The sequence below is a fragment of the Micromonospora sp. NPDC049903 genome (assembly GCF_044460945.1).
Classification (GTDB): Bacteria; Actinomycetota; Actinomycetes; order Mycobacteriales; family Micromonosporaceae; genus Micromonospora.
Map to the genome: position 1 here is coordinate 1 of NZ_JBITKL010000026.1, position 57,671 is coordinate 57,671.

Here is a 57,671-nt window from a genome sequence, read left to right on the forward strand (position 1 = left end):
GATGGGGTTGGTCGCTGTGGTGTCGGTGGTGGTGTGGTTGAGGGGGCCGGCGGCGAGGCCGCCTGCGACGGTGAGTCCGGCGATGGCCAGGACGCTGTTGCGCAGCATGGTGTTCATGGGGGTAGCTCCATTCGGGGGTTGGGCGCCGCGTGGGGGAGGCGGTGCCGACGCCGTCTGGCGCTGGGGTGGGTTTTCGGGGGGAGGGTGTGGTCCGGGTTGGCGGGGTGTGGTGGCCGCTCGCGGTGCCGGGTCCAGGTGTAACGACCGGTGGGGGCGGGTCATTCCCGGTGGGGGCCGGGGCTCGCGCGGGTTGCCGCGGCGGGCGTGCTGGAGGCGGCCGGTCTTCGTTACAACGACACCCGGCCGCCGAGAATTCCGGCACCGCCACGTTCAGGGCGGACAAATGGCCCATATTCGGCATCTGGTGGGACGGGTCCAGGCGGTCTCACCGGAGGTGGGTGGATTTGTTGCTGCCATAGCGACAACAAATCCACCCACCTCCTCACTTCTCCCCGGGGCCGCGCGTCGAGATGTTAAGAGGGGACCCCTGCTTGCACGCTGGCCGGGCGGCAGGGGGGTGGGTGCAAGGAGGGGTCCCCTACTAACGCCTGGTGTATAGGAAGGGTCCCTTCCTTGCATGTGGCCGCGAGCTGCTGGAGTGCCAACCGGTGGCGGTGACGGGGGTCACAATAAATACGGATCGGTTCCGTATCGGAATGGGTCGGCCTAGGCTCGGGGTGATTACGGTACTCAGCCGTATCGAAATGTGAAGGGTGTCGGGGGATGCAGCCGAACGAGAACACCGGACACCCGAGGCGGTGGGCGATCCTCGCAGTGCTGGTCATCAGCCTGCTCGTCGTCGTACTGGACAACACGATCCTCAACGTCGCCCTGCGTACGCTGGCCGACCCGGTGCACGGGCTCGGGGCCACCCAGGGCGAACTGGAGTGGTCGATCAACTCGTACACGCTGGTCTTCGCCGGGTTGCTGTTCACCTTCGGCGTGTGGGGTGACCGGGCCGGTCGACGGCGGATGCTGCTGATCGGGCTGGTCCTCTTCGGACTGGCCTCGCTGCTCTCCGCGTACGCGCAGAACCCGGGCCAACTGATCGCGGCCCGCGCGCTGATGGGGGTCGGTGGCGCGGCCATCATGCCGGCGACGCTGTCGATCATCTCCAACGTCTTCGACCCGAGGGAGCGCGGACGGGCCATCGGCATCTGGGCCGGTGCGGTGGGGCTGGCGGTGGCGATCGGCCCGGTGCTCGGCGGGCTGCTGCTGGAGCACTTCTGGTGGGGCTCGGTCTTCCTGATCAACGTGCCGGTGACGGCGTTCGGCGTGGTCCTGGTGGCGCTGCTGGTGCCCGAGTCGCGGGATCCGGCACCGGGCCGCGTCGACGTGGTCGGTGTCCTGCTCTCGGTGGTCGGTCTGGTGACCCTGACGTACGGCATCATCGACGGCGGTGAGCACGGCTTCGGTCGCCCACTGGTCTGGGCCACGATCCTCGGCGGCCTGGCGGTGCTGGCCTGGTTCGTCGCGTACGAGCGGCGCAGCAGCCACCCGTCACTGGACGTACGCCTGTTCCGGGTGCCGCGTTTCGCCGCGCCGGTGGCGATGATCGGGCTGGTCTTCTTCGCCGCCATGGGCGTGATGTTCTTCAGCTCGTTCTACCTGCAACTGGTACGCGGCTACAGCCCGTTGCAGACCGGCCTGCTCTTCCTGCCGTTCGCGGTGGCCCAACTGGTCTTCGCGCCCCGCAGCGCCACCATGGTCCGCCGGTACGGCGCGCGGGCCGTCTCGGCGGTGGGACTGCTGCTGACCACGGTGTCGCTGGGCGCGTTCGCCTTCGTCGACGCCACCACGCCGATCTGGGTGGTGCTGGTCGTCTTCTTCCTCCAGGGCACCGGGATGGCGAACATCATGCCGCCGGCCACCGAGTCGATCATGTCGGCGCTGCCCCGGGAGAAGGCGGGCGTCGGCTCCGCCGTCAGCAACACGATCCGCCAGGTGGCCGCCGCGCTCGGGGTCGCGGTGATCGGCTCGGTGCTGGCTGCCGGGTACCGCACCGGCATCGCCCCGGCGGTGGCCGACCTGCCGGCCGAGGCGCGGACGGCGGCCGGCGAGTCGATCTCCGGCGCGTACGGCGTGGCGGGTCAACTCGGACCGGCGGCGCCGCAGGTCATCGCGGCGGCCGACGACGCCTTCGTCTCGGCCATGCACCTGTCGGCGGTGCTGGCCGCGCTGGTCGCGGCGGCCGGTGTCGCGGTGGCGCTGCGGTGGATGCCGGGCCGAGCCGATGCCGCAGCGCCGGCACCGGTCGGCGAGCCCGAGTTGGCCGGTACGCCCTGATGTCAGGAACAATGCCGGCATGACGAGCAGCGCGGACGCACCGCGACCGCCCGGGCGGCCGCGGAGCGTCCGCGCGGACGAGGCCATCGTCGAGGCGACCCTCGATCTGCTGGCGGAGGGCAGCACGATCGAGGCGATCTCGGTGGAGGCGATCGCGGCCCGGGCCGGCGTCGGCAAGGCCACCATCTACCGCCGGTGGCCGGGCAAGAACGCGTTGCTGAGCGACGCGCTGCGCACGCTCAAGGGCGACCCGCCGCAGCCGACCGGTCGGTCCGTCCGGGACGACCTGATCACCCTGGTCAGCGCCATCGGGGACCACATCGACCCACGGGCCGCGAAGATCATGCCGTGTCTGGTGCCGGTGGTGAAACGAGACCCCGAGCAGTACGCGCTCTACCAGAACATCATCGAGCCGCGCCGGGCGGTGATGCGGGAGGTGCTGCGGCGAGGCGTACGCGACGGTGAACTCCGCGCCGACCTCGACGTCGAGGTGACGATGGCGATGCTCACCGGCCCGATGCTCATTCAGCGGGTGATGAACTGGAACCCGGACCTCGACACGTCGACTCTCCCGGTGAAGGTCGTCGACCAGGTGCTGGAGGGCATCACCGCCCGTTGAGGCGGACGGGACACGACCGCCGACCAGGGCACGGTGTCGGGACGGACGCGCCCGGCACGGGCGGGACGCGCAAGAGCACGGCACGGCGGTACGAGAGGCGGGCTCACGACCCGCCCGCAGCGCCCGTGACCTGTGCGAATCGGTGTGAGCTGATGTCGGGCACCGGGGCGATCGAAGGCGGCCTAGACTACGGGCGTCCCGCGGCGGTCGGGACGACTACCGCGGTCTCCGGAGGTCTCCTTGTCGACGCCCATCACCACCACCCTGGCCCTCGGCCCGGACTGGCTCGATCCGGAGTGGTTGATCTCGACCTTCGGGTTGATCGGCATTTTGGTGATCGTCTTCGCCGAGTCGGGCCTGCTGATCGGGTTCTTCCTGCCGGGTGACTCGCTGCTGTTCACCACCGGCCTGCTGGTCGCCGACGGCCAGTACCTCAAGTATCCGCTGTGGCTGGTGTGCCTGCTCATCACCATCGCCGCCATCGCCGGCGACCAGGTGGGATACCTGTTCGGCCGCAAGGTGGGCCCGGCGCTGTTCCGCCGCCCGAACTCGCGTCTGTTCAAGCAGGAGAACCTGCTCAAGGCGCACGAGTTCTTCGAGAAGTACGGTGCCCGGTCGGTGGTGCTGGCACGCTTCGTGCCGATCGTGCGGACGTTCACCCCGATCGTCGCCGGGGTGAGCCGGATGAACTACCGCACCTTCGTCATCTACAACGTGGTGGGCGGCATCCTCTGGGGGACCGGTGTGACGGTCCTCGGCTACTTCCTCGGCCAGATCCCGTTCGTCAAGACGAACATCGAGTACATCCTGATCGCCATCGTGGCGCTCTCGGTGCTGCCGATCGTGTTCGAGCTGCTGCGGGCGCGGATCGCCGCCAAGCGGGGCGTCACCCCGCAGGAGCGCGCGGCGGCCGAGGAGGCGATCCGCGAGACCCGGGAGCACTACGGCAAGCACTGATCCTGGCTCGCGGTCGTCGGCGCGCGCACGCCCGCGACCGCGAGCGGTGACCCAGGCCCCGTCGTCCGGGTCACACCGGCCGCCGGAGATGTTGGTGCCGGTGGCCCCGCCCCATAGGGTTCGATCATGCAGACGTCGGCGGCCGAGATCGACCAGCCCCGCCGGGATGTCGGGCGCATCGTGGACATGCTCCTGTGGGGTGCGACCGCACTCGGCGCGATGCTCGCGGCGCTGGCACATCTCACCGGTGCGGCGCCGGTCCTGCGCTTCTTCGTCGCGCTGGTCGCGATCACCCTCGCCTCGGCGGTGCTCGGACGGTCGCTGGACCAGCTCGGTGGCCGGATGCGTCCGGCCGCCATCGGCACCTTCCAGGCCGTGGTCGGCAACCTGCCCGAGCTGATCATCTGCATCTTCGCGCTCCGCGCCGGCCTGGTGGCCGTGGTGCAGGCCGCGTTGATCGGGTCGGTGCTCAACCTGCTGTTGCTGGGCAACGGACTGTCCTACCTGGCCGGTGGGCTGCGCAACGGCACGATGAGCATCGACGGCCGGCACGCCAAGGTCACCCGGGTCATGCTCGTGCTGCTGATGGCCACCCTGATCACCCCGGCGATCGCGGTCAACCTCGGCACTCCCGCCGCCGAACACACCAGTGCGGTCTCCTACGTGGTGGCGATCGCCCTGCTCACCGTGTTCGTGGTGTCCCTGCCGTTCCGCCTCGGCAAGGACGCCGACGCGCCGCCGCCGGTGCACAACGGGGCCGGCGAGGCCAAGGTGGGCACCTGGCCGCTGCCGCGCGTCCTGCTGCTGGTGGCCGTGGCCGGACTGCTCATCGCGTTCGAGGCGGACTGGCTGATGGACGCCCTGCTGCCGGCGACCGAGGCGATGAACCTCAACGCCGCCTTCGTCGGCCTCTTCCTGGTGGCCACCGTCGGCAACCTGTCGCAGCTCGCCCCGGCGGTGCAGCTCAGCCTACGCGGCGACGCCGACACCGCCACCGCGATCACCATGGAGGGCGCGCTCCAGGTCGCGTTGATGCTGGCCCCGGTGCTCATGCTGATCGCACCGCTGCTCGGCGCCGGTGAGTTCACGCTGATCTTCCCGCCGTTGCAGATCGTCGCGGTCATCGTGGCGGCCCTGCTCGTCGTCTTCGTGACCATCGACGGGACGGTCAACCACCTGGAAGGGCTGGCGCTGGTGGCGCTCTACACCGTGCTCGGCTCGCTGTTCTGGTGGGGCTGAGACCGGGTCGGGCCACACGGCGACTCCGGTGGCGCGGTGGAACGGTGCCGGGCGTGTCCCGGAGCACGGCTCGCAGACGGCATCGGTAGGGTGTCGAACACACGTACTGGCCGGTGGCCGGGGGAGGAGGCGGCGTGCGGGTGCTCGGCGTCGACCCGGGGTTGACCCGATGCGGGGTCGGCGTGGTCGAGGGGGTGCCCGGCAAGCCCTGCACGCTGATCGCCTACTACGTCGTCTACACCGATCCCGGTGACGAGCTGCCGGCGCGCCTGCTGCACCTGGACCGTTCGCTGACCGACCTGGTCGCCGAGCACCGGCCGGACAGTGTGGCCGTGGAGCGGGTGTTCAGCCAGCACAACGTGCGTACGGTGATGGGCACCGCGCAGGCCAGCGGGATCGCCGTGCTCGCCGGTGCGCGCGCCGGACTGCCGGTGCAGACGTACACCCCGAGCGAGGTGAAGGCGGCGGTGACCGGCTCCGGGAAGGCGGACAAGGCGCAGATCACGGCGATGGTCACCCGACTGTTGCGGCTGCCCGAGCCGCCGCGCCCGGCCGACGCCGCGGACGCCCTCGCGCTGGCGATCTGCCACGTGTGGCGGGGCGGCACCCGGTCCAAACTGGCCGTCGCGGCGGACCGGGCGAGACGAGGAGGAGCGAGATGATCGCCAGTGTCCGCGGCGTGGTGACCGCGACCGGCCCGGCCCACGCGGTGATCGAGGTGGGCGGGGTCGGCCTGGCCGTGCAGTGCGCCCCCGGCACCATCGCCGACCTGCGGGTGGGCCAGTCGGCCCGGTTGGCCACCAGCCTGGTGGTGCGGGAGGACTCGCTCACCCTCTACGGCTTCGCCGACGACGACGCGAGGGCGCTGTTCGAGCTGCTCCAGACCGCGAGCGGGGTGGGGCCACGCCTGGCCCAGGCGGTGCTCGCCGTGCACACCCCGGACGCGGTACGCAAGGCGATCGCCAACGCCGACACGGGCGCGCTGACCCGCGTACCCGGGATCGGCAAGAAGGGCGCCGAGCGCCTGGTGCTGGAGTTGCGCGACCGGATCGGCCCGGTGGCCGTCGGTGCCGACGGCGCGGCCGGGGTGACCGGCGGGGCGTGGCCGGAGCAGGTCCGCCAGGCGCTGATCGGGCTCGGCTGGACGGCCGGTCAGGCCGACCAGGCGGTCACCGCCGTCGCGGAGACCGTCGACGGGCCCACGCCGCCGGTGCCGGTGCTGCTCAAGCAGGCGATCCGGCTGCTGGGCCGGTCCCGGTGACCGCGCCCGACGGCGGGCTGGTCTCGGCATACGTCAGCGAGGCGGAGCGCGACGCGGAGGTCAGCGTCCGGCCGAAGCGGCTGGACGAGTTCATCGCCCAGCACCGCGTCCGCGACCAGCTCGACCTGCTGTTGCAGGGTGCGATGCGGCGCGGCTCGCCACCGGACCACATCCTGCTCTCCGGGCCGCCCGGTCTCGGCAAGACCACCCTGGCCAACATCGTCGCCGCGGAGCTGGGCACCGGCATCCGGGTGACCAGCGGCCCGGCGATCGAGCGTTCCGGCGACCTGGCCGCGATCCTGACCAGCCTCGCCGAGGGCGATGTGCTCTTCATCGACGAGGTGCACCGGATCGCGCGGCCGGCCGAGGAGTTGCTCTACAGCGCGATGGAGGACTTCCGGGTCGACGTGGTGGTGGGCAAGGGACCCGGCGCCACCGCCATCCCGCTCGACGTCGAGCCGTTCACCCTGGTCGGCGCGACCACCCGGGCCGGGCTGCTGACCAGCCCGATGCGGGACCGCTTCGGGTTCGTCGCCCACCTCGACTTCTACGCCCCCGCCGAGTTGGAGCTGCTGCTGCACCGCTCGGCCCGGATCCTCGGCGTGCCGATCACCGACGACGGGGCGGTGGAGATCGCCGGCCGGTCGCGGGGGACCCCCCGGATCGCCAACCGCCTGCTGCGCCGCGTCCGCGACTTCGCCGAGGTACGCGCCGACGGGGTGGTCACCGTCGAGACCGCCCGCGCGGCGCTGACCGTGTACGACGTGGACGCGCTCGGCCTGGACCGGCTCGACCGGGCGGTGCTGACCGCGCTGGTGGACTCGTTCCGGGGTGGCCCGGTCGGCCTGTCGACCCTGGCCGTGGCGGTGGGGGAGCAGCCGGACACGGTGGAGGAGGTCTGCGAGCCGTTCCTGGTGCGGGCCGGCCTGCTGGCCCGTACGCCGCGCGGCCGGGTGGCGACCGATGCCGCCTGGCACCACCTGGGACGTAACCCACCGAATGGTACATTTGCGGGCGAGGCTCCTGCCGTGCCCGACTTGTTCTCCGTGGACAGCGACCAGCCGTGATCTGTTCGTGATCTGTGCCGCATTCGGCGTTCCCAGATAGAGCGACTAGACTCGCCGCGGTCCGCACAGGATGTGAAAATCCGCCTCCGCTCTGGTGCCAGCACCGTGACGGAGGCCAATGGGAAGGTCTACAACCGTGCTCTACGCAGCAGAAGGCGGAGGAGCGGCGGGCTTCACGCCGATCCTCATGATCGCGCTGCTCTTCGGCGTCATGTACTTCATGATGATCCGCCCGCAGCAGAAGCGCCGCCGTGAGGCCGAGGCGATGCAGACCGGCCTCTCCGCCGGCGACGAGGTGGTCACCATCGGCGGGCTCTACGGCACGGTGACCGGCGTCGAGGACGACAGCGTCCTGCTCGAGATCGCTCCCGGAGTGCAGACCCGCTACGCCCGCCCGGCGATCGCCCGGGTGGTCACCAAGGCGGAGCGACCGATCGAGTCGCCCGTCGAGGAGAGCGACACCGTCAAGGACTGAACACCGCCCACCCGGTCGACCGCCGCGCGGCGGTCATCACGCCCGGGTGGGAGCCGCCCGCACGCGTCCCCGCGCGGGCGGTCGCCGCACGTGGCGCGAGTGCGACAACTGGATAGATGGCCGACGCCGGGCGTCGGTGCTCCGGCTCGGCCGGTCCACGCGCCCGCGTCGGCCACCCGAGGCGGCGGCACCGGCCCGGGCGCCGTCGGAAGGCAGACCGTGGGCCGGGCAGCCGGCCGACCCGCCGCCGCGCCCGCGGCGGCGCGACCGTACAGGGAGACAGGACAGCCGTGGCACCACCTCAGGGACAGATGCGCCCGGGACGGCAGTTGGCCGTACTCGGGGCCATCTTCGTCGTCCTCTATCTTTTGGTGTTCTTCTCGGCCGGCGCCAGCGGGGGCTGGAAGGATCGGCTCGAGCCTCGTCTCGGTCTTGACCTGGTCGGTGGTACCCGGCTGACGCTGGAGGCCACCAACACCCTCGACGGTCGGGCCCCGACGGCGGAGAACCTCGAGAAGGCCCGCCAGATCATCGAGAACCGGGTCAACGCGTACGGCGTGGCCGAGGCCGAGGTGATCACCGAGGGCGACCGCAACATCGTCATCTCCCTGCCCGGCGAGAACCGCGACCTCACCGAGGTCGGCAGCGCCGCCGAGCTGCGCTTCCGCAAGGTGCTGAAGATCGCCGACGGCAGCGGCACGGTCCGCACCCCGGCGCCGACCCCGACCGGGGCCGTCGAGCCGACGCCGTCCGGCGACGCCGCCGCGAGCCCGTCGCCCACGCCCGAGGCCGAGGTCACCTCCTCGCCGTCGGCCGGCGGCCAGGGCGGTAGCGCGCCGACCCCGACGCCCACCGAGTCGCCCGCCGCGACGCCCTCGCCGTCCCCGAGCGCGGACGAGGACGTGCCGCAGAGCGTCGAGGAGCAGCGGCAGGCCGTCGAGCAGAAGGTCGGCGCCGAGGCGTGGGCCGCCGCCAGCGGCCTCCAGGCCCCGGCGGACCTGGCCGCCGATCCGTCGCTGGCCGAGAAGCTCGCCCCCTTCGCCGAGCTGTCCGGCCGCGAGGCCGCGGTGCTGCCGACGCAGATGCAGTTCAACGTGCCGACCATCAGCTGCCTCCAGCTCGACGACCGGCCGCCGGCCTCGATCTCCGACCCAAAGCAGCAGGCGGTCTCCTGCGAGGCCGGTTCCATCAAGAACCTGCTGGACGTGGCGAAGGTGCTCGGCACCGACGTCAGCAGCGCCACCGCGGTGCGCGACCAGACCAGCCAGTGGGTCGTCAGCCTGGACTTCACCCGCAGCGGCGGGGAGAAGTGGACCGCGCTGACCCGCGAGGCGTTCAACAACGAGGGCCAGGCCTGCGACGCCTCCGCGCTCGGTGACGAGGGCCGCTGCCGGGTCGCGGTGGTGTTGGACAACCAGATCATCTCGTCGCCGCAGATCCAGGGCGTGCTCGTCGGCAGCTCGCAGATCACCGGCAACTTCACCAACGCCGAGGCCAGTGAGCTGGCCGGCTACCTCAGCTATGGCGCCCTGCCGGTGACCTTCGAGCCGCAGGAGCAGCAGAACGTCACCGCCACCCTGGGCGCCAGCCACCTGCGGGCCGGTCTGCTCGCGGCCGGCATCGGCATGCTGCTGGTCATCATCTACTCGTTCTTCTACTACCGCCTGCTCGGCTCGGTCATCTTCCTGAGCCTGGTCGCGTCGGCGCTGCTGCTCTTCGGCTCGCTGGTGTTCCTCGGCCGGCAGATCGGCTTCACGCTCACCCTCGCCGGCATCGCCGGCATCATCGTCTCGCTCGGTGTGGCGGCGGACTCGTTCGTCATCTACTTCGAACGACTCAAGGACGAGATCCGCGAGGGCCGCAGCCCGCGCAGCGCGGTGCCGCGTGCCTGGATCCGGGCCCGCCGGACGATCATCTCGGCGAACGCCATCACCATCCTGTCGGCGGTGGTGCTCTACATCGTCTCGGTCGGCACGGTGAAGGGCTTCGCCTTCGCCCTCGGTCTGGCCACGGTGCTCGACCTGCTCGTGGTGTTCCTGTTCCGGCACCCGATCATGACGATGCTCGCCAGCACCAAGGCGTTCCTGTCCCCGCGGGTCAGCGGACTCGGCCGGGTGCTGCCCGCCCGCTCGGCGCCGACCCAGCCTCGCAACCAGCGCGCCAAGGAGGCGTGACATGTCCGCTGAGAACGGTCTGGCAGCTCGCCTCTATCGGGGCGAGGCCGGCCTCAACATCGTCGGCAAGCGCAAGATGTGGTTCACCGTCGCCGCGGTGCTGGCGACGATCGCGCTGGCCAGCGTCATCTTCAACGGGTTCAAGCTCGGCATCGAGTTCGCCGGTGGCAACTCGTTCCAGATCCCGACCAGCGTCGGCACGCTCCAGGACGCCGAGGCGGCCACGCAGGACGCACTGTCGGCCCAGGGCGGCACGGTGGTCACCGCGCAGCAGGTCGGCGGTGGCAGCGGCAACTTCTACGAGCTGCGGACCACCGAGCTGGACGGCGAGCAGGTCCAAGCGGTCAAGACCACTCTGGGTCAGCAGTTCAACATCGATCCCGAGTCGATCAGCAGCAACCGGGTCAGCGAGGCGTGGGGCAGCCAGGTGACCAACCGGGCGTTGCTCGGTCTGGTCATCTTCATCGCGCTGGTCACCGTCTACCTGGTCCTGCGCTTCGAGCTGAAGATGGCCATCGCGGCGATCTTCTCGCTGGTGATGAACCTGATCCTCACCGCCGGCCTCTACTCGATCGTCGGCTTCGAGGTCACGCCGTCGACGATCGTCGGATTCCTCACCATCCTGGGCTTCGCCCTGTACGACGTGGTGGTGGTCTTCGACAAGGTGCAGGAGAACACCAGAGGGATCACCGCGAGCAACACCCAGACGTACGGCGAGGCGGCCAACCTGGCCGTCAACCAGAGCCTGATGCGGTCGATCAACACCTCGGTGGTCGCCCTGCTCCCGGTCGGCGGCATCCTGTTCATCGGTGCCGGCCTGCTCGGCGCGGGCACCCTGAAGGACCTCGGTCTGGTGCTGTTCGTCGGTATGGCGATGGCCTTCGTCACCTCGATCACCCTGGCCACGCCGCTGCTGGTCGTGCTCAAGAACCGTGACCCGCGGATCGACGCGCACAACAAGCGGGTCCAGGCCCGTCGGGCCGGGACCTCCCGGGACACCTCGGCCGCCAAGGGCTCCCGCAAGGCGGAGTCGACCGAGGCCGCCGAGACGGACGAGGAGCCGGTGGCCGCCGAGACCGGCGCCGCCCTGGCCGGTGCCGCCGCGCCGAAGGTGGGCGCGCGTCCGGCCGGCAAGCGCTCCGGTGGCGCCCGGGGCGGCCGCCCCGGCGGCGGGGGCGGCAACCGCCCGGGTGGCGCCAAACGGCGCTGACCGGGCCGGGACCGACCCGGTAGGGACGAACACGACGGCGTCCTGCATGCTGTGCGAGCAGCGTGCAGGGCGCCGTTGTCTGGTGGAAGGGACCAAGCGTCGTGACGGAGACCCACAGCAGCGCGGTACGCGGCGACAGCGGCCCGGAGACCGCCCGGCTGGTGGCCAGCCGGGTGCTGGACGTGCCCGACTTCCCGAAGCCGGGCGTCATGTTCAAGGACCTGATGCCGCTCTTCGCCGACGGTGAGACCTTCCGGACGGTGATCGACGGGATCGTCGCCCACCACGGGCGGGACTCCTTCGACACCGTGGTCGGCATCGAGGCGCGTGGCTTCGTGGTCGCCGCCGCGATCGCGTACGCGACCGGGGTCGGTGTGGTGCCGGTGCGTAAGGCCGGCAAGCTGCCCCGTCCCGCGTACGCGGCCTCGTACGAGCTGGAGTACGGCGAGGCGACGCTGGAGGTGCACCAGGACGCGTTCACCGCGGGGCACCGGGTGCTGGTGGTCGACGACGTACTCGCCACCGGCGGCACCGCCGCGGCAACGCTCGACCTGGTGGAACGGGCCGGTGGCACGGTCGCCGGATTCACCGTGCTGCTGGAGCTCTCGTTCCTGGGTGGGCGGGCGAAACTGGCGCCGCGTCCCGTCCATGCCCTGCTGACCGTTTGAACCGACCCGCCCCCCGCGACCGAGGCGGCACGGTACGTCCGGCGGAGCGGCAGGGCACCGTCGGTACGGGTAGCATTGCCCATTGCTGACCGGACGGTGAGTCGTCCGAGAGGCGCGAGACCAGACCGGCCGACGCACGGTCGGTCTTTCCCCGGCGAGCGGTGAGGAGGCCGGTGTCCCACGATGTCGTCCCTCCGGTGGAGGGCACGGTGCACCCGACAGGTGACGCGAACGGCTCGCTGACCGACCCCGACGGTGCCACACCGGCCGTGGCCGGGGCACCCGGTGCGGTCCGCCCCACCGGCGACGTGGCGGTCCCCAGCGCGGCCGACGGCGGGTCCGTCGCGGCCACCGGTGACCCGGCGCCGAGCAGTGGGTTCGGGCTCTCCAACGCGCCCACCGGGCGACGGGTCCGGGCGCGGCTGGCGCGGTTCAACGCGCCATGGCAGTCGTCGCAGGTCAGCGAGGTGCTGGAGCCGCTGATCTCGTCCCACCGGGAGAACCACCCCAAGGCGGACGCCCGGCTGCTGCAACGTGCCTTCGACACCGCCGCGCGGTGGCACTCGGGTCAGTACCGCAAGTCCGGCGACCCGTACATCACCCATCCGCTGGCGGTGGCCACCATCCTGGCCAACCTGGGCATGGACACCACCACGCTGGTCGCCGCGCTGCTGCACGACACCATCGAGGACACCGAATACTCGCTGGACCAGATGCGCACGGACTTCGGCGGCGAGGTCGCGCTGCTGGTCGACGGCGTCACCAAGCTCGACAAGGTCAAGCTCGGCGACGCGGCGAAGGCCGAGACGATCCGCAAGATGGTCGTCGCCATGGCCAAGGACCCGCGCGTTCTGGTGATCAAGCTGGCCGACCGGCTGCACAACATGCGGACGCTCTCCTTCCTGCCCGCGCCGAAGCGGGAGCAGAAGGCCAAGGAGACGCTGGAGATCCTCGCCCCGCTGGCCCACCGCCTGGGTATGAACACCATCAAGTGGGAGCTGGAGGACCTCGCGTTCGGGACGCTGTTCCCGAAGCGGTTCGAGGAGATCAACCGGCTGATCGGGGAGCACCAGCCGCAGCGCGAGGCGTTGCTGCGGCAGGTGACGCAAAAGGTTCAGGTCGACCTGAAGGCCGCCAAGATCAAGGCGGAGACGACGGGTCGGCCGAAGCACCTGTACTCGATCTACCAGAAGATGATCGTGCGGGGTCGGGACTTCAACGACATCTACGACCTGGTGGGTGTGCGGATCCTGGTCGACACGGTGCGGGACTGCTACGCGGCGTTGGGTGTGATCCACGCGAACTGGCAGCCGGTGCCGGGCCGGTTCAAGGACTACATCGCGATGCCCAAGTTCAACATGTACCAGTCGCTGCACACCACGGTGATCGGGCCGACCGGCAAGCCGGTGGAGATGCAGATCCGCACGTACGCGATGCACCGTACGGCTGAGTTCGGCATCGCGGCGCACTGGAAGTACAAGGAGAAGGGCACCCAGATCGTCGGGCCGCCGGCGCACATCGACGAGATGACGTGGCTGCGGCAGTTGCTGGACTGGCAGCGGGAGGCGGCGGACCCGAGCGAGTTCCTGGACGCGTTGCGGTTCGACCTGTCCAGCCAGGAGGTGTACGTCTTCACCCCGAAGGGCGACGTGATCCCGTTGCCGACGGGGTCGACGCCGGTGGACTTCGCGTACGCGGTGCACACCGAGGTGGGGCACAAGTGCATCGGGGCGCGGGTCAACGGCAAGTTGGTGCCGTTGGAGTCGACGCTGTCCAACGGTGACGTGATCGAGATCTTCACGTCGAAGTCGGAGACGGCCGGCCCGACGCAGGACTGGTTGGGTTTCGTCAAGAGTCCTCGGGCGCGGACGAAGATCCGGCAGTACTTCAACAAGGAGCGTCGCGAGGAGGCGATCGAGGAGGGCAAGGACGCGATCGTCAAGGCCATGCGCAAGCAGGGCATGCCGTTGCAGCGGATGCTCACCTCGGACGCGTTGATGGCGATCGCCCGGGACCTGCACCTGGCCGACGTGGCGTCGCTGTACGCGGCGGTGGGGGACAGCCAGGTCTCCGCGCAGTCGGTGGTGCAGAAGCTGATGGCCACCTACGGCGGCGAGGAGGGTGCGGCCGAGGACATCGCGGAGACCGCGGTGGCCACCCGGCCGCCGCGCAGCCGGGCCTCCAGCCACGACCCGGGTGTGGTGGTACGCGGCGTCAGCGACGTCTGGATCAAGCTGGCCCGCTGCTGCACCCCGGTGCCGCCGGACACGGTGTTCGGCTTCGTCACCCGGTCCGGCGGGGTCAGTGTGCACCGCGACGACTGCGCCAACGCCGAGGACCTGCGCGCCCAGGGCGAGCGGGTGGTGGAGGTGAGCTGGAAGCTGACCTCCGCCTCGACGTTCCTGGTCGCCATACAGGTGGAGGCGCTGGACCGGCACAAGCTGCTCGCGGACGTCACCCGGGTGCTCTCCGAGGAGCGGGTCAACATCCTCTCCGCCACCGTCACCACCACCCGGGACCGGGTGGCGGTGAGCCGGTTCAGCTTCGAGATGGCCGACCCGAAGCACCTGGGGCATCTGCTGGCCGCCGTCCGCAAGGTCGACGGGGTCTTCGACGCCTACCGGGTCACCTCCGGGGCCTGAGGCGTACGACCGGACGACGAAAGCGCCCGCCGGCTCAGCCGGCGGGCGCTTCGTCGTACGCGGGGCTCAGCCCGTCGCCGCGCTCATGGTGAGGTCGGTGATGACGATCTCCTTCTTCGGGTGACCGCCACCGGCCTGCTGGGCGAACGCGCCGTCGTCACCGGCTTCGGCGACGTCGTTGACGATGTCCATCCCGCCGGTGATCGTGCCGAGCACGGTGTAGTTCGGGTCCAGCGGCGAGTCGCCGTAGACGATGAAGAACTGGCTGCCGGTGCTGGACGGCTGGCCCGAGTTGGCCATCGCGATGACGCCGGCCTCGTACGGCGGACGCTTGTCGGTGGGCAGGTTCTCCTCCGGCATGCGGTACGCCGGGCCGCCGGTGCCGTCGGTCTCGCGCCAGCCGTCGCCGGTGGAGCTCGGGTCGCCGCACTGGAGCACCTTGATGCCCTCGGTCACCAGGCGGTGGCACTTGGTGTTGTCGAAGAAGTTCTGCTCGGCCAGGTGGGTGAAGCTGCCCGCGGTGCAGGGCACCGCCGCCCGGTCGATCCGCGCGGTGATCGGGCCGAGGTTGGTGGTGATCGTCATGGTCTGGGTGCCGACCCGGCTCTGCTCGGCGTTCGGCAGCCCGACGTCCTTGGTCGTCGGGGTCCGCTCGCCCGCCGGGATCTCCACCCAGCCGCACTCCGCGGTGCTGCCGCCCTGGGCCGCGGTGTCGCCGCCGCTGTCGTCGCCGATTAGGTTGGTGGCGAGCCAGGCCGTGCCGGCGACCACCAGCAGCAGGACCACTCCGGCCCCGACCACCGCCTGGGTCTGGCGGCGCTTGCGCGCCCGCGTCGACCGCTCGGCCATCTCCTTCTCGAGCCGGGCGCGGGCCGCCGCGCGCTGCCGCTCTCTGGTGGACGTCACGCCTCGATCCTCCTGGACTGTATGTGGATCCCGCTGCGGTGGGTGAGACCGCCGAGTTCGGTCAGCCGGCGCTCGCGCTGGCCTCGGGTGCGCCGGAGGCCGCCGGGCTTGGCGTGCCCGCCGGCGTCGGCTCTGGCGGGGACGCCGGGTCGAGCCCCGGCTCGCCGACGGTCAGGCTCTGGATGACCACGTCGTCGTCCTTCGGCTTGACCTTCTCGCCAGCCTCATTCTCCACGGTCGGCAGCGCGCCGATCTTCTCCACCACGTCCAGGCCGCCGGTGACCCGGCCGATGACCGGGAAGGCCGGCTCGGCGGTGGTGAAGTCCTCGAAGAAGATCAGGAACTGGCTGCCGTTGGCGCCCGGCGGGTTGCTGATCATCGCCACCGTGCCCTTGGGGTACGTGGGCGGCTGCTCCGGCGACGGGCTGGGCGACGCCTCCGGCGCGGTCGGCACGTTCTCGTTGTAGAACGAGTACGACGGGCCGCCGAGGCCGGTGCCGCTCGGGTCGCCGCAACGCACCGCGCCGTCGGCGGTGATCTCGTGGCACTTGGTGTCGTTGTAGAAGCCCTGCCCGGCCAGGTGGGCGATGCTCGCGGCGGCGCACGGGGCGTTCGCCAGGTCCAGCTCGACCGCGATCGGGTCGCCCTGGTTGGTGGTGATGGTCATCGGCCGGGTGCCGGTCACCGGCAGGCCGGTGGTGGCCGGTTCGCCGACCTGGCGGAGGTTCGGGTTGCCCTCGGTGTTCTGCGGGGTCCAGAGGCAGACCTCGTCGTTCGCGGTGTCCCGCGTCGGCTCGCTGTCGAAGGCGCCCAGCGCCCACGCCGAACCGGCGACGACCAGCACGAGGATCAGGGCGGTGCCGACACCGGCTCGAATGCGCCGGCGGCGCCTGACGGTGGCGGCCCGGCGGGCCTGTTGCCGGTCGAGCTTGGCCCGCGCCAGTTTGCGCTGCCGGTCCCTGCTGGAAGCCACCCGTGCTCCCCTTTCCTCTACCCTGGTCGTCACCTGGTGGTTGCGTACCCGTCGGGCGGCAGGTGCGCCACGCCACACGCCCGCCAGAGTGTACGGGTACCGGCTGGGAAAGTCGTGTACGAGGTCGTTGCACATCCGCATCGGAATCCGTCACTGCCCCTACGCGCCGGTGGGACCGAGCGGTCCGGGCCCGCCCGGAACGCCGGTAGGCTGCTGGCGAGGACGACTCGACGGAAGGGGAGCGGACGTGCTCGTGGCCGGCTTTCCCGCGGACGCCTTCGGCACCAACTGCTATGTGGTCGCCGCCGCGCCGGGGGAGCAGTGCGTGGTGGTCGACCCCGGCATCGGGGTGATCGACCGGCTCGACGCGCTGCTCGCCGAGCACCGCCTGCACCCGGCGGCCGTGCTGCTCACCCACGGGCACCTGGACCACACCTTCTCCGTGGCACCGGTGTGCGGGGCGCGGGGCATCACCGCGTACGTGCACCCGGCCGACCGGGAGCTGCTGGCCGACCCGACGAAGGCCCTGTCGATGGACCTCACCCAGCTCTTCGGTGGCCGGCTGCCCTACGCCGAGCCGGAGGACGTCGCCGAACTGGCCGACGGCACGACGCTCAGCCTCGCCGGGTTGGAGATCACCGTCGACCACGCGCCGGGCCATACCGGCGGGTCGGTGCTGTTCCGGCTGCCCGGCGCCGGCTCGCCCTGGGAGGCGGAGCAGATCTGCCTCTCCGGTGACGTGCTGTTCGCCGGCTCGATCGGCCGCACCGACCTGGCCGGCGGCGACATGCCGACGATGATCACCAGCCTGCGGGACAAGATCCTCCCGCTCGCCGACGACACCGTCGTGCTGCCCGGCCACGGCCCGACGACCACCATCGGCCGCGAGCGCGCCACCAACCCGTACCTCGTCGAGGTGGCCGGGACGGGCGGCGGACGACCGGCGGCCCCCACCCGCGGCCTGTAGTCGCCGCGGACCAGGACCTCCCCGCGCCTGCCGCGCGGGTGCCGAAGGAGCATCATGAGCAAGCCCACGCCCATCTCCGGCTTCCCGGAGTGGACGCCCGCCCAGCGGATGATCGAGCAGTACGTCCTGGACCGGATCCGGTCCACCTTCGAGCTGTACGGCTTCGCGCCGCTGGAGACCCGCGCCGTCGAGCCGCTGGACCAGTTGCTGCGCAAGGGGGAGACCTCGAAGGAGGTCTACGTGATCCGGCGCCTCCAGGGCGATGCGGAGGGTCCGGCCGGTGACGACGCCCTCGGGCTGCACTTCGACCTGACCGTGCCGTTCGCCCGGTACGTGCTGGAGAACGCCGGCAAGCTCCAGTTCCCGTTCCGCCGCTACCAGATCCAGAAGGTGTGGCGGGGCGAGCGTCCGCAGGAGGGGCGGTACCGCGAGTTCCTCCAGGCCGACATCGACATCGTCGACCGGGACACCCTGGCCCCGCACCACGAGGCGGAGATGCCGCTGGTCATCGGCGACGCGCTGCGGGCGCTGCCGATCCCGCCGGTACGCATCCAGGTCAACAACCGCAAGATCTGCGAGGGGTTCTACCGGGGCATCGGGCTGACCGACCCGGAGGCGACGCTGCGCGCGGTCGACAAGCTCGACAAGATCGGCCCGGCCGGTGTGACGGAGCTGCTCGCGACCACGGCCGGGGCGAGCGAGGCGCAGGCCAAGGCGTGCCTGGCGCTGGCCGAGATCTCCGCGCCGGACGCCTCGTTCGCCGACGCGGTCCGCGCGCTCGGGGTCAGCGACCCGTTGCTGGACGAGGGCGTCGCCGAGCTGACCGCCGTGGTGGAGACCGCCGCCGCGCACTCGCCCGGCCTCTGCATGGCCGACCTGCGCATCGCCCGGGGCCTGGACTACTACACCGGCACCGTCTACGAGACGCAGATGATCGGGTACGAGCGGTTCGGCTCGATCTGCTCCGGCGGCCGGTACGACAACCTGGCCAGCGCCGGGACCACCCGCTTCCCCGGGGTGGGCATCTCGATCGGGGTGACCCGGCTGCTCGGGCTGCTCTTCGGCGCCGAGGCGCTGACCGTGTCCCGGTCCGTGCCGACCTGCGTGCTGGTGGCGGTCACCACCGAGGAACTGCGGCCCGCCAGCAACCGGGTCGCCGAGGCGCTGCGGTCGCGGGGCGTACCCACCGAGGTGTCGCCGAGCGCGGCGAAGTTCGGCAAGCAGATCCGGTACGCCCAGCGGCGCGGCATCCCGTACGTCTGGTTCCCGGGCGCGGAGAGTGCCCCCGACGAGGTGAAGGACATCCGCTCCGGTGAGCAGGTCGTCGCGGTGCCGGGGGAGTGGACGCCACCTGCGGCGGACCTGCGGCCGCTGGTGAGCTGAACCCCGGCGGCCTTGGTGTAAGGAAGGGCCCCCTATTAACGCCTCGTGTATAGGAAGGGTCTCACTCCAGGGGAAGCAGCAGACAGCTCGACGTGGCGTGCGCGACGAGGCGGGACTGCCCGTCGGTGAGCCGGGCCTCGGCCAGGGCGGTCCGCCGACCGCGTTGCAGCACGGTGCCCTCGCAGCGCAGCGTCCCGGAGCGGACGGTCACCGGGCGGAGGAACTTCACGTTCAGGTCCAGCGAGGTGTAGCCCACGCCGATCGGCAGCGTGGTGTGCACGGCGCAGGCGGCGGCAGTGTCCAGCAGCGTGGAGAGCACGCCGCCGTGCTCGGTGCCGAGCGGGTTGTAGTGGAACTCCTGCGGCTCCAGCTCGACGACGACCCGGCCCTCCTCGGCCTCCATCCGGGACATGTCGATCAGGTGCATCACCGGTGGGGCGGCCAGTTCTCCGGCGATCATCGCGCGGAGCAGTTCCAGTCCGCTGCGCCGGCCGACCTGGGCGGCGTTGAGACCCGGGTCGGACCAGGAGAAGGTGCGGCTGCGCGTCGCACCCTGCGTCTGCGTCATGGACGCAGCCTTACAGTGCTTGCTGGGTCTGTCAATCAGACCTAGCCTGTCGGGCATGAGACCCGTGGCCCTGGAGTGGTCGATCGACAACTGCACGGTCGCCCGCGCCATGGAGATCCTCGGCGAGAAGTGGACCCTGGTGGTGCTCCGCGAGGTGTTCAGCGGGGTCCGCCGCTTCGACGACATGCGGGTACGCACCGGTGTGCCCCGGCAGGTGTTGACCAACCGGCTGGCCACACTGGTCGCGCAGGGTGTGCTCCGGCGCGAGCCGTACCGTGAGCCGGGCAGTCGGCTGCGGCACGAGTACCGGCTCACCGCCAAGGGGATGGACCTGTGGCCGGTACTGGTCGCCGTGCTGGCCTGGGGGGACCGGTATCTCGCCGACCCGGAGGGGCCGCCGCTGCGCGTCGGACACCGCGACTGCGGCGCCGACATCCGGGCGGAACTGCGCTGCGCGGACGGGCATCACGTCACCGAGCCGCGTGACGTGATGCCGCGTCCGGGGCCGGGTGCCCGTCGACGGTGACGCCCGACCGGTTGCCGGCGGTGAGGCTCGGCAGGCTTCCGGCGGTGACGCCCAGCCAGGTCTCGGCGGTGAGGGTCCGGCGGACCCCGGCGGTGAGGTCCGCCCGGGTCTCGGCGGTGAGGTCCGGCCGGGTTCCGGTGCCCGGTCCGGCGCTGCCGCCGGGCTGGTCTTCGGTGGCTACCAGGCGAAGCCGGCGGGGTAGGAGACGTTCGCCAGAACCTGCTGGCCGGCGGCGTTCGGGTGGAAGTAGTCCCAGCCGGAGAGCTGGGAGAGGGCGAACGGGTAGCCGAAGACGGCGTTGCCGTCGTATCGGCAGTTCGACCCGTACGCGGCGCAGGCCGCAGCGAGCTGGCCGTTGAAGTCGACCACCCGCTGCCGGACCCGGTTGCGTCGGTCCACGTCGGCCTGTGCGGTGGAGGTCGGGTTGGCCAGCAACGACTGGCAGATCCCGAACAACGACCAGGCGGTACGCGCGCTGCCGCTGTCCTTGCCGACCGTCCAGAGCCGGTGCACGTCCGGAATGCTGATCACGAAGACACGTGCGTTCGGCAGGCCGGTCCTGAGTCGGTTCAGCGCGGAGTCGATGTTGGCCCGGAAGGTGGCCACCGAGGTCATGCCCGACTCCGAGCCGGTGCAGGCGTCGTTCGCGCCGATCAGGATGGTCACGTGCCCGGCTCCCTGGCTGACCGCGGTGCCGGCCTGGCCGTTCAGGTCGGCGGACTTCGCGCCGGTGCGGGCGGCGTTGTGGTTGCGGCCGTTGATCGTCGGCTCGACCCGGCGGATCCGCAGGTAGTGGCTGTTGACGGTGGCGTCGTCGCCGGTGCTGAACGACCGGCTGGTGCAGTCGACGTACCACCCGCAGGCGTTGAAGCCCCGGGTGATCGAGTCACCGAGGCTGGCCATCGAGGTCGGTGGCGGGCCGGGTGCGGCCAGGGCGGGGGCGGTGGTGAGCAGGACGAGGGCGGTGACGCCGGCGAGGGTGGCCAGCGCGCGTCGGACGAGGGTCATGGGTGGCCTCCGGTTCACGGTTGCCGGGTGGCGGCGGTGACCAGAGCGTATAGATGACCGTCTGTGTCCACAATGTTGCGCAGCGATTACTTGGAGACGGTTGGTCGATTCGGCCGGACTCGGGGCTTGTTGACGATCTTAAATGTGTGAATACTTTCCCTCGCTTGGCCATTTCCCCAGGTGGCTGAGTTGCCCCCGCCCCTGTCGACGTGACAGGGCACGAAACCCCCTACCGGGAGGCTGTTACATGCGACCCACAAGGTCAATGCTTCGCCGCGTCGTCTCCGTCGCCGCCGCCGGAACCCTGGCCGTCGGCGTACTGGCCGGCGCCCCGGCCCAGGCGGCGCCCGCGTCCGCCACACCCGACGCCGCGGCCGCCCTCGCCGACCGCCTCGGCGACCGCGCGGCCGGCGCCTACGCCGACGCCAGCGGCACCATGGTCGTCGCGGTGACCGACGCCGTCGCGGCCCGCCAGGTGGCCGCCGCCGGCGCCACCCCGAAGCTGGTCACGCGCGGCGCCACCGAGCTGAACCGGGCCACCGCCGTGCTGGAGCGCTCCGCCGCCATCCCGGGCACCGCCTGGTGGACCGACCCGGCCACCAACCAGGTCGTCGTCTCCGTCGACAGCACCGTCACCGGCGCCAAGCTGGAGCGGGTCAAGGCCGCCGCCGCGCGCACCAACGGCGCCGTGCGCATCGAGGCCCAGGCCGGTGTGCTGAGCACCCGCATCTCCGGTGGCGAGGCGATCTACGCACAGGGCGGCGGACGCTGCTCGCTCGGCTTCAACGTGCGCGCCGGCAGCACCTACTACTTCGTGACCGCCGGCCACTGCACCAACATCGCCGCGAACTGGTACAGCAACTCGGCGCAGACCGCGCTGCTCGGTTCGCGTACCGGCAGCGTCTTCCCGGGCAGCGACTACGGCATCGTCCGCTACGCCAACCAGAGCGTCGTGCAGCCGGGCAACGTCTACCTCTACAACGGCACCTACCGGGAGATCACCGCTTCCGGCAACGCGTACGTCGGCCAGTCGGCGCAGCGTTCCGGCAGCACCACCGGTGTCCGCAGCGGCTCGGTGACCGCTCTCAACGCCACCGTCAACTACGCCGAGGGCCAGGTGCGCGGCCTGATCCGGACCAACATCTGCGCCCAGCCGGGTGACAGCGGCGGCTCGCTGTTCAGCGGCACCATCGCGCTCGGCCTCACCTCCGGCGGCAGCGGCAACTGCAGCATCGGCGGCACCACCTTCTTCCAGCCCATCGGGCCGGTGCTGAGCCGGTACGGCGTCAGCGTCTACTGATTCTCCTCTCGCAAACCTTCTCCTCCGCCAGCGGGCCGCCGGATTCCTCCTCCGGCGGCCCGCCCGGCTTGGACCGCCGGGTGCGCTGCTGTCGGCACCGGGTGTGCTGCTGTTAGCAGGGGACCCCTGCTATGCACGAGGCGTTAATAGGGGGCCCTTCCTTACACCGGGGGAACGAGGGCGGGTGCGGGCTGACAGAATGCCGGGAGCAACGGACGTAGAGCCAGACGAGGGAGACGCACGTCGTGATCCGTACCCATGACGCCGGCAGCCTGCGCGCGACGGACGCCGGCACCACGGTGACGCTCGCCGGGTGGGTGGCCCGCCGGCGCGACCACGGCGGTGTCATCTTCGTCGACCTGCGCGACGCCTCCGGCGTGGTCCAGGTGGTCTTCCGCGAGGAGGACGCGCACGCGTTGCGCAACGAGTACTGCGTCAAGGTCGTCGGTGAGGTCACCCGCCGCCCGGAGGGCAACGAGAACCCGGAGCTGCCCACCGGCGAGATCGAGGTGACCGCCGCCGAGCTGGACGTGCTCTCCGAGGCAGCCCCGTTGCCGCTGCCGATCGACGACCAGGTGGTGGCCGGTGACGACGTCCGCCTGAAGTACCGCTACCTCGACCTGCGCCGGGGCGGCCCGGCCCACGCGATGCGCCTGCGGTCCCGGGCCAACCAGCTCGCCCGTGGCGTGCTGCACGAGCGGGACTTCCTGGAGATCGAGACGCCGACGCTGACCCGGTCCACCCCGGAGGGCGCCCGCGACTTCCTGGTCCCGGTCCGCCTGCAACCCGGCAGCTGGTACGCGCTGCCGCAGTCCCCGCAGCTGTTCAAGCAGCTGCTCATGGTCGGCGGTATGGAGCGGTATTACCAGATCGCCCGCTGCTACCGCGACGAGGACTTCCGGGCCGACCGGCAGCCGGAGTTCACCCAGCTCGACATCGAGATGTCCTTCGTCACCGAGGACGACGTGATCGACCTCGGTGAGGAGATCGCCGCCGCCCTCTGGTCCGACCTGGCCGGGTACGAGATCCCCCGGCCGATCCCGCGGATCACCTGGCACGACGCCATGGCCCGGTACGGCTCGGACAAGCCGGACCTGCGCTACGGCGTGGAGCTGACCGAGCTGACCGACTACCTGCGCGGCACCCAGTTCCGGGTCTTCGCCGGGGCGATCGACGCGGGCGGCTACGTCGGTGCGGTGGTGATGCCCGGCGGCGCGAGCCAGACCCGCAAGGAGCTGGACGGCTGGCAGGACTGGGCCAAGGCGCGCGGCGCCAAGGGACTGGCGTACGTGGTGCTGGACGCCGAGACCGGCGAGCCGCGCGGGCCGGTGGCGAAGAACCTCTCCGCCGAGCACCTGGCCGGGCTGGCCGACGCGGTCGGCGCCAAGCCGGGCGACGCCGTCTTCTTCGCGGCCGGCCCGGAGGCCCGTGAGGCCCAGGAACTGCTCGGCGCGGCCCGGATCGAGATCGCCAAGCGGGCCGGCCTGGTCGACGAGAGCGCCTGGGCGTTCTGCTGGGTCGTGGACGCCCCCATGTTCGAACGGACGTCGGACGAGAGCGGCAAGGCCGGTGGCTGGACGGCCGTGCACCACCCCTTCACCTCGCCGAACGCCGAGTGGATGGACCGCTTCGAGGAGGCGCCGGACCGGGCGCTGGCCTACGCGTACGACATCGTCTGCAACGGCAACGAGATCGGCGGCGGCTCGATCCGTATCCACCGCCGCGAGGTGCAGCAGCGGGTCTTCGAGCTGCTCGGCATCACGCCCGAGGAGGCGCAGGACAAGTTCGGCTTCCTGCTGGAGGCGTTCAGCTACGGCCCGCCCCCGCACGGCGGCATCGCGTTCGGCTGGGACCGGGTCTGCATGCTGCTCGCCGGTGTCGACTCGATCCGCGAGGTCATCGCCTTCCCGAAGACGCGGGGCGGTTTCGACCCGCTGACCGGCGCGCCCACCCCGATCACCGGGCAGCAGCGTGCCGAGGCCGGCATCGACGCCAAGCCCAAGCCGGCCCAGGTCCCGCACACCGGCACCGCCGGCCCGGCCGCCCCGGTGGCCGACCCCACCTGACCGACGTCGCGTGAGGTCGGTGGGGCAGCACCCCGCCGACCTCACGACGCGTCGCGGAGCGGTCCAGGGGAGCAGGCCGGTGCGGTTACTGGTGGTGGGTGGCAGCGGGTTCCTCGGCCGTGAGGTGTGCCGCCGGGCGGTCGCTGCCGGGCCGCCTGAGCCCGAACGTCGATCGACTGCGCTTCGTCAGCGTGCACAGTTTCTATGCACAGGACTTGTGCATAGAAACTGTGCACGGCTATCGTGCGGTCATGGGAGACGTGCAGAAGCCGGCACCGCGACGGGTGCGGATCGACCATCGGCAGGTCCGGGCGTTGGCGCACCCGCTGCGTAACCGGCTGCTCGGTGCGCTGCGGGTGAAGGGGGCGGCGACCGCCACCACCCTCGCCGAGCTGCTGGACACCAACACCGGTGCGACCAGCTACCACCTGCGCCAGTTGGCCGAGGTCGGGCTGGTCGTCGAGGAGACCGACCGCAGCGCCGGGCGGCAACGCTGGTGGCGGGCCGCGCACGACGTCAGCAGCTTCGAGAGCACCGACTTCGACGACGACCCGGACGCGCGGGCCGCGATCGAGTGGATCCAGGCCGACCAGGTACGCCTGTTCGTCGAGCACGCGGAGCGATGGTTCGCCGTCCGCGACCAGTGGTCGCCGCAGTGGCGCGAAGCCTTCGGCATGAGCGACGTCTTCATGACCATCCCGGCGGACCGGCTCAAGGAACTCCAGGCAGAGCTGTTGCAGATCCTCGAGCGCTACCACGCCGAGGCGGACCCCGAGGTGCCCGACGCCGAGCAGGTGCAGATCGTCCTGGCCAGCCACCCGCTGTTGATGGGTGGGAAGCGGTGACGAGCGACCTGTCCGTACTCCAGATCCGCCGTCGGTTCCTGGTCCTGCACGGGCTCCGGTGGCTGCCGGTCGGTCTGATGATCCCGGTGACGATCCTGCTCATGCAGGAGCGGGGCCTGACCCTGACCCAGATCGGCCTGGCCGTCGCCGCCCAGGGGGCGGTGGTGCTCGCCCTGGAACTGCCGACCGGAGGGTTCGCCGACGCGCTGGGCAGCAGGCCGGTGCTGGTGGTGGCGAACGTGGTCGGGCTGGTGTCGCTGGCCCTGCTGGTCGTCGCCGACTCCTTCGCCCTGTTGGCCGCCGTCTGGGCGTTGCAGGGCGTGTTCCGTGCCCTGGACAGCGGCCCGCTGGAGTCCTGGTACGTCAACAGCACGCTCGCCGTCGACCCGGACGCCGCGTACGAGAAGGGGCTCGGTCAGGGTGGCGCGGTCCTCGGCCTGTCGATGGCGGCCGGCGCCCTGTTCAGCGGTGGGCTGGTGGCCCTGGGTCCGGTGGGTCCGGTCAGCGCGCTCACCACGCCGATCGTGGTCGCGGTCCTGTTGCAGGCGGTCGTCCTGGTGGCGTTGCTGGCGCTGCTGGTGGAACAGCGGCCAGCCGCCGGCGTGGGCGCGCTGCGGTCCTCGGTCCGCGCGGCGCCGCGCATGGTGGGCGAGGCGTTCGGCCTGCTGCGCCGGTCCCGGGTGCTGCTCGCGTTGGTCGCGGTCGAGCTGTTCTGGGGCTTCGGCATGATGACCTTCGAGGGGCTGCTCCCGGTGCGGCTGGCCGAGGTGGTGGGTGACCCCGACCGGGCCGCCGCCCTGCTCGGCCCGGCCAACACCGTGGCCTGGCTGGCCTCGGCCGGTGGTGCGGCGCTCACCCCGCTGCTGATCCGCTGGCTGGGGGCCGCACCCGGTGCCGCCCTGCTGCGGATCGTGCAGGGCGGCACGGTCGTCGGCATGGCCCTGTTCGCCGGTCCGGTCGGCGTGCTGATCGCCTTCTTCGCCTGCTACGCCGTGCACGGCGCGTCCAATCCGCTGCACATGGGACTGCTGCACCGGCAGGTGGACGGTCCCTACCGCAACAGCGTGATCTCGGTGAACTCGATGGTGGCCATGCCGGCGGGGGCGCTGGGCGGGGTCGTGCTCGGCTTCGTCGGCGACCGGGCCGGCGTGGGCACGGCGATGCTGGTCGGCGCGGTGGTGCTGGCCGTGGCCGCGCCGCTCTACCTGCCGGCCTGGCGGGCCACCCAGGCGTCCGGCGGGGGGTCCGCCCCGCCGGCGAGGCGGACCGAGGTGAGCGGGAAGGCGCCGGTGTAGCCGAGCCGCCGGTACAGCCGGATCGCGCCGACGTTGTCCGGATAGACGCCCAGCGCCACCGTGTCGTACCGGGACGACAACGCCCGCGTCATGCCGGCGGTCAGCGCCGCGCCCAGCCCCCGGTTACGGTGCGTCGGGGAGACCACCAGCCCGGCCAGGAAACCGACCTCCTCGCGGGTGCGGTCGGCCCCGGCGGCGATCAGCCGGTCGCCGTCGCGGACGCCGTACCAGTCGACGATCCCGGTGCCGCCGGGCCGCGCCGTACTGGTGGGGAACGCCTCGTCGATCAGCTCGGCCAGGGCCGGGTGGTCCGCCGCGCGCAGGCGGACCACCCGCTCCTCGCCGGGCTGCGGCGGCGGCGCGCCGGTCGTCCAGAGGAAATCCCAGTCCCGGTACGCCGCCACGGCCGCACCGGCGCGGTCGGTGGCCGGATCCAGCCGGGGCAGGTGCACCCACTGGCCCGGGTCGAGCGTCCGCTCCTCGGCGAGCGCGCCGACCAGCTCGACGGCCGCGCCGGGCGCCCCGACGGCGGCGCAGATCGTCGACTGGGCCGACGACAGCAGCCAGCACACCGCCCCGTCGTGTCGCCAGCCGCGCACCGGGGCGTGGCGCGGCACCGTGTGCCGAAAGAAGGGGTGGTGGTCCACGGCGGCCAGGATCGCCTCCCGGCCGACCAGCGCCTCGGCAGCGATGAGCACGGGAACAGCCTAGGTGGGCACGCTGCGGGGCGGCCGGCATCCACGGTGGAGATTGGCGAGCCGACCGATCGGGTACATCCCGCGCCGAACCTACTGGAACCCCCACCGGAGGAACGACATGCTCGCCATCGCCGCCGCCGCGGTCTTCGGCTTCGCCCTGTTGCTCGACCTGCTGGACAGCAAACTGGGAGCACCGGATCTGTTCAACTGGAACACCCTCGTGCTGATCGGCCTGCTGCTGCTCGCGCTCCACCTGGCCGGCTTCGGCAGCCGGGGCGGCGGTGGTGGCCGCTGGTACCGGGGCCGCCGGCCCGGACGCGGCTGACCGAAAACGATCATCCCGGGCTCGGCCGGCAGCGCGATTCCGGCGTTGTCGGCCGAGCCCGGTACTGTTCGGGTGATGGAGTCCGACGCCCTGTTCACCCTCAGTGAACCCACGGCAGCACCCGGTGCGCCGACGGGTTCCGACGGCGTCGGCGGCTTCACCCCGGTCGGTCCGGACGCGCCGCTTCCGGTCCGGATGCGCCCGGCCACCCTGGACGAACTCGTCGGTCAGGACCACCTGCTCGCCCCGGGAGCGCCCCTGCGGCAACTCGTCGCCGGCAACGCGCCGATGTCGGTCATCCTCTGGGGCCCGCCGGGCAGCGGCAAGACGACCATCGCCCACCTGGTGGCCGCTGCCACCGACCGGCGGTTCGTGGCCATGTCGGCGCTCTCGGCCGGGGTCAAGGACGTCCGGGCCGTGATCGACACCGCCCGGCGTCAGCGACGTACCGGTGGCCCGCCGACCGTCCTCTTCATCGACGAGGTGCACCGGTTCAGCAAGACCCAGCAGGACTCCCTGCTCGCCGCCGTCGAGGACCGTACGGTCACCCTGCTCGCCGCCACCACGGAGAACCCGTACTTCTCGGTGATCTCCCCGTTGCTGTCCCGGTGCGTTCTGCTCACCCTCCAGCCCCTCGACGACGCGGCGGTCCGCGCACTGCTGCGTCGCGCCCTGACCGACGAGCGTGGCCTCGGCGGCGCGCTCGACTGTGAACCGGAGGCGGAGGACCACCTGGTCCGGCTGGCCGGTGGGGACGTCCGCAAGGCGCTCACCGCGCTGGAGGCGGCGGCCGGGTCGGCGACCGCACTGGGCACCGGCCGGATCGACCTGGCCACCGCCGAGCGGGCGGTGGACACCGCGGCCGTGCGCTACGACCGGGCCGGTGACGCCCACTACGACGTGACCAGCGCGTTCATCAAGAGCATGCGGGGGTCGGACGTGGACGCCGCGCTGCACTGGCTGGCCCGGATGCTGGTCGCCGGTGAGGACGCCCGGTTCATCGCCCGTCGGCTGGTCATCTTCGCCAGCGAGGACGTCGGCATGGCCGATCCGAGTGCCCTCGGCGTCGCCACCGCCGCCGCGCACGCCGTCGAGTACGTCGGCCTGCCCGAGGTCCAGCTCAACCTCGCCCAGGCGGTGATCCACCTGGCCACCGCCCCCAAGTCGAACTCGGCCACCACCGCGATCGGCGCGGCGATCGCCGACGTGCGGGCCGGTCGGGGCGGCCCGGTCCCGCGCGGTCTGCGCGACGGCCACTACGCCGGTGCCCGAGGGCTCGGCCACGGCATCGGATACCGCTACCCGCACGACGACCAGCGGGGCGTGCTCACCCAGCAGTACGCGCCGGACGACCTGGTCGGCGCCGACTACTACCAGCCGAGCCAACACGGTGCGGAGCGATCGGTGGCCACCCGGCTGCCACTGCTGCGCCGGATCGTCCGCGGGCTGCCCGCGCCCGCCCGCGTACCGGCGGAGACCACGGCCGACCGGGCGACGACGGGTCGGGTCGAGACGCCGCCGTCCGGAGTCGACGGCGGCCCGTCCACGGTCGCGGACGCCCACGCGGCGGATCAGGTCGGCCGCAGCGCCGACGGGAAGGGTCAACAGTGAAATCGTCGGAGCGACCGGAGGACGGCCCGGACGAACGGCGTCCCAAGGCCCGCCGCTGGGGCCGGAGCAAACCCGAGGCCGCCCCGGAGGAACCGGGCGCCGGTGAGGACTTCGGCTGGATCGACGACCTACGCTCGGCCAAGCAGCAGCGCGGCGAACTGGGCCCGGACGGGGTCGCCCCGGTTCCGGACGACCCCGGCGCCCGCCCCGGCCCGTCCGCGCCGCCGGTCACCGACCGGCCCGGCCAGGTGCCTCCGGTCCGTCCGGGCCAGCCGCCCGCAGGGCGCCCGGCGCCACCGTCCGGGTCCGTCCCGGCGCCGCCACCGTCCGGGGCGGTCCCGCCGCCGGCTCCCGGTGGCCGGGCCCCGATCCCGTCCGGCCCCGGTGGGCCGGATCCGGCCGTCGGCCCCCCGGCCGCGCCGCCCCGCCGGCTGCCGACCGAACCACCACGCTCCCGCCCGGCCGACGGGCCGTGGCCGGGCGCACCGGCCCCCCGGCCGCCCGCCGGTCCGCCGCCCCACGCTGCTCCGCCCGCCGGTCCGCCGCCCCACGCAGCTCCGCCCGCTGCCGGGCCCCGGCCGCCTGCCGCCGCGCCCCCGGCCCCCGGCCCCCGGCCGCCCGCTGGACCAGGCGACCGTGCACCAGGTGGGCCACCCTTCACAGGCGGTCCGTCGGCCCCGGGGCCAGGCGGGGGGCCGCCCTTCGCCGCCGGTCCGTCGGCTACGGGTCCCGGCGACCGTGCGCCGAGCGGTCCGCCGTTCGCCGCCGGTCCGACGCCTGCGGGTCCCGGCGACCGTGCTCCGAATCCGCCGCCGCCCGGCGGTCGACGGGAAGCCGGCCCGACGGGCGAGCCGACCGGTGGTTGGTCGGCCGCCGACGCGGGCGGTCCGCCCGGCTGGCGAGGACGTCCCGGGCCCGCCGAGCCCGTCTCGGGAGCGCCGGGCGGCCCGGTCTCCGCGATGCCGTCCGGCCCGGTCTCCGGTGCGCCGACCGGCCAGGTCCCGGGTACGCCGACTGGCCAGGTCGCGGGTGGGCCCGGCGGGACCGGTGGACCGGCCGGCCCCGCGCCGAACCAGCCCACGCCACGGCGGAACCCCTCCGGTCGGCCCGGTGGGATTCCGGCCAGCGCGCGCCGGACCGTCCCGCGCGGTCCCCAACGGGGCACGACGCCGCCGGAGTCGGGCGCGGGTCCGCGTACCGCTGACCACACCGACCCCGACGTGACCGCCGGCGGCCGGGCGGGACGCTTCGGTGGCCCCGCCGGGCCCCGCCCGACCGCGCCGCACGCGACCGACGGTCCCACCCACCCGGCCGTGCCGCATCAGGTCGGTGCGCCTGCGCCCGACACCACCGGCCCGGTGCCCCGTCGGGGCCGCCGAGCGGCGGACGGGAGCGGGCAGGACACCGACGCGGGTATCCGCCCGTCGCCGTCGGGCGTGGCGGGGCCGACCGGTGCTCCCGCCGTCCCCGGTGGGCCCTCCGCCGTGCCGGCGGGCGGCCGTCGGGGTGGACGGCGCCGCGCCGCCGAGCCCGAGGAAGAACAACCGATCGTCCCGCTGTCCGGCAACGCGCCGGCCATCCCCGGAGTGCCGTCCGGCGACCCGTCGGCGATGCCGGTCACCCCGCCGGAGGCTCGCACCGCGACGCCCGAGCGTGCCGACGGCTCGTTCCGGGGCCGCCGCGCCGCGCCGGAGGAACCGGCGACGCCACCGGCCGGCCGCCGGTCCGCCGAGCCGACCGAGACGCCGGTACGCAGCCGCCGCGCGGCCGACACCGAAGAGGCGCCGCCCCAGGGCCGGCGGGCCGCCGACGAATCCGGACGCGCTCCTGCGACCGGCGACACCGGGGAGCGACCGTTCGCCGCCCGGCCCGGCGACACCGGGGAGGGACCGTTCGCCGCACGGTCGGGTGACACCGGTGAGCGGCCCTTGGCGTCGCGGCCCGGTGACACGGGTGAACGGCCGTTCGCGGCCCGGCCCGGTGACGGTCGGGCCGGGCGTCCGGAGCGGCCGGCCGACTGGCTGCGGCAGGCCGGACGCGGACACCACACCGATCCGGCACTGCCGACGGTCAAGCGGCGGCCCGGCACCCCGCCCGGTGGTCCGGCCGGACACACGGGCGGCACCCCGTCCGGCGGTACGGCGATGCTCGGTGGTCGTCGTGACGCGGACGGCTCCGCCCGCGCGATGCCGGACGACCAGACCGAACCGGGCGGCATTCCCGGCTGGCCCGCCGCGGCCATCCCCGGAGCCGGCAACGCCGCGCCGGTACGCCCCGGTGGTGGCAGCCCCGACGCACCGCCGACCGACCGTGGTCGACCTGACGGTGCGCCCACCGATCGCGGTCGACCCGCCGGGCCAGCTGCCGAACGTGGTCGCCCCGACGGACCACCGGCGGAACGTGGTCGACCCGCCGGGCCACCGACCGAACGTGGCCGACCCGATGGGTCGCCGGCCGGGCGGGGCCGGGCCGAACCGCCCGGCGGGCCCGGCCCGGCGGGCCCAGGGGCGGCAACCGGCCGACCCGGAGCCGAGGCGCCCACCGGCCGTTCCCGGCCGACCGGTCACCCGGACGGTGGTCCGGCCGGGCCGCCGCGCGGCACCGCGCCGACGGACGGCATGCCGCCTGGTCCGCCGCGTGGGACCGCCCGCCCCGAGGTCGGTCCTCCGGCGCGTGGACCGCTGCCCCCGGACGCCGGTGCGCCGCGAGGTCCGGTGCCTCCGGACGGCGCGCCACCGCGTGGTGCCGTACCCCCCGACGTCGGTCCTCCGCCGCGCGTACCGGTGCCTCCGGCCGGCGCGCCACCGCGTGGTGCGGCGGGCCCCGACACGGTGGCGGCAGGTCCCGGCGCGGGACCGGTCCGTCCCGGCGGCATGCCACCGGGACCCGCTCGCGGTGCCGCCCGGCCCGCTGGCCCGACCCACCCGGAGGGGGGACCGCGCCGCCCCGACGGTGGCCCGGCGCGCCCCGACGGTGGTCCTCGTCGCCCCGACGGTGGTCCGGCACGACCCGATGGTGGTCCGGGGCGACCTGACGCTGGTCCTGGACGGCCTGACGCTGGCCCGGGACGGCCTGAGGGCGGTCCGGGACGACCTGACGGTGGGCACGGCAGGCCGGACGCCGGCCCGGCGGGCGGTGCTGTTGCCGGCCACCCGTCGCCGCCGGCCGCAGGTCCCGGCGAACCGCCGGCCGCGGTGGCCCGTGCCGCCGCGTCGGCCCCACGCCCCGACGACCGGCCGGCCGGTCGGGCCGCTCCGCCCCAACGGGACCCGGCCCGCCCGGAACCGTCCGGTGCCGCACCGGTGCCCCCGCCGCCCCGCGCCGCGGAGGCGCCGGCGGTGGCCCGGGCCGCCGCCGTGGTGCCGTCCGCCGACCCGACCGGGCCCCGGCCCGCACCCGAGGCGGCGGTACGGCGACCCACCGACCCGGACGACTCCGACGGTGACCGTCCCGACGACGAGGCAGCGGACGCCGACCCGGAGACGCGTCGGCAAATCGGTGCCGGTCAGCGTCGCCGTACGCTGCTGTTGGCCCTGGTCAGCGTGCTCCTGTTGGCTGGCGTACCGGCCTTCTTCGGCGTGCAGGCGATGAACCGGGACCCGGTCTTCGTCTCGCTCGACGAACTGGAGGTGCCGGAGTGGGCCGCGGCGCAGCCGGAGGACTTCACCAGCGGCAGCCGCTGGTGCCTGCTCGACTGCCGGCTGCGCGAGCGGACCGTCACCTCCGAGCGGTCGCCGGACGAGACCGCCCAGGTGTACGAGGCCGCGCTGAGCCGCGACGGCTGGCAGCCCTGGCGGCCCGCGTACTGCCCGGAGCAGGAGGAGAAGGGCAGCTACACCTGCTGGCGGCGGGACGAGTTGACGCTGGACCTGTGGGTCCGGGAGCCGACCTGCGTACCGCCGCCGGTGGACGGTGAGCCGGCGGTCGTACCCTCGCTCGACCCGTCGACCGCAGCCGAAGAGTGCTCCGGTTCGTTGGTGTCGGTGAAGGTCCGTAATGCGATCGACGACGAGCGGACCAGGCCACAGCCGGAAACCGATCCGTCACTGACCGGTGAGGATCCCTTCCCGACGCTGACCGAGGATCCGCTGGGCGAGTTGACGCCGTCACCACCGTCCTGAGCCGATTGTCATCACGGACGGTAGGGTCTGCATCTGGCGGCCCGCCCGCTGCCGAAGGCGCGGGGCGGGCCACCGGTGACGGCGTTGGGCGAGAAGGTCGTACGTCTCGTGGGCCGTGATGTCCCGGGACCGTGTTGAGGAGGACAGGCGTGGGCTTTTTGGAGGTCGCGGCATTGATCGCGGCTATCGCGTTCGCGATGCTGGTGCTGATCCTGACGCTGCCCATCCTGCGGCTGCGGCACACCGTGGACGCGACCACCCAGATGATCAACGACCTCAACGACCGGACCGGCCCGTTGCTCGGTGACGTCAACACCACCGTGCGGAACGTCAACGTCACCCTCGAACAGGTGCAGACGTCGCTCGACGGCGTGAACCTCCAGCTCGCCAAGGTCGACACCATGACCAGTCACGCGCAGAACATCAGCGCCAACGTCGCCAACCTGGTCACCGTCGTCTCGGCCGCCGCCGCCAACCCGCTGGTCAAGGTGGCCGCCTTCGGCTACGGCGTGCGCAAGGCCGCCTCGGCCCGGCGCAGCGCCGAGACCGAGCGCGAGGTCCGCGACACCATCAAGTCCCAGCGGCGCGCCGCCCGGCGCGGCAACCGCTGACCGACGGCGGAGGTACGAGCATGAAGCGGCTGTTCTGGCTGGGCATCGGTCTGGCCGTCGGCGTGGTGGTGGTGCGCCAGGCGACCCGTGCTGCGCACGCCTACACTCCGGCGGGCATCGCCGACAACCTGTCACAATCCGCTGGCGGTCTGGTCGAGGAACTGCGTAGCTTCGTGGCGGACGTACGCGCCGGGATGGCCGAGCGGGAACACGAGATCCACGAGGCGTTCGCCCAGGGCGAGGCGTTCGACGACCAGTTCGCCGAGGTGCGCGACGAGCCGCGTATCGGTGACAGAGACATCTTTCCGGAGGAACCCCAGCGATGAAGACGGCGGAGATCAAGCGGCGGTATCTCGCCCACTTCGAGGCGAACGGCCATGCCGTGGTGCCGTCCGCTCCGCTGCCCGCCATCAACGACCCGAACCTGCTGTTCGTCAACGCCGGCATGGTGCAGTTCGTCCCGTACTTCCTGGGGCAGCAGACGCCGCCGTTCTCCCGCGCGGTGAGCGTGCAGAAGTGCATCCGTACGCCGGACATCGACGAGGTCGGCAAGACCAGCCGGCACGGCACGTTCTTCCAGATGAACGGCAACTTCTCCTTCGGCGACTACTTCAAGGACGGGGCGATCCCGTTCGCCTGGGAGCTGGCCACCAAGTCGGTCGAGGCCGGTGGCTTCGGGCTGGATCCGGAGCGGATCTGGGCGACGGTCTACCTCGACGACGACGAGGCGCGGGACATCTGGCTGCGCACCGGGGTGCCGGCGGAGCGGATCGTGCGCCGGGGCAAGAAGGACAACTTCTGGTCGATGGGCATTCCCGGCCCGGCCGGCCCCTGCTCCGAGCTGTACTACGACCGGGGGCCGGAGTACGGCGCCGAGGGCGGCCCGGAGGTCGACGAGGACCGGTACCTGGAGTTCTGGAATCTCGTCTTCATGCAGTACGAGATCGCGGACGTGCTCAACAAGGAGCAGTTCCGGATCGTCGGTGAGCTGCCGAAGAAGAACATCGACACCGGCATGGGCCTGGAGCGGATGGCCTCCATCCTCCAGGGCGTCGACAACCTGTACGAGATCGACGAGGTCCGGCCGATCCTGGACCGCGCCGCCGAGCTGACCGGCAAGCGGTACGGCGCGCACTCCGGGCACGCGGCGAACCAGTCGCACCCCGACGACGTCCGGTTGCGGGTGGTCGCCGACCATGTGCGTACCGCGTTGATGCTGATCGGGGACGGGGTGACCCCGTCCAACGAGGGCCGTGGCTACGTGCTGCGGCGGATCATGCGCCGGGCGATCCGCGCGGTGCGGCTGCTCGGCTGGCAGGAGCGGGCGCTGCCCGAGCTGCTGCCGGTGGCCCGGGACTGCATGGCTCCGTCATACCCGGAGCTGGCCGCCGACTTCGACCGGATCTCCGCGTACGCGTACGCGGAGGAGGACGCCTTCCTGGCGACCCTGCGGGCGGGCACCACGATCCTGGACACCGCGATCACCGAGACGAAGTCGGCGGGCAAGCCGGCGCTCACCGGTGACAAGGCGTTCCAGCTGCACGACACGTACGGCTTCCCGATCGACCTGACCCTGGAGATCGCGGCCGAGCAGGGCCTCAGCGTCGACCAGGAGGGCTTCCGGCGGCTGATGGCCGACCAGCGGTCCCGGGCCAAGGCCGACGCGTTGGCGCGCAAGACCGGGCACACCGACCTGTCGGCGTACCGGTCGGTGCTCGACGCCGGTGGACCGGTGACCTTCACCGGGTACACCGAGGTCTCCCGCGAGTCGACGGTGCGGGCGGTGCTCGGCACCGACGGGCCGCGCGCGGCGGCGGTCGAGGGTGACCTGGTCGAACTGGTCCTGGACACCACGCCGTTCTACGCCGAGGGCGGCGGGCAGCAGCCCGACGTCGGCATGATCACCGTCGGTGGCGGGCAGGTCGAGGTCCTCGACGTGCAGCAGCCGGTGCCGGGGCTCATCGTGCACCGGGCCCGGGTGGTCCGGGGCGAGGTGCGGGCCGGGGAGACCGGGTACGCCGAGATCGACACCAGTCGTCGGCGGGCCATCTCCCGGTCGCACACCGCGACCCACCTGGTGCACCAGACCATGCGGAACTTCCTCGGCGAGTCCGCCACCCAGGCCGGTTCGCTGAACGCCCCGGGTCGGCTGCGATTCGACTTCAACACCGCCACCGGGGTGGCGCCGAGCGTGCTGCGCGACGTGGAGCAGCAGGTCAACGAGGTGCTCCTGGCGGACCTGGAGGTGCACGCCTTCGTCACCTCGCTGGAGGAGGCGCGTCGGATCGGCGCCATGGCGTTGTTCGGCGAGAAGTACGGCGACCAGGTCCGGGTGGTCGAGGTCGGTGACTACGCCCGCGAGCTGTGCGGCGGCACCCACGTGGCCCGCTCCGGCCAGCTCGGACTGGTCAAGATCCTCTCGGAGTCGTCCATCGGTTCCGGCGTACGCCGGGTCGAGGCGCTGGTCGGCATGGACGCGTTCAACTTCCTGGCCCGTGAGCACCTGCTGGTGGCCCGGCTCGCCGAGCTGTACCGGGTCCCCTCCGAGCAGGTGGCGGACCGGGTCGAGCAGACGGTGACCCAGCTGCGTGACGCGGAGAAGGAACTGGAGAAGCTGCGCGCCCAGCTCGTACTCGGTGGTGCGGCGGCGTTCGCCGCGCAGGCCCGGGACGTGCGCGGGGTGGCCTACGTCGGCATCGAGGCGCCCGAGGGGGCGGCCGGCAACGACGTCCGCACGCTGGCCCAGGAGATCCGGGGGCGGATCGACGCGGCCCGGCCGGGCGTGGTCGCGGTGGCGGCCCGCGCGAACGGGAAGGCGTCCCTGGTGGTGGCGGTGAACTCGGCCGCCCGTAACCGGGGCCTCGCCGCTAACGACCTGGTCAAGGCGGCGTTCTCCGGACGCGGTGGTGGCAGTCCGGACCTGGCCCAGGGCGGTGGGCAGCCGGCGTCGGAGGTCCCCACACTGTTGCTCACGGTGGAGAAGGCGGTCGCCGAGGCGTGAGTCCTCAGAACCTCAGGGCAGGGCGGGCCGCGCAGGTCCGCCCTGCCGTGTATATCGGGCGAGGTGACGAAGCGTGACCGGGTTGTCCCGGGGTGTGCGGTTGGGCGTGGACGTCGGACAGGTGCGGATCGGGGTCTCCCGGTCGGACCCGCACGGGGTTCTCGCCACCCCTCTGGTCACCCTCTCGCGGGAGCAGAACCCCAGCTCAGACGCGGTGCCGAGGGACATGGCGGAGGTGGCCGCACTGGTCGCCGAGCACGAGGCGGTCGAGGTGGTGGTGGGCCTACCGGTGAACCTGGCGGGTAAACACGGCCCCGCAGCGGAACACGTGAAGGCGTACTCTCGACAACTGGCCGATGTGATAGCGCCTGTTCCGGTGACGCTGACTGACGAGAGGATGTCCACGGTCGTGGCGAGTCGTAGGCTTGCCGAGCGCGGTGTCCGGGGGAAGAGACAACGGGCGGTGGTCGACCAGGCCGCCGCGGTGGAGATTCTGCAGAGCTGGCTGGACGCGCAGCGGAGGCGGACCGAATGACTGACGATCTGGACCTCGGGTTCGACGAGCAGGACCGGGGGGAGAAGGGCAAGCACCGTCGGGGACGGCGGCGCGGTGGCCGTTCCGGTGGCGGCAAGGGCAAGACAGTCCTCGCCCTGATGCTGGCGCTGGTGCTGCTCGGCGGCATCGGCGGCGGCGCCTTCTACGGCTTCGACCGGATCCAGAGCTACTTCGTCACACCGGACTTCGACGGCGACGGCACCGAGGACGTGACGGTCCAGATCCCGCAGGGCGCGTTCCTGGCCGACATGGCCGTGGTGCTCCGCGACGCCGGCGTGATCAAGAGCACCAAGGCGTTCGTCGAGGCGGCACAGGACAACTCCCGCAGTCGCAACATCCAGCCCGGCACGTACAAGCTGCGCAAGGAGATGAGCGGCGCGAACGCCCTGGCCGCGATGCTCGACCCGCAGAACCGGATCGTCAACGGGCTCACCATCCCCGAGGGGCGCACCGCCAAGAGCGTCTTCAAGCTGCTCAGCGACCAGACCGACATCCCGGTCAAGGAGTTCGAGGCCGCCGCCAAGGACCCGGAGAAGCTCGGCGTACCGGACTGGTGGTTCAAGCGGGAGGACGGCAAGAAGGTCACCAAGTCCATCGAGGGCTTCCTCTTCCCGGACACCTACGAGATCCCGCCGAACGCCACCGCCGAGGTGATCCTGGGGCAGATGGTCGACCACTTCCTCTCCGTCACCGGGCAGATGGACTTCGCCGACCGGGTGCAGAAGGAACGCGGCGGGATCAGCCCGTACGAGGCGCTGATCGTGGCGTCGCTGGCTCAGGCCGAGGCCGGCACCAAGAAGGACCTGGGTCGAGTCGCCCGGGTCGCCTACAACCGGGTCTACTCGGGCACGTTCGACTGCAGTTGCCTGGAGATGGACGTCACGGTCAACTACTACTTCGAGTCGATCGGGCAGGAGGGCAAGACCTCCGGCCAGATGACGCGGAGCGACCTCGACAACCCGGACAACCCGTACAACCGCAAGTTGCCGGGCATGATCCCGACGCCGATCAACAACCCGGGCAAGGAAGCGCTGGAAGGCGCGATGGACCCGCCGGCCGGCGACTGGCTCTTCTTCGTGGCGATCGACAAGGAAGGCAACTCCGCCTTCACCAAGGACTACAGCCAGCACGAGCGCAACATCGAGAAGGCCAAGGAGAACGGCGTCCTGTGACGGTGGCGCCACGGCGGGCGGCAGTGTTGGGCAAGCCGATCGCCCACTCGCTCTCCCCGGTGATCCACAACGCCGGGTACGCCGCCGCCGGGCTCACCGGGTGGTCGTACACCCGGATCGAGTGCGCGGCGGCGGAGTTGCCGGACCTGGTCGCCGGGCTGGGCCCGGAGTGGGCCGGGCTGTCGGTGACCATGCCCGGCAAGGAGGCGGCGCTGACCGTCGCCGCCGAGGTCTCGCCGGTCGCCGCCGCCGTCGGCGCGGCCAACACGCTGGTACGCCGTCCCGACGGCACCTGGTACGCGGACAACACCGACGTCACCGGCATGGTCGACGTGCTGACGTCCGCAGGCGTGCGCGCGACTGCCCCTCGCGAGATGTCGGGCTCGGATGGTCCTGGCACGGCCTCGGGTGAGGCCGGCGCCGCTGCGCCGTCGGGTGCGGGTGGCCTTGGCGGGTTGTCGGGCCTGGGTGATTCTGGCGTGGGCGCGGGTGCAGCCGTCACGGTGCTTGGTGCGGGTGGCACGGCGCGGGCGGCGCTGGCGGCGGCGGCCCGGCTGGGCGCGACCGGGGTGACCGTGGTGGCCCGTCGCACGGCAGCGGTCGACGAACTGGCACCGGTGGCGAGCGCGCTGGGGCTGGCCCTCACCGCCGCGCCCTGGGCGGACGCGGCGGCGCTGGCCGACGTCGACCTGCTGATCTCCACGGTGCCGAAGGGTGCCGCCGACGAGCTTGCCGGTGTGGTGCGCTGGCGTCCCAGCACGGTGCTCTTCGACGCCATCTACGATCCGTGGCCCACCCCGCTGGCCGCCTCGGCCGCTGCCGCCGGCTGCCCGGTCGTCTCCGGCCTGGACCTGTTGTTGGCCCAGGCCGTCGGCCAGTTCGAACAGTTCACCGGCGTCCCCGCACCCCGAGCCGCAATGGCCACCGCCCTGACCGCTGTTCGGTCTGCCTGACCGCCGCGCTGACCGCTGCTCGGGTCGCTGCTCGGGTCGGCTGACCGCTCGATCCAGGATCGAGTGGCCTTCTTCCCCGCGCGAAGCCACTAAATCCTGGATCGAGTGCCTTCGCCGCGTGGGGGCGGGGCGTCTGGGGGCGGGGCGTCGGGGGTGGGGGGATCGGGGTGGCGGCGTGGGGCTGCCCAGCCGAGGAACCGAGTGAAGAGGGTGGCCGGGTCGGGGCCGTCGTGCGGGTTGAGGTGGTAGAGGTCGCGCATCGCCTCGTACATCAGGCCGGCGAGGTAGATCGACAGGCCGGTGGCGTTGCCGTCGTACTCGACGCGGAGCAGGAGTCGGGCCTCGCCGCAGGGCCAGGGTTGCCCGTCGGCGCGGCAGCACCACATCGGCCGTAGCGGGGTGTGCGGGACGTCGGCGGCGCGGGCGTGCGGTCGCACCGGAGGTGGGCCACCCCCGGGCGCGAAGAGTCGCGTGGCGAAGGGGCGCGCGGCAGAGGGGCGCGTGGCGAAGAGTCGCGTGGCGAAGAGTCGCGTGGCGATCACGGGCGGCCCCCGTTCGCCCGCCACTGTTGCCCTGGCGTCAGCCAGCCGGGGCGGCCGGGGCGTTGCCGGGGCAGTGGCCGGGTGGGCTGATGCATCCACTCGGGCAGGTGCGTGCCGCGTCGGCGTCGTGGCAGCGACAGCGTCGGCAGAACTGTCGTCGGGCATTGGTACCAAGTGACCGGCGTACGCATGTCGTCCTCCATTTCCTGCGGTGGACGGGGCCGCCCGGGTGTGGGGGATCCACGGGCGGCCCCGGTATGCGAAACCACCCCGTCCCTTCCTGGATGGGAGCGGCTCCGCCAGGTGACAGTCTGGATAGGAGCGCACTAGCGTCGATACGTGCGCGGGGCATCCGCGCACGTCATCGGTGCAAGCGGGTGGGTATGGCGAATCCGCGAGCGAGATCGGGCAGAGATGGGGAATTGATGGGGACCGCTATCGACTACGTCCGCGAGGAACTGCGACTGCTGCGTGTCCAGGTCAAGCTGAGTCAGGATGACTTCGGGCGGGGCATCGGCTATTCCGGCTCGCATGTCAGCTCGGTGGAAACCGGTGGTCGACCGCCGACGAAGGAGTACATGTTCGCGGTCGACCGGGCGCACGATCCGGCCTTCGACCCGCAGGCGGGGGAGGGCAGGTTCACCCGCATGCTGCGGGAGTTGTCGAAGCTGGAGCAGACGCCGTCCTGGCTGCGGGAGTGGATCGAGCTGGAGCGCGACGCGACGTTATTACGCTGGTACGAGCCCGCGTTCCTGCCCGGCCTTCTCCAGACGGAGGCATACGCGCGAGGCATGATGAACAACGGCCTGCTCCTGCCCGACGAGATCGACCACCGGGTGGCCTCCCGCCTCGACCGGCAGTCGGTCCTCACCCGCGACGCGCCGGTGCCGTTGGTAGCGGTGATCGACGTGATGGTGCTCCGCCGGCAGGTCGACGGACGGCCCGAGATCATGCGGGAACAGCTCGACCACCTGGTCAAGATGTCCGAGCTGCCGCACGTGCAAATCCTCGTGGTGCCCGAGGACGCGGCAATTTACCCTGGCCTACAGGGTGGGTTCATCCTGGCGACCGTCGGCGACGGCTCGGTGGTGGGACATCTCGATCATCAGGTGCGTGCGCAGGTGGTCAGCCAGACCGAGGACCTTGTTACGCTCCAACGGACGTGGGAGGCGGTCCGGGATGAGGCGCTCCCGCGCAGGCAGTCACTCGAACTGATCAAGGAAGTGGCGCAGACATGGACATGACCGGTGCCAGGTGGCGCACGTCGACCTACTCAGGGACCAACGGCGGGTCGTGCGTGGAGGTCGCCGACAACCTCTCCGGCGTCGTGCTGGTCCGCGACACCAAGGACCGGGACGGCGGCACCCTGCGGTTCGCACCCGCCGCCTGGCAGTCGTTCGTCACGCTGGCGAAGCAGGCCGCCCCGAACTGAGCCGCACGTGCGGCACCGAAGGCCCCCGACCACGTCGGGGGCCTTCGTCGTGCTCGTGCCGCTGGGTCGGTGCTCGTGCCGCTGGATCGTGCCCGTGCCGCTGGATCGTGCCCGTGCCGCTGGATCGCGGCGTCGATCGGCGCGGACTTGCGTATTGGTCGTCACTGAGGTAGATCATCGATATCCGCTGCGGTGCGGCACCGGTCCGGCGGGCAGATGTGGCACCCGATGCGGCGCTGACCTGCGGCTCGGTCGGCGCTGAGCCGCAGCACCGCCGACAGCCGGTGGCCGCTCCGGCCGGGTGCCGTGTCGCAGCATCCGCTTAGGTGAACTTTAAGACCCGCTTAGGTCCCCCGGTCATTCGCACGCTCTGTTGTGTACGCCGCTACGCTCCACAGCGTTATCGCCGAATTCACAAGGAGTCTGAGTGACCAGGCGCGGACTGCACCGCCTCATCCGGCATCGTGGCCCCCGGCGTAAGGCCGTGGTCCTCGGTGTCCTCGGTTCCACGGTCGTGCTGGGCCTCGGCGCGACCATGGTGCCCCTGATCGCCGACGACGACCTCTCCATTCCGGTGGTGTTCGACACCACCGCCACGGCCGTCCCCCAGGACGGCGACAACAGCGTCAAGACGACGCTGGCCACCTGCGCCGCCCCGTGCGACGGCAACCCCCGTGGGGCCCGGGACGCGGTCCTCGCCTTCTCGGTGACCTCGCTGCCCGCCAACGCGGTGAACGTCCGCGCGACGCTGCGGGTACACGCCTGGCAGGCGTTCGAGGCGACGGTGACCGCGCACGAGTCCGGGCTCGACGCCCGGGCCGCCCGGCCGGCTCCCGGTCAGGTCGGCAGCGCCCTGGACGTGGTGGCCGGAGTCGGTAAGGGCTTCAACGAGTGGGACGTCTCGAAGCTGGTCACCGGCAACGGCACCTGGACGGTGTCGCTGGCGCAGACCGGCCTCGGCAGCCGGATCTACTGGGCGTCGGGGGAGAACCGCAACCCGGACGTCCGTCCCCGACTGGTGCTGAGCTACGACACGGGTACGCGTCCGACGCCCGCGCCGTCCAGCGCCTCGCCGACCCCGTCGGCCGCGTTGCCGACCCGTCCACCCGTCTCGCCGAGCGTCTCGCCCAGCCCGACCCCGACCCGGCCCAGCCCGACGCCGACCAAGCCACCGGCGGACCCGGGTGCGTGCGGTCAGGTGTCGGCGAAGCTGGTGCCCTCCTGCGGTGCCTGGTGGGGGATGTACTCACCCTCCGGCGCGGGCAGCGGATGGGATCACGGCAAGGCGATCACGGATGTGGAGAAGCAGGTCGGGCGGACCTTCGACATCGTGCACCGCTACCACGACTTCTCCAACACCGGCAGTAACGGCGCCTTCCCCGACGCGTACCAGCAGCAGCAGATGCGCGAGGGCCGGCTGATGTTCTTCGCCTGGGAGAGTCGGGTCTTCTCGTCCGGGACGGTGCTCACCTGGCGGGACGTCTACAGCGGCCGGTACGACCAGACGATCGACGAGGTGGCCGGCCGGATCAAGGCCACCGGGGTGCCGGTGTTCATGGGCTTCGACCACGAGCCGGAGGACGAGCCGGAGAAGGGCAGCGACGCGGAGTTCGTCCGCGCCTGGCGGTACGTGTACGACCGGTTCGCCGCGGCGGACGTCCGCAACGCGGTATGGGTCTGGACGATGATGGGCTGGTCCGGCCACTACGACAGGTACGCCGGCCTGTACCCGGGTGACAACTACGTCGACTGGGTGGCCTGGGACCCGTACAACTTCCACGTCTGCAACGGCAGCACGACCTGGAAGAGCCCGAGCACCACCATCGGTTCGTTCTACCGCTGGCTGGACGACACCGGCATCGGCAAGGGCAAGCCCCGGATGCTGGCCGAGTTCGGCACGAACTTCGACAGCGCCGATCCGAACGCGAAACGGCGGTGGTTCGAGGAGTTCCCGGCGGCGTTGAAGGCCCATCCGAAAATCAAGGCCGCGATCTACTTCAACTCACCGGGCATGACGAAGACGACGAACGTCTGCAACATGACAATGAACCAGGACGCCTCGGCGGTGGCCGGCTTCGCCGCCGCCGGACGGGACAGCTACCTTCGGCAACCCACCGGAGGGAGCCGCTGACCTCAGGTAACCCGCGGGCGGTCGGATGCCGCACAGGTGCTGTCCGACATACGACCGCCCGCGGTGATGTCCGCAACTGGATGAACTGACCGCCCAATCGGCGGATATCGCCTCTGGGGCGAACGGGAGAAGCTACGCAACGCACATTCCCGTCCACCCTGGAGGCGCAGCGTGCCCATAATCTCCTTCCCGTGGCGGAACACCCGCCGAAAGCGCGTACGGGCAGGGGCTGTCGCATTAGCAACCGTCGCGGCCGTCCTGGCCGTGCCCAGCGCGACATCCGCCGCCGTGGTGCCGGTCCCCGAACCGGCGACTCTGGTGTCCGCGAACCCCGCCGACGAGACCCCGCACGCGCGGGACGGTGAGGCCCGTGCCTTCGCACAGGTCGGCAACACGGTGTTCGTGGGAGGCAGTTTCACCCAGATCCGGCAGACCGTCAGTACGCCGTGGATCACCCAGCGCTACCTCTTCGCCTACAACCGCACCACCGGCACTATCTCCACCACCTTCCTGCCGGTGCTCGACGGGGCGGTCAACTCGCTCATCGCCGGTCCCGGCGGGACGCTGATCGTCGGCGGCGTCTTCAAGAACGTCAACGGGGTGGCCCGCCGCAACCTGGTGGCGCTCGACCCCTCCACCGGCATGATCATCGACAGCTGGGTGGGCCGCTCCGACGGCGGCACCGTGCGCGACATGGTGCTGCACGACAACTGGCTGTACGTGGCCGGGGCGTTCAACTGGCTCAACGGCACGGCGCACGCCGGGCTCGGGCGGCTGAACGCGACCACCGGTGCGATCGACCCGACCTTCAACATCAACACCTCGGTCGGTCGGCACGACACCAGCATGTACGCGTGGACCATCGACGTGTCGCCGGACGGCAGCACGCTCGTGGTCGGTGGCAACTTCATGTTCGTCAACGACCTGCCGCGCAACCAGATCGCGCTGATCGACCTGACCGGTACGCCGAGCGTGATCGACTGGAGCAGCGAGCGGTTCGTGGCGCCGTGTGCGGCACCCACCACCTTCGTGCACTACGTGCAGGACGTGCGGTTCGGTGCGGACGGAAGCTGGTTCGTCGTCGGCACCAACGGCGGCTCGGGCTGGCCGGCGGCGTACTGCGACGTGCTGGTGCGCTTCGAGACCGCCGCCCGGGGCAGCGGCCAGAACGCCACCTGGGCCAACTTCACCGGCAACGACACCATCACCTCGGTCGAGGTGGCCGACAACGTCATCTACCTCGGCGGGCACTTCCGCTGGTTGAACAACCCGAACGCCAGTGACAGCGCCGGCAACGGGGCGATCGACCGGCTCGGTATCGGTGCGGTCAACTCGGCCACCGGCATGCCGGTGAACTGGAACCCGCGTCGCAGCGGCGGTTCGGCCCTGCCCTCGGGCGCCAGTTCGTGGGGCTCGACCGTGCCGGTGCTCTGGCGGGGCCCGGACGGCCTGTACTTCGGACACAACTCCGACGGCATGGGCAACGAGTACCACGGCCGGCTGGGCATGTTCCCGGTCAGCGGTGGCCGCACCATCACTCCCCGCAACCCTCCGACGGCCGCCAGCGGCCACCTGTACCTGAACGTCGGTAGCGGTGAGCTGGCGAAGGTGCCGTTCGACGGCAGCACCCTCGGCACCGCCGCCACGGTGAGCCAGGCCAACTACACCGGTGCCGGGGCGACCTGGCGGGTGGACGACCGGATCTACTGGTCGCGGTTGGTCTCCGGATCGCGTACGGGTAGCCGGATCGACATCTCGATGTTCAACGGCACCACCATCGGTGCGCCGTGGGAGGCGTCCGGCTACAACGACTGGTTCAACCCGGCGCAGTTGACCGGGGCCTTCTTCCTCGACGGGCGGCTCTACTACACCCGGACCGGGCAGAACAACCTGTACTACCGGTTCTTCGAGATCGACGGCAACTACCTGGGTGCCACCGAGTTCACCGTGCCGACCACGGGCGTCAGCTGGTCGACCGTGCGTGGCATGGCGTGGGTGAACGGGAAGATCGTCTTCGGGGCGACGAACGGATCGCTGCGTAGCGTGCCGTTCGATCCGACCCTGGCCCCCGCTGCGGCGGTCACGGGTGCCGAGGCTACGGTGATCGCCACTGCTACCGCGGAGCTGACCTGGTCAACTCCGTCGATGTTCTTCTCCGTACAGTAGCGTTCACTGTTCGTAATGTAATCTCGGTAAATTGTTCACGTTGGGCCGGCGGCGGATCCACCGTCGCCGGCCCACGGAACGTGGGGAGGACCGTTGACCGGCATCCGGCGTGGCTTCGTGGTGCGCATGGTCTTCGCGATCAAGCGTCGCTGGTACGCCCTGCGCTATCCGCGCCTGACCCTCGGGCGGGATGTCGAGATCCGTGGCCGGATCCGCCTGCGGCGCGGGGTGCGGGTGACCATCGGTGACCGGACCAGGGTGAACAAGCTGGTCCGCTTCGCCGGGCCCGGTGAGGTGCGCGTCGGGGCCGACTGTCTGCTCAACGCGACATGGGTGGGCACGTGGACGTCGGTGACGATCGGGAATCGGTGCCTGTTGTCCGACTGCGAGTTGCTGGACAATGACTTCCACAACCTGCCACCGGCTCAGCGGCACGATCCGCCCACTCCGGCCACGCGTGCGCCGATCACGGTCGAGGACAACGTCTGGATCGGCGCACACGCGCTGGTCATGAAGGGCGTACGGATCGGCCGGGACAGCGTGGTGGGGGCCGCGACAGTGGTGCGGACGGACGTGCCGCCCGGGGTCGTGGTCATCGGCAACCCACAACAAACGGTGAAGAAGTTCAATGACTGATGCCGCTCCCAGCCCCTGGGCCAACGACGGTGCGAACGCCGAGACGTCGCCTCGGTCCGTCACCATCACCGACGTGCTGCGCGTGCCGCTGCACCGGATCCGGCAGGTCGCCGCAGTAGCGGTGTTCGGGCTGGTGGCCGCCGCGGGCTACGCGTTCCTGGCACCGTCGGCGGTGACCGCCAACGCGGTCGTGGCGGTCCGTCCGGTGGTCACCGACGCGTTCACACCCAGCGGCGCCAACGCCGACCGCGCGGTGAACATGAACGTGGAGAGCCGCATCGCCACCGGCACCGAGGTGGTCGGCAAGCTGGCCGACGAGTTCAGTTCGGACCAGCGTTCGGTCCGCGACGCCCTCGAGGTCGAGGTGCCCACCGGTGGGCAGATCCTGCGCTTCGTCTACCAGGCCCGCAACGCCGACGACGCGGTGCTCGGCGCCAACCTCGCCGCCGAGAGCTACCTCAACGTCCGGCGCGCCATGTACGAGCGGCAGCGCGAGGAGATGCTCCGCTCCTACGACGAGAGCATCGAGAAGGTCGCCGCGCAGCAGGAGGCGGCGCAGCGACGGGTGAACAACGCCCGGGACACCGCCGCCAGCAACGTGGCGGTCGCCGAGTTGGGCGCGATCAACAACCAGCTCACCCAGCTCAACTCCGCCCGCACCGAGATCGCCGCCGTCGACGTGAACCCGGGGTGGGTCACCCAGTCCGCCGAGCGGGCGCTGACCTCGGCGGCCGGCAACGCACCCATGCTGATGGCCGCCGGGCTGCTCGGTGGCGCCCTGATCGGTCTGGTGCTCGCGTTCGCCTGGGAGTCCTTCGACCGGCGGGTGCGTACCGTCGTCGACGCCAAGGACAACACCGGCCTGCCGTTGCTCGGCACCATCCGGTACACCGGCCTGCGTGGTCGGGCCGTCGACGCGGACGTGCGCTACGTCGCGATGGCCATCGCCGAGCGGGTACGCCATCCCGCCCGGGTCGCCGTGGTCACCGCCCGGGAGGACGCCAGCGCGATCACCGCCGGCCTGGCCGTGGCGCTGGCGGTGGCCGGTCGCGAGGTGTTCGTCGCCGACGACAGCGGCCGCATCGACCGGCTGCGCGCCGCCGTGCAGGCCGACCGGGACCGGCTGCCGCCCAGCATCGACCCGAGCCGGCCCACCGTGCCCAAGCCGCGGACCGCGCCGGCCCGGCCGGTCAGCATGGAGGGGCCGGACGACTCGCCCACCGAGGTCATCCGCCGGCCCTCGCCGCACCCGCCGGGCGCGCGCCCCTCCACCGACCCGGAGGCGACGATCACGATTCCCCGGGTCACCTCCGCCAAGGCGAGCGTCAGCCCGACCGCGAACGGCCAGGTGAACGGTGGCGACAAGGTGACCGTGGGCGCCGGAAGCGTCCGGTTCGGCACCTGGCGGCAGGGCGCCGACCAGCGCCTGGTGCTCTACAACGCCCCGCCGGCCGAGGCCGACGAGCGGGGGGTCGCGGTGGCCCGGCAGGGCACCGCGGTGGTGGTGGTCGAGCGTGACCGGACCCGGCAGACCGACCTGCGTCGGCTCGCCGAGCGACTGCGGGCGGCCGGGGTGAATCCGCTCGGCTTCGTGCTCTCGCGCAGCGGCCGAGGCTGAGGCGGTGCCGGTGATCCAGGCACCGCCGGCCACCGAGCCGGCGCCGCCGGCAGCCGGCGGTACCCCGTCGGTGGTCGCTCCGCCACCCCGCCTGCCGGTGTGGCCGCTGATCGCGATGTTCGGGCTGGTGCCGATCTGGTGGTTGGCCGGCTTCTTCTATCTCGGCTGGCCGCTGCTGGGCGCGCTGCTGTTCGTGCTGCTGGTCACCCGGGGCCGGGTGCCACTGCCGCCCGCGACCGGGATCTGGCTGCTGTTCCTGGCCATCGTGCTGGTCAGCGTCACCCAGTTGCAGTCGCCGGTGTCGCTGCTGACCTTCGCCCTACGACTGGGCTTCTACCTCACCGCGGCGGTGGTCGGCGTCTACGTCTACGCGGTCGCCCGGGAACGCCCCGACCAGACCGCCGTCCTGGTGCCCCTCTGCGCGTTCTGGTTCGCGCTGGTCGTGCTGGGCTGGCTGGGTGTGGTCATTCCGCGCTTCGAGATGGCCACGCCGGTCGAGGTGCTGCTGCCGGGTGGGGTGGCCGGCACGCCGTTCATCAACGACATGGTGCACCTGTCCACCGCCGAGTTCAGCGAGCGGTCGCTCAACCCGATCTTCCGACCGGCGGCGCCCTTCGCCTACACCAACAACTACGGCAGCGCGTACGCGATCACGCTGCCCTGCGTCGTCGCCTTCACCATGCTGCGCCGACGAGGGCTGCTGCGCTGGGCACTGCTCGCCTCGCTGCCGCTGTCGCTGGTGCCGGCCTTCCTCACGCTCAACCGCGCGATGTTCCTCAGCCTCGGCGCCGGCCTGGCCGTGCTCGGTCTGCGCGCCGCGCTGCGCGGCAACGTCCGGGTGGCCGCCTCGATCGTCGGCGTGGTGCTGGTCGGCGGCCTGGTCACGCTCTTCATCCCGGTGACCGAGTTGATCGGGAACCGGGTCGAGTCCAGCGACACCAACACCGACCGGTTCTCGCTCTACTCCGAGGTGCTGCGCCGGGTGGGGGACTCACCGTGGCTGGGCTACGGGGCCCCGGTGAACGTCGACACCGTCTCCGCCGACGCGCCGATCGGCACCCAGGGTCAGCTCTGGATGGTGCTGTTCAGTCACGGCGTACCCGCGCTGCTCTGCTTCCTCGCCTGGTTCGTCGTCGCCGCGTTCGTCTGTGCCCGCGCCACCTCGGCGGCCGGGCAGTGGCTCTCCATCGTCCCGGTGATCTGCCTGGTGCAGGTGCCGTTCTACGGGATGGCCAACCAGAACCTCGCCGTCGCCTTCTTCGCGGTCGGCTTCGCGATGGCGCTCACCGAGCGGGAAGTGCACCGCGCCGGTGGGCGGTCCCGACCACGACCACGACCGGCGGTGCAGCCGACATGACCGTCACCACCAGTTCCCCGGCCGAGGACCGGCCCGCCGGGGCGGACCCGGGCCGGGACGACGGCGCGACCGAGACCCGGCGCAGCGTCCGCAGTGGCGTCGCCGGGCTGGTCGGCGCCGCCACCAGCGGGCTGTTCGGCTTCGTGCTGGCGGTCGTCATCACCCGGGGGTACGGCACGACCGGGTCCGGCGCCTTCTTCGCCGCGATCGGCGTGGTGACCGTCGCCGCTGCGGTCTGCACCCTGGGTGCGGAGACCGGGCTGATGTGGGCGCTGCCCCGGCGGCGGGCCGGAGCGAGCGGCGACGCCGCCCGGGTGCTGCCGGTGGCCCTGGTGCCGCCGCTGTTGTTCGCGGTGCTGATCGCGATCGGTGGTGCGTTGCTCGCCGGTCCGCTGGCCGGGCGGTTGCTCGGCCCGGCGGGGGAGCCGCTGCTGGTGGTCACGTTCGTCGCGGTGCCGGTGGTGGTCGCGATGAACCTGCTGCTGGCCGTGGTGCGCTGCGTGCGCCCGATCCGCTCGTACGTGGCGGTGCAGTTCCTGCTGCTGCCGGTGGCCCGTCCGGCGCTGGTCGGCGCGGCGCTGCTGGTCGGCGGCGGGCTGGTCGCCGGCATGACCGGCTGGTTGGTGCCGGCCGCCGTCGGGTTGCTGGTCTGCCTGATGATGGTCGCCCGGCCGCTCGGTGTGGGTCGCGGCGTCCGGCTGCGCCCGGAACGGACCGACTGGGCCACGTTCTGGCGGTTCGCGTTACCCCGGGCCGCCTCCGCCGCGATCGACGCCGGCAGCATGTGGGTCGGCGTCCTGCTCACCTCGGCCCTGGCCACCCAGGCCGACGCCGGTGTCTTCGGCGCGGTCGGCCGGTACGTGCTCGCCGGGCAGTTGGCGATGCAGGGCCTACGGGTGGCGGTCTCGCCGCAACTGTCGCGGTTGCTCGGGCGGGGCGACCGGGTCGCCGCGGCGGCCGTGCACCGGCAGTTGACCACCTGGGGGCTGGTGCTGTCCTGGCCGGTCTATCTGCTGCTGGCCGTGTTCGGGCCGGCCTTCCTGGCGCTGTTCGGTCCCGAGTTCACCGCCGGTGCCGCCGCGTTGACCGTGCTCGCCCTGGCGATGCTGATCAACACCGGCGTCGGCAACGTGCAGAGCCTGCTGCTGATGGGCGGGCGCAGCGGTCTGCACCTGGCCGGCGCGCTGGCCGGACTGGTGGTCACCGTCGGTCTCGGCCTGGTGCTGATTCCGGCGTACGGCGCCACCGGCGCGGCTCTGGCCTGGGCGGCCGGTATCGCCACCGAGAACCTCACGGCGGTCACCTGCGCCCGGCTGGTGGTGGGCCAGCCGTTGGTCGACGCGGGGATGCTGCGCGCGGCGGCGGCCACCGTCGGCGGCGTCGGGCTGGCCTCGGTCGCCGGCCTGGTGGTGGGCGGGCGGGGCATCCCCGGCCTGCTGGTGGCGGTGACCGTGCTGGCAGCCGGCTGCGTCGGCTTGTTGACGTTACCCCGGGTGCGACGTGGCATCCGGGCGACCATGGTGCAGATTCGGGGCGGGTCGCCACAGGGCACCCCGCCCCCGCCGTCGAAGGGCAGGTGAGGTCGTCGTGTCGTCCATCCGGGACCGGGTGAAGCAACTGGTGCCGACCCAGGTGACGAACCGGGTACGGGAGAGCCTCGTCGACTACGGGGTCCGCACCAGCGACCGGCGTCCGTTGCCGGACTTCCTCATCATCGGCACCAAGCGGGGCGGGACCACCTCGCTGTGGAACTACCTCATCCAGCATCCGCTGGTGCCCCGGCTCTTCCCGGCCTGGAACACGAAGTCCTCGCACTACTTCGAGGAGCACTGGGGTCGCGGTGAGGCGTGGTACCGCTCGCACTTCCCGACGCTGCGCCAGCGGGAGGCGCTGGAGAACCGGCACGGCGGCCCGGTCCGTGTCGGTGAGGCGGCACCGCTGTACATGTTCCACCCGCTGGCCGCCGAGCGGGTCGCCGCGCTGATGCCCACGGTGAAGCTGATCGTGCTGCTGCGGGACCCGGTCGAGCGGGCGTACTCGCACTGGAAGGAGCGGCGGACCAACGGCGTGGAGCCGCTGGACTTCGCCGCCGCGCTGGCCGCCGAGCCGGAGCGTACGGCGGGGGAGCGGGAGCGGCTGATCGCCGAACCGGAGTACTTCAGCGAGGCGTACGACTGGCACACCTATCGGGCCCGGGGCCGCTACCTGGAGCACCTGGAGCCGTGGCTGGAGCGGTTCGACCGCTCGCAGCTGCTCTTCCTGCCCAGCGAGGACCTTTACGGCGACGCGCGGGCCACCTACCGCCGGACCCTGGACTTCCTCGGCCTGCCCGCGTTCGACCTGCCCGACTTCAAGGTCTACAACGACCGGCGGTCGGCACCCCTGGAGGCGGACCTGCGCGCCGAGCTGACCGAGTACTACCGCCCGCACAACGAGGCGCTGCGGCAACGGCTGGGGCTGTCGCTCGACTGGCCGGACCGGGTCGCGTGACCACGGCCGCCACCGCGACCGCCGACCCCCGTTCGCGCGGCGACGGGCTGGGCTGGGTCACCCGGGCGGTCTTCGGTGACGAGCGGATCGCCCTCTCGGTGGACGCCGCGCCGCCCGCCGGGCACACCGTGGTGGCCCGGTACGCGGTCGTCCCGTCGATCGCCCGGGCCCGGTTCCTGCTGCCGCTGGGCGCGCCCCGGGTCACCGCGGCGGCGCTGCTGGCGTACAACGCGTTGCGGCCGGCGAAGGTGCGGGCGGTGCGGGCCGCGCTGGGTGCGGCGGCCTGGGTCGGCATCGTCGACCGGGCGTCGTTCCCGGTGCTCACCGTCGCGGTGCCCACCGGGCTGGACCCGGCCGAGGCGCTGCTGGCCGCCCGGGTCGCCGCCGCGCTCGGCGACGAGCCGTTGTACGCGGCGTGCGGGGTACGCCCACCGGATCCGAACCACAAGCCGACGCTGCAACTGTTCGACCGCACCGGCGCCCCGCGCGGCTACGCGAAGATCGGCTGGAACGACGCCACCCGGGCCCTGGTCACCACCGAGGCGGCGGCGCTGCGGGAGGTGGCCGAGTCGGGCGGGGTCGGCGGGCACCCGGGTACTCCTCGGCTGCTCACCGAGCTGAGCTTCGCCGGGCAGGTGGTGGCGGTGGTCGAGCCGCTGCCGGCACGGATCCGGGGCGTACCGGTCGACGGGCCGCCGGAGGTCGGCGCGTTGCTCGCGGTGGCCCGCCGGGGCGGGCCGGCGACCGCGTCGCGGCCGCTGGCCGGTTCGGCGTTCCTGGCCCGGCTGACCGAGCAGGCGCAGCGGTCCGCCGCGACCGAGGGAGTCGGCGAGCGGGCGGTGACCGCCGTCGCCGCGGTGGCCCGTCGACACGGCGACGTGGACGTGGAGTTCGGCCACTGGCACGGCGACTGGGTGCCGTGGAACCTCGGTCGGCACGACGGTGAGCTGATCGCCTGGGACTGGGAGCACAGCGGGCCGGAGGTGCCCGTCGGGTTCGACCTGGCCCACGACGCGTTCCAGCGCTCGGTGGTGCTGCGCGGCGAACCGGCCGCCCAGGGTGCCGCGCAGGTCGACGCGGGGTTGGCCCGGCACGGTGCCGCCCTCGGGTTGGACCAGGCCCGGCAGCGGTTGGTCGCCGACGCCTACCTGGTGGAGATGTGGCTGCGTACCTGGCGGCTGGCGGACGCCGGGGCCGGGTGGAATCCGGCGCTGCATCCCGCGCTGCTGGACACCATCGAGGAACGACATAGCGGCTGATCCATCCGCAGCACCGCACTGTCGACGTCGGACAGTGATGAGATAACTTCAGGTAGTGACGGTGGTTGATGGTCGGTCGGCCACTCGGCCTACCGCAACCGCCACGTACGGAGATCACGTAACACCCGGTCACATCTTTCACCGCCGGGCGACGTGTGGTCTGCTGCTGCGTGGCGCCGACAGGAATTCCAAGCGAACTTGTGGGGAGTCGCGTGGACGCGAAGATCGACGAACCCGGGTCCGACCAGCAGCCGGTGATACTGCTGGTCGGTTCGAGCGGCGGGCACCTCGCCCAGTTGCTGGCCCTGCGGCCCTGGTACGAGACATGGCGACGGTGCTGGGTCACCTTCGACACCCCGGAGGCGGTGTCGCTGCTCGCCGGTGAGGACGTGGTGCCCGCTCACCACCCGACCACCCGCAACGTGCGCAACCTGCTGCGCAACGCGGTGCTGGCGGCTCGGGTGCTGCGGCGACGCAACGTGGCGGCGGTGGTCACCACCGGCGCGGGCGTGGCCGTCCCGTTCGTGGTGCTCGCCCGGCTGCGCCGTATCCCGACCGTCTACATCGAGGTCTACGACCGGATCGACACGCCGACGCTGACCGCCCGGCTGTGCCGCCCGTTCCTGTCGGCGATGCTCGTGCAGTGGGAGGAGCAGCGCCGCCAGTACCCGGAGGCCACCGTCGTCGGGACGCTGCTGTGAACGCGGCCGGCGACGCGCACCGGGTCGCGCCGGTACGCCCACGCCCCACCCGGGTCGAGCCGGGCCGGATACCCGCGCCGCGCGGGCCGCACCCGGACGGCCGCACCCGCATCCTGGTCGCGGTCGGCACCGACAAGCACCCCTTCGACCGGCTGGTCGACTGGCTGCGGGACTGGCACGGCGAGGTCGCCGGCGAGGTGGTGCTGACCGTGCAGCACGGGCACACCCGCGCCGACGGGCTGCCCGACGCGGTGCCGTTCCTCGGCCACGCCGAGTTGCAGACCGCGATGGCCGAGGCCGATCTGGTGGTCTGCCACGGCGGGCCGGCCACCATCCTGGAGGCGCGCCGGCACGGGCACCTGCCGATCGTGGTGCCCCGCGACCCGACCCGGGGCGAGCACGTCGACGACCACCAGTTGCTGTTCGCCCGTCGGCTCGGCACGGCCGGGCTGGTGGCGCTCTGCGAGTCCCGGCAGGAGTTGCTCGACGCGCTCGCCGCCGGCCGGGCCGACCGGTCCCGGTTCGCCGTGACGGTCGACGCCGAGGCCGTCGAGGGGCAGCGGGCCGCGGTCCGCCGGGTGGGAACCATCGTCGAGGAGTTGGTGGCCGAGGCCGCGCAGCGGCGTCACCGGCCGTGGTGGCGGCCGTGGCGTGGGCCCGGTCCGAACGGAAGGCGGAACCGATGACCTCCTACCCGAGCGTGAGCGCCGTGGTGCCCACCCGGGACCGCCCCGAGCTGCTGCGGGCCGCGGTCCGCGCGATCGTGGCGCAGGACTATCCCGGCCCGGTCGAGGTGGTCGTGGTGTACGACCAGTCCGAGCCGGACCCGTCGCTGGTCAACCTGTCCGGCCCGGACCGGACCGTCCGCGTGGTGACCAACACCCGTACGCCGGGACTGGCCGGAGCCCGCAACTCGGGCACGCTGGCGGCCGTCGGCGAGCTGATCGCCTTCTGCGACGACGACGACGAGTGGCTGCCCGGGAAACTGCTGGCACAGGTCGACGCACTGCACGCGGTGCCCGGCGCCGAGTTCGTGAGCTGCGGAATCCGGGTCACCTACGACGGGCGCACCGTCGAGCGGGTGCTGGACCGCGACTCGATCAGCCTGGCCGACCTGCTGCGGGACCGGATGACCGAGCTGCACCCGTCGACCTTCGTGATCCGCGCGGCGGCGTTGCGCGACGGGTTCGGGCTGGTCGACGAGGAGATCCCGGGCAGCTACGCGGAGGACTACGAGTTCCTGCTCCGGGCCGCCCGCAGTGCTCCGCTGGTCAACCTGCGCACCCCGTACGTGACGGTGCGCTGGCACAAGCGGTCGTACTTCGCCCAGCGCTGGGACACCATATCCGAGGCGTTGCAGTGGCTGCTGGAGCGCTATCCCGAGTTCGCCACCCAGCCGGCGGGGGAGGCCCGGGTCGCCGGGCAGATCGCCTTCGCCCGGGCCGCCTCGGGGGACCGTCGCGGTGCCATGCGCTGGGCCCGGCGCACCATCCGCCGCAACCCGCGCGAACCCCGGGCGTACCTGGCCCTGGCCGTGGCCGGGCGGGTGGTCCGCGCCGACGCCGTGCTGCGCACGCTGCACAAGCGCGGCCGAGGCATCTGACCGACCGGCACCCACCGCACCGTTCGCCGCGTCCGCAGGGCGGGACGCGGCGGGCGGTGCGCGTCGGCGGGCACCCGGCGTGACAGACTGGCCGCTGTGTTGCGCTGGTTGACCGCAGGGGAATCACACGGGCCCGCTCTCGTCGCGTTGCTGGAGGGGGTGCCGGCCGGGATCGAGGTGACCTCCACCGAGATCGCCGGGGAGTTGGCGCGCCGCCGGCTCGGCTACGGCCGAGGTGCGCGGATGGCCTTCGAGCAGGACGAGATCGAGATCATCGGCGGTCTGCGGCACGGCGTGACGCTGGGCAGCCCGGTCGCGATGCGGGTCGGCAACTCCGAGTGGCCCAAGTGGCGCACCGTGATGGCCGCCGACCCGGTCGACCCGGAGGAGCTGGCCCGGCAGGCCCGCAACGCGCCGCTGACCCGGCCCCGGCCCGGTCACGCCGACCTGGCCGGCATGCAGAAGTACGGCCACACCGACGCCCGGCCGATCCTGGAGCGGGCCAGCGCGCGGGAGACCGCCGCCCGGGTGGCCGTCGGCACGGTGGCCAAGGCGCTGCTCCGCCAAGCCCTCGACGTCGAGATCGTCTCGCACGTGGTCGAGCTGGGTCCGGTCGCCGTCAAGCCAGGGCTGCGCCCCCGCCCCGAGGACGCCGAGCGCATCGACGCCGACCCGCTGCGCTGCCTCGACCCCGAGGCCAGCGCCCGGATGGTCGCCGAGGTCGACGCCGCGAAGAAGGCCGCCGACACCCTCGGCGGTGTGGTCGAGGTGCTGGCGTACGGCGTACCGCCGGGCTTGGGCAGCCACGTGCAGTGGGACCGCAAGCTCGACGCCCGACTGGCCACCGCGCTGATGTCGATCCAGGCGATCAAGGGTGTGGAGATCGGCGACGGCTGGCAGCAGGCCCGGTCCCGGGGCTCCGAGGCCCACGACGAGATCATGCCCACCGCCACCGGCGTCCGCCGGGTCACCGACCGGGCCGGTGGTCTGGAGGGCGGCATCACCACCGGCGAGCCGCTGCGGGTGAAGGCCGCGATGAAGCCGATCTCCTCGCTCAACCGTGCCCTGGCCACGGTGGACGTGACCACCGGCGAGCCGGCCACCGCGATCAACCAGCGCTCCGACGTCTGCGCGGTGCCCGCCGCCGCCGTCGTCGCCGAGGCGATGGTGGCGCTGGTGCTGGCCGAGGCGGCCGTGGAGAAGTTCGGTGGCGACTCGGTCGCCGAGATGCGGCGCAACCTGGCCGGTTACCTCGACGCACTGGTGATCCGGTGACCGCTCCGACCCGCCCGGTCTGCGTCCTGGTCGGCGCGCCCGGCTCGGGCAAGACCACCATCGGGCAGGGGCTGGCGGAGGTGCTCGGGGTCGAGTTCCGCGACACCGACGCCGACATCGAACGCCTGGCCGGCAAGCCGATCCCGGAGATCTTCGTCGACGAGGGCGAGCCGCACTTCCGCGCCCTGGAACGCGCGGCGGTGGCGGCGGCGCTGACCTCCTGCCCCGGCGTGCTGGCCCTGGGCGGTGGCGCGGTGCTGGCCGAGGAGAACCGGGCCGCACTGGTCGGGCACCACGTGGTGCACCTCTCCGTCGAGCTGCCCGACGCGGTCAAGCGGGTCGGTCTGGGCGCCGGGCGGCCGCTGCTGGCCATCAACCCCCGCGCCACCCTGAAACACCTGATGGACCAGCGCCGGCCGCTCTACACCGAGGTGGCCACCCACACCGTGGTGACCGACGGCCGCACGCCGGAGGAGATCGTCGCCGAGATCGCGCAGCTACTGCGCACGGATGGTTAGGTTCCCGCGATGGACGAGGTGACCCGGATCCCGGTCGGCGGCGAACGGCCGTACGACGTCCTCGTCGGGCGGGACCTGCTCGACACGCTGCCGGGCCTGCTGCCCGACGCCACCCGGGTGGCGGTGCTGCACACCGCGCCGCTCAAGGAGTCGGCCGACGCGATCGGCGCCCGGCTGGCCGCGTCCGGCGTCACGCCGCTCGCGATCGAGGTGCCGGACGCCGAGGCCGGCAAGCACGTCGACGTGGCGGCACACTGCTGGGACCGGCTCGGCGAGGCCGGCTTCACGCGTACCGACGCGGTGGTCGGGCTGGGCGGCGGCGCCGTCACCGACCTGGCCGGTTTCGTGGCCGCCTGCTGGCTGCGCGGGGTTCGCTGGGTGCCGGTGGCCACCTCGCTGC

49 protein-coding genes and 2 pseudogenes (1 of these 51 running past the window's edge) are annotated in these 57,671 nt (G+C 72.2%); 45 read left to right on the top strand and 6 right to left on the bottom strand.

Going from position 1 to position 57,671, the window contains the following annotated elements:
* Window positions 1-783 precede the first annotated feature (783 nt).
* From ACIBO1_RS27115 to ACIBO1_RS27170, 12 genes are all read left to right on the top strand, one after another.
* A complete protein-coding gene (locus ACIBO1_RS27115; protein WP_396751303.1) occupies window positions 784-2,346 on the top strand; it encodes an MFS transporter in 1,563 nt (520 codons plus the stop codon).
* A gap of 19 nt (window positions 2,347-2,365) precedes the next feature.
* On the top strand, window positions 2,366-2,965 hold the full coding sequence (locus ACIBO1_RS27120) for a TetR/AcrR family transcriptional regulator (protein WP_396751305.1): 600 nt from the start codon (window positions 2,366-2,368) through the stop codon (window positions 2,963-2,965).
* Window positions 2,966-3,205: 240 nt separating this feature from the next.
* Window positions 3,206-3,922 (top strand): DedA family protein, encoded by a 717-nt coding sequence (locus ACIBO1_RS27125; RefSeq protein WP_396751307.1) that lies wholly within the window; start codon window positions 3,206-3,208, stop codon window positions 3,920-3,922.
* Window positions 3,923-4,048: 126 nt separating this feature from the next.
* On the top strand, window positions 4,049-5,161 hold the full coding sequence (locus ACIBO1_RS27130; protein WP_396751308.1) for a sodium:proton exchanger: 1,113 nt from the start codon (window positions 4,049-4,051) through the stop codon (window positions 5,159-5,161).
* Between the two features lie 134 nt (window positions 5,162-5,295).
* On the top strand, window positions 5,296-5,823 hold the full coding sequence (gene ruvC / locus ACIBO1_RS27135) for a crossover junction endodeoxyribonuclease RuvC (protein WP_350695041.1): 528 nt from the start codon (window positions 5,296-5,298) through the stop codon (window positions 5,821-5,823).
* Entirely contained in the window at window positions 5,820-6,422 is a 603-nt protein-coding gene (ruvA, locus tag ACIBO1_RS27140; protein WP_131057678.1) for a Holliday junction branch migration protein RuvA, read from the top strand. Before ruvC ends, ruvA begins: the two co-directional genes overlap by 4 nt.
* Window positions 6,419-7,489, top strand: a complete 1,071-nt coding sequence (gene ruvB / locus ACIBO1_RS27145; protein ID WP_396751310.1) for a Holliday junction branch migration DNA helicase RuvB — start codon at window positions 6,419-6,421, stop codon at window positions 7,487-7,489. Before ruvA ends, ruvB begins: the two co-directional genes overlap by 4 nt.
* Window positions 7,490-7,625: 136 nt before the next feature.
* Entirely contained in the window at window positions 7,626-7,964 is a 339-nt protein-coding gene (gene yajC, locus ACIBO1_RS27150; protein WP_396751312.1) for a preprotein translocase subunit YajC, read from the top strand.
* Between the two features lie 290 nt (window positions 7,965-8,254).
* Complete coding sequence (gene secD, locus ACIBO1_RS27155) at window positions 8,255-10,138, top strand: protein translocase subunit SecD (RefSeq protein WP_396751314.1); 1,884 nt, start codon at window positions 8,255-8,257, stop codon at window positions 10,136-10,138.
* Window position 10,139: 1 nt separating this feature from the next.
* Complete coding sequence (gene secF, locus ACIBO1_RS27160; RefSeq protein WP_396751316.1) at window positions 10,140-11,348, top strand: protein translocase subunit SecF; 1,209 nt, start codon at window positions 10,140-10,142, stop codon at window positions 11,346-11,348.
* Between the two features lie 101 nt (window positions 11,349-11,449).
* Complete coding sequence (locus tag ACIBO1_RS27165) at window positions 11,450-12,016, top strand: adenine phosphoribosyltransferase (RefSeq protein ID WP_131055195.1); 567 nt, start codon at window positions 11,450-11,452, stop codon at window positions 12,014-12,016.
* 197 nt (window positions 12,017-12,213) lie between these two features.
* Window positions 12,214-14,658, top strand: a complete 2,445-nt coding sequence (locus ACIBO1_RS27170; RefSeq protein ID WP_396751397.1) for a RelA/SpoT family protein — start codon at window positions 12,214-12,216, stop codon at window positions 14,656-14,658.
* A 66-nt stretch (window positions 14,659-14,724) separates the two neighbouring features.
* Here ACIBO1_RS27170 and ACIBO1_RS27175 read toward each other — a convergent pair whose 3' ends face one another.
* Both ACIBO1_RS27175 and ACIBO1_RS27180 read right to left on the bottom strand, forming a co-directional pair.
* Complete coding sequence (locus ACIBO1_RS27175; RefSeq protein WP_396751318.1) at window positions 14,725-15,564, bottom strand: peptidylprolyl isomerase; 840 nt, start codon at window positions 15,562-15,564, stop codon at window positions 14,725-14,727.
* Between the two features lie 61 nt (window positions 15,565-15,625).
* A complete protein-coding gene (locus tag ACIBO1_RS27180; protein WP_396751320.1) occupies window positions 15,626-16,537 on the bottom strand; it encodes a peptidylprolyl isomerase in 912 nt (303 codons plus the stop codon).
* A gap of 247 nt (window positions 16,538-16,784) precedes the next feature.
* On the opposite strand from ACIBO1_RS27180, the gene ACIBO1_RS27185 reads away from it, so the two are divergent.
* Both ACIBO1_RS27185 and hisS read left to right on the top strand, forming a co-directional pair.
* Window positions 16,785-17,504 (top strand): MBL fold metallo-hydrolase, encoded by a 720-nt coding sequence (locus tag ACIBO1_RS27185; RefSeq protein ID WP_350695027.1) that lies wholly within the window; start codon window positions 16,785-16,787, stop codon window positions 17,502-17,504.
* Between the two features lie 54 nt (window positions 17,505-17,558).
* The gene (gene hisS / locus ACIBO1_RS27190; protein WP_396751322.1) at window positions 17,559-18,887 is read left to right on the top strand and encodes a histidine--tRNA ligase; all 1,329 of its coding nucleotides are present in this window, start codon (window positions 17,559-17,561) and stop codon (window positions 18,885-18,887) included.
* 61 nt (window positions 18,888-18,948) lie between these two features.
* Here the strand turns inward: hisS and ACIBO1_RS27195 are convergent, their stop codons facing one another.
* The gene (locus tag ACIBO1_RS27195) at window positions 18,949-19,455 is read right to left on the bottom strand and encodes a PaaI family thioesterase (RefSeq protein WP_396751324.1); all 507 of its coding nucleotides are present in this window, start codon (window positions 19,453-19,455) and stop codon (window positions 18,949-18,951) included.
* Between the two features lie 55 nt (window positions 19,456-19,510).
* Here ACIBO1_RS27195 and ACIBO1_RS27200 point away from each other — a divergent pair, with 55 nt between their 5' ends.
* On the top strand, window positions 19,511-19,981 hold the full coding sequence (locus ACIBO1_RS27200; protein WP_396751326.1) for a winged helix-turn-helix transcriptional regulator: 471 nt from the start codon (window positions 19,511-19,513) through the stop codon (window positions 19,979-19,981).
* Window positions 19,982-20,158: 177 nt separating this feature from the next.
* On the opposite strand, the gene ACIBO1_RS27205 is transcribed toward ACIBO1_RS27200, so the two are convergent.
* Complete coding sequence (locus ACIBO1_RS27205) at window positions 20,159-20,989, bottom strand: SGNH/GDSL hydrolase family protein (protein ID WP_396751328.1); 831 nt, start codon at window positions 20,987-20,989, stop codon at window positions 20,159-20,161.
* A gap of 247 nt (window positions 20,990-21,236) precedes the next feature.
* On the opposite strand from ACIBO1_RS27205, the gene ACIBO1_RS27210 reads away from it, so the two are divergent.
* The 4 genes from ACIBO1_RS27210 to ACIBO1_RS27225 all read left to right on the top strand — a co-directional run bounded on the left by ACIBO1_RS27210 (window position 21,237) and on the right by ACIBO1_RS27225 (window position 26,495).
* On the top strand, window positions 21,237-22,289 hold the full coding sequence (locus ACIBO1_RS27210; protein ID WP_396751330.1) for a S1 family peptidase: 1,053 nt from the start codon (window positions 21,237-21,239) through the stop codon (window positions 22,287-22,289).
* A 245-nt stretch (window positions 22,290-22,534) separates the two neighbouring features.
* Window positions 22,535-24,355, top strand: a complete 1,821-nt coding sequence (aspS, locus tag ACIBO1_RS27215; RefSeq protein ID WP_396751332.1) for an aspartate--tRNA ligase — start codon at window positions 22,535-22,537, stop codon at window positions 24,353-24,355.
* Window positions 24,356-24,606: 251 nt separating this feature from the next.
* Complete coding sequence (locus tag ACIBO1_RS27220; protein ID WP_396751334.1) at window positions 24,607-25,200, top strand: helix-turn-helix domain-containing protein; 594 nt, start codon at window positions 24,607-24,609, stop codon at window positions 25,198-25,200.
* Window positions 25,197-26,495, top strand: coding sequence for an MFS transporter (locus tag ACIBO1_RS27225; RefSeq protein WP_396751336.1), 1,299 nt, complete (start codon window positions 25,197-25,199; stop codon window positions 26,493-26,495). Before ACIBO1_RS27220 ends, ACIBO1_RS27225 begins: the two co-directional genes overlap by 4 nt.
* On the opposite strand, the gene ACIBO1_RS27230 is transcribed toward ACIBO1_RS27225, so the two are convergent.
* Window positions 26,402-27,193, bottom strand: coding sequence for a GNAT family N-acetyltransferase (locus tag ACIBO1_RS27230; RefSeq protein WP_396751338.1), 792 nt, complete (start codon window positions 27,191-27,193; stop codon window positions 26,402-26,404). The two genes, ACIBO1_RS27225 and ACIBO1_RS27230, sit on opposite strands and share 94 nt — an antisense overlap.
* 118 nt (window positions 27,194-27,311) lie before the next feature.
* On the opposite strand from ACIBO1_RS27230, the gene ACIBO1_RS27235 reads away from it, so the two are divergent.
* The 10 genes and pseudogenes from ACIBO1_RS27235 to ACIBO1_RS27280 all read left to right on the top strand — a co-directional run.
* The gene (locus ACIBO1_RS27235; protein WP_117229288.1) at window positions 27,312-27,518 is read left to right on the top strand and encodes a hypothetical protein; all 207 of its coding nucleotides are present in this window, start codon (window positions 27,312-27,314) and stop codon (window positions 27,516-27,518) included.
* A 75-nt stretch (window positions 27,519-27,593) separates the two neighbouring features.
* Window positions 27,594-29,129, top strand: a complete 1,536-nt coding sequence (locus tag ACIBO1_RS27240) for a replication-associated recombination protein A (RefSeq protein WP_396751340.1) — start codon at window positions 27,594-27,596, stop codon at window positions 29,127-29,129.
* A gap of 3,494 nt (window positions 29,130-32,623) precedes the next feature.
* Complete coding sequence (locus ACIBO1_RS27245; protein WP_396751399.1) at window positions 32,624-33,250, top strand: hypothetical protein; 627 nt, start codon at window positions 32,624-32,626, stop codon at window positions 33,248-33,250.
* 149 nt (window positions 33,251-33,399) lie between these two features.
* Entirely contained in the window at window positions 33,400-33,861 is a 462-nt protein-coding gene (locus tag ACIBO1_RS27250; protein ID WP_131055269.1) for a DUF948 domain-containing protein, read from the top strand.
* Between the two features lie 20 nt (window positions 33,862-33,881).
* Window positions 33,882-34,187: a hypothetical protein gene (locus ACIBO1_RS27255; RefSeq protein WP_350695007.1), complete on the top strand. Its 306-nt coding sequence runs from the start codon at window positions 33,882-33,884 to the stop codon at window positions 34,185-34,187.
* Window positions 34,184-36,862, top strand: a complete 2,679-nt coding sequence (gene alaS / locus ACIBO1_RS27260; protein WP_396751343.1) for an alanine--tRNA ligase — start codon at window positions 34,184-34,186, stop codon at window positions 36,860-36,862. The genes ACIBO1_RS27255 and alaS overlap by 4 nt, the downstream gene beginning before the upstream one ends.
* Before the next feature lie 73 nt (window positions 36,863-36,935).
* On the top strand, window positions 36,936-37,397 hold the full coding sequence (gene ruvX / locus ACIBO1_RS27265) for a Holliday junction resolvase RuvX (protein WP_396751345.1): 462 nt from the start codon (window positions 36,936-36,938) through the stop codon (window positions 37,395-37,397).
* Window positions 37,394-38,590, top strand: coding sequence for an endolytic transglycosylase MltG (gene mltG, locus ACIBO1_RS27270; protein WP_396751347.1), 1,197 nt, complete (start codon window positions 37,394-37,396; stop codon window positions 38,588-38,590). Before ruvX ends, mltG begins: the two co-directional genes overlap by 4 nt.
* Window positions 38,587-38,952: pseudogene (locus ACIBO1_RS27275) on the top strand (shikimate dehydrogenase); the annotation flags it as partial. The gene mltG and the pseudogene ACIBO1_RS27275, both read left to right, overlap by 4 nt.
* Before the next feature lie 129 nt (window positions 38,953-39,081).
* Window positions 39,082-39,543 (top strand): annotated as a pseudogene (locus tag ACIBO1_RS27280) (shikimate dehydrogenase); the annotation flags it as partial.
* 89 nt (window positions 39,544-39,632) lie between these two features.
* Here ACIBO1_RS27280 and ACIBO1_RS27285 read toward each other — a convergent pair.
* Window positions 39,633-39,980, bottom strand: coding sequence for a hypothetical protein (locus tag ACIBO1_RS27285; protein ID WP_396751349.1), 348 nt, complete (start codon window positions 39,978-39,980; stop codon window positions 39,633-39,635).
* A 530-nt stretch (window positions 39,981-40,510) separates the two neighbouring features.
* Here ACIBO1_RS27285 and ACIBO1_RS27290 point away from each other — a divergent pair.
* From ACIBO1_RS27290 to aroB, 16 genes are all read left to right on the top strand, one after another.
* Window positions 40,511-41,329 (top strand): helix-turn-helix transcriptional regulator, encoded by an 819-nt coding sequence (locus ACIBO1_RS27290; RefSeq protein WP_396751401.1) that lies wholly within the window; start codon window positions 40,511-40,513, stop codon window positions 41,327-41,329.
* Window positions 41,326-41,517, top strand: coding sequence for a DUF397 domain-containing protein (locus ACIBO1_RS27295; protein WP_396751403.1), 192 nt, complete (start codon window positions 41,326-41,328; stop codon window positions 41,515-41,517). The genes ACIBO1_RS27290 and ACIBO1_RS27295 overlap by 4 nt, the downstream gene beginning before the upstream one ends.
* Window positions 41,518-41,944: 427 nt before the next feature.
* On the top strand, window positions 41,945-43,648 hold the full coding sequence (locus tag ACIBO1_RS27300) for a glycosyl hydrolase (RefSeq protein WP_396751351.1): 1,704 nt from the start codon (window positions 41,945-41,947) through the stop codon (window positions 43,646-43,648).
* A gap of 264 nt (window positions 43,649-43,912) precedes the next feature.
* On the top strand, window positions 43,913-45,814 hold the full coding sequence (locus tag ACIBO1_RS27305; RefSeq protein WP_396751353.1) for a hypothetical protein: 1,902 nt from the start codon (window positions 43,913-43,915) through the stop codon (window positions 45,812-45,814).
* Window positions 45,815-45,907: 93 nt separating this feature from the next.
* The gene (locus ACIBO1_RS27310; protein WP_131054028.1) at window positions 45,908-46,450 is read left to right on the top strand and encodes a DapH/DapD/GlmU-related protein; all 543 of its coding nucleotides are present in this window, start codon (window positions 45,908-45,910) and stop codon (window positions 46,448-46,450) included.
* Window positions 46,443-48,068: a lipopolysaccharide biosynthesis protein gene (locus tag ACIBO1_RS27315; protein WP_396751355.1), complete on the top strand. Its 1,626-nt coding sequence runs from the start codon at window positions 46,443-46,445 to the stop codon at window positions 48,066-48,068. Before ACIBO1_RS27310 ends, ACIBO1_RS27315 begins: the two co-directional genes overlap by 8 nt.
* A 4-nt stretch (window positions 48,069-48,072) precedes the next feature.
* Window positions 48,073-49,425 (top strand): O-antigen ligase family protein, encoded by a 1,353-nt coding sequence (locus tag ACIBO1_RS27320; RefSeq protein ID WP_396751357.1) that lies wholly within the window; start codon window positions 48,073-48,075, stop codon window positions 49,423-49,425.
* Entirely contained in the window at window positions 49,422-51,005 is a 1,584-nt protein-coding gene (locus ACIBO1_RS27325; protein ID WP_396751359.1) for a lipopolysaccharide biosynthesis protein, read from the top strand. Before ACIBO1_RS27320 ends, ACIBO1_RS27325 begins: the two co-directional genes overlap by 4 nt.
* A gap of 7 nt (window positions 51,006-51,012) precedes the next feature.
* On the top strand, window positions 51,013-51,915 hold the full coding sequence (locus ACIBO1_RS27330) for a sulfotransferase domain-containing protein (RefSeq protein ID WP_396751361.1): 903 nt from the start codon (window positions 51,013-51,015) through the stop codon (window positions 51,913-51,915).
* Complete coding sequence (locus ACIBO1_RS27335; protein ID WP_396751363.1) at window positions 51,912-53,174, top strand: hypothetical protein; 1,263 nt, start codon at window positions 51,912-51,914, stop codon at window positions 53,172-53,174. The genes ACIBO1_RS27330 and ACIBO1_RS27335 overlap by 4 nt, the downstream gene beginning before the upstream one ends.
* 224 nt (window positions 53,175-53,398) lie before the next feature.
* Window positions 53,399-53,875, top strand: coding sequence for a UDP-N-acetylglucosamine--LPS N-acetylglucosamine transferase (locus ACIBO1_RS27340; RefSeq protein WP_396751405.1), 477 nt, complete (start codon window positions 53,399-53,401; stop codon window positions 53,873-53,875).
* Window positions 53,872-54,561: a glycosyltransferase gene (locus ACIBO1_RS27345; protein ID WP_396751365.1), complete on the top strand. Its 690-nt coding sequence runs from the start codon at window positions 53,872-53,874 to the stop codon at window positions 54,559-54,561. The genes ACIBO1_RS27340 and ACIBO1_RS27345 overlap by 4 nt, the downstream gene beginning before the upstream one ends.
* Complete coding sequence (locus tag ACIBO1_RS27350) at window positions 54,558-55,478, top strand: glycosyltransferase family 2 protein (RefSeq protein ID WP_396751367.1); 921 nt, start codon at window positions 54,558-54,560, stop codon at window positions 55,476-55,478. The genes ACIBO1_RS27345 and ACIBO1_RS27350 overlap by 4 nt, the downstream gene beginning before the upstream one ends.
* Before the next feature lie 96 nt (window positions 55,479-55,574).
* On the top strand, window positions 55,575-56,753 hold the full coding sequence (gene aroC, locus ACIBO1_RS27355) for a chorismate synthase (protein ID WP_396751369.1): 1,179 nt from the start codon (window positions 55,575-55,577) through the stop codon (window positions 56,751-56,753).
* Entirely contained in the window at window positions 56,750-57,271 is a 522-nt protein-coding gene (locus ACIBO1_RS27360) for a shikimate kinase (protein WP_396751371.1), read from the top strand. The genes aroC and ACIBO1_RS27360 overlap by 4 nt, the downstream gene beginning before the upstream one ends.
* Window positions 57,272-57,280: 9 nt before the next feature.
* Window positions 57,281-57,671, top strand: partial view of a 3-dehydroquinate synthase gene (gene aroB / locus ACIBO1_RS27365; protein ID WP_396751373.1) — the start only. It continues 686 nt past the right edge of the window; the window shows 391 of its 1,077 coding nt (coding positions 1-391); its start codon is at window positions 57,281-57,283; its stop codon lies beyond the right edge, outside the window.

Excerpts from the sequence above, each read along its gene's own strand:
- ACIBO1_RS27115 (WP_396751303.1), top strand. The coding sequence starts at position 784 with ATGCAGCCGAACGAGAACACCGGACACCCGAGGCGGTGGGCGATCCTC.
- ACIBO1_RS27295 (WP_396751403.1), top strand. The coding sequence starts at position 41,326 with ATGACCGGTGCCAGGTGGCGCACGTCGACCTACTCAGGGACCAACGGC.
- ruvA (WP_131057678.1), top strand. The coding sequence starts at position 5,820 with ATGATCGCCAGTGTCCGCGGCGTGGTGACCGCGACCGGCCCGGCCCAC.
- ACIBO1_RS27220 (WP_396751334.1), top strand. The coding sequence starts at position 24,607 with ATGGGAGACGTGCAGAAGCCGGCACCGCGACGGGTGCGGATCGACCAT.
- ACIBO1_RS27290 (WP_396751401.1), top strand. The coding sequence starts at position 40,511 with ATGGGGACCGCTATCGACTACGTCCGCGAGGAACTGCGACTGCTGCGT.
- mltG (WP_396751347.1), top strand. The coding sequence starts at position 37,394 with ATGACTGACGATCTGGACCTCGGGTTCGACGAGCAGGACCGGGGGGAG.
- ACIBO1_RS27315 (WP_396751355.1), top strand. The coding sequence starts at position 46,443 with ATGACTGATGCCGCTCCCAGCCCCTGGGCCAACGACGGTGCGAACGCC.
- ACIBO1_RS27205 (WP_396751328.1), bottom strand. The coding sequence starts at position 20,989 with ATGACCCTCGTCCGACGCGCGCTGGCCACCCTCGCCGGCGTCACCGCC.
- alaS (WP_396751343.1), top strand. The coding sequence starts at position 34,184 with ATGAAGACGGCGGAGATCAAGCGGCGGTATCTCGCCCACTTCGAGGCG.
- ACIBO1_RS27240 (WP_396751340.1), top strand. The coding sequence starts at position 27,594 with ATGGAGTCCGACGCCCTGTTCACCCTCAGTGAACCCACGGCAGCACCC.
- ACIBO1_RS27235 (WP_117229288.1), top strand. The coding sequence starts at position 27,312 with ATGCTCGCCATCGCCGCCGCCGCGGTCTTCGGCTTCGCCCTGTTGCTC.
- ACIBO1_RS27325 (WP_396751359.1), top strand. The coding sequence starts at position 49,422 with ATGACCGTCACCACCAGTTCCCCGGCCGAGGACCGGCCCGCCGGGGCG.
- ACIBO1_RS27195 (WP_396751324.1), bottom strand. The coding sequence starts at position 19,455 with ATGACGCAGACGCAGGGTGCGACGCGCAGCCGCACCTTCTCCTGGTCC.
- ACIBO1_RS27200 (WP_396751326.1), top strand. The coding sequence starts at position 19,511 with ATGAGACCCGTGGCCCTGGAGTGGTCGATCGACAACTGCACGGTCGCC.
- ACIBO1_RS27130 (WP_396751308.1), top strand. The coding sequence starts at position 4,049 with ATGCAGACGTCGGCGGCCGAGATCGACCAGCCCCGCCGGGATGTCGGG.
- secF (WP_396751316.1), top strand. The coding sequence starts at position 10,140 with ATGTCCGCTGAGAACGGTCTGGCAGCTCGCCTCTATCGGGGCGAGGCC.
- ACIBO1_RS27255 (WP_350695007.1), top strand. The coding sequence starts at position 33,882 with ATGAAGCGGCTGTTCTGGCTGGGCATCGGTCTGGCCGTCGGCGTGGTG.
- ACIBO1_RS27210 (WP_396751330.1), top strand. The coding sequence starts at position 21,237 with ATGCGACCCACAAGGTCAATGCTTCGCCGCGTCGTCTCCGTCGCCGCC.
- ACIBO1_RS27120 (WP_396751305.1), top strand. The coding sequence starts at position 2,366 with ATGACGAGCAGCGCGGACGCACCGCGACCGCCCGGGCGGCCGCGGAGC.
- ACIBO1_RS27350 (WP_396751367.1), top strand. The coding sequence starts at position 54,558 with ATGACCTCCTACCCGAGCGTGAGCGCCGTGGTGCCCACCCGGGACCGC.
- hisS (WP_396751322.1), top strand. The coding sequence starts at position 17,559 with ATGAGCAAGCCCACGCCCATCTCCGGCTTCCCGGAGTGGACGCCCGCC.